The organism is Oscillospiraceae bacterium (assembly GCA_022483045.1).
In the GTDB taxonomy this organism is placed as follows: Bacteria; Bacillota; Clostridia; order Oscillospirales; family Acutalibacteraceae; genus Caproicibacterium.
Window position 1 is genome coordinate 417040 of the sequence record JAKVOA010000002.1, and the last position, 57671, is coordinate 474710.

The 57671-nt window shown below is 51.7% G+C and carries 48 protein-coding genes, 1 tRNA gene and 1 pseudogene (1 of these 50 running past the window's edge); 18 read left to right on the forward strand and 32 right to left on the reverse strand.

Features of this window, described 5'->3' with window-relative positions:
- The 20 genes and pseudogenes from LKE53_10900 to LKE53_10995 form a co-directional block, all read right to left on the reverse strand.
- Positions 1-2237: the 5' portion of a YodL domain-containing protein gene (locus LKE53_10900; protein MCH3973243.1), read on the reverse strand. It extends 10 nt beyond the left edge of the window; only the first 2237 of its 2247 coding nucleotides appear in the window; it begins with the start codon at positions 2235-2237; its stop codon lies beyond the left edge, outside the window.
- 100 nt (positions 2238-2337) lie between these two features.
- Positions 2338-2625, reverse strand: a complete 288-nt coding sequence (locus tag LKE53_10905) for an immunoglobulin (protein ID MCH3973244.1) — start codon at positions 2623-2625, stop codon at positions 2338-2340.
- Positions 2622-4673: a DNA topoisomerase 3 gene (locus tag LKE53_10910; protein MCH3973245.1), complete on the reverse strand. Its 2052-nt coding sequence runs from the start codon at positions 4671-4673 to the stop codon at positions 2622-2624. The genes LKE53_10905 and LKE53_10910 overlap by 4 nt, the downstream gene beginning before the upstream one ends.
- Positions 4674-4841: 168 nt before the next feature.
- Positions 4842-5657, reverse strand: coding sequence for a DUF4366 domain-containing protein (locus LKE53_10915; GenBank protein MCH3973246.1), 816 nt, complete (start codon positions 5655-5657; stop codon positions 4842-4844).
- Complete coding sequence (locus LKE53_10920; GenBank protein MCH3973247.1) at positions 5644-5901, reverse strand: DUF4315 family protein; 258 nt, start codon at positions 5899-5901, stop codon at positions 5644-5646. Before LKE53_10920 ends, LKE53_10915 begins: the two co-directional genes overlap by 14 nt.
- 11 nt (positions 5902-5912) lie before the next feature.
- On the reverse strand, positions 5913-7655 hold the full coding sequence (locus LKE53_10925) for an NlpC/P60 family protein (protein MCH3973248.1): 1743 nt from the start codon (positions 7653-7655) through the stop codon (positions 5913-5915).
- A 34-nt stretch (positions 7656-7689) separates the two neighbouring features.
- Positions 7690-8535, reverse strand: a complete 846-nt coding sequence (locus LKE53_10930; protein ID MCH3973249.1) for a Bro-N domain-containing protein — start codon at positions 8533-8535, stop codon at positions 7690-7692.
- A 2-nt stretch (positions 8536-8537) separates the two neighbouring features.
- A complete protein-coding gene (locus LKE53_10935; GenBank protein MCH3973250.1) occupies positions 8538-10937 on the reverse strand; it encodes an ATP-binding protein in 2400 nt (799 codons plus the stop codon).
- Entirely contained in the window at positions 10861-11289 is a 429-nt protein-coding gene (locus tag LKE53_10940) for a PrgI family protein (GenBank protein ID MCH3973251.1), read from the reverse strand. The genes LKE53_10935 and LKE53_10940 overlap by 77 nt, the downstream gene beginning before the upstream one ends.
- Before the next feature lie 13 nt (positions 11290-11302).
- Positions 11303-12172, reverse strand: a complete 870-nt coding sequence (locus LKE53_10945) for a CD0415/CD1112 family protein (GenBank protein MCH3973252.1) — start codon at positions 12170-12172, stop codon at positions 11303-11305.
- Positions 12173-12255: 83 nt separating this feature from the next.
- Positions 12256-12474, reverse strand: coding sequence for a Maff2 family protein (locus LKE53_10950; GenBank protein ID MCH3973253.1), 219 nt, complete (start codon positions 12472-12474; stop codon positions 12256-12258).
- Positions 12475-12707: 233 nt separating this feature from the next.
- Entirely contained in the window at positions 12708-13070 is a 363-nt protein-coding gene (locus tag LKE53_10955) for a hypothetical protein (protein MCH3973254.1), read from the reverse strand.
- Positions 13071-13079: 9 nt separating this feature from the next.
- Complete coding sequence (locus LKE53_10960; protein ID MCH3973255.1) at positions 13080-14834, reverse strand: type IV secretory system conjugative DNA transfer family protein; 1755 nt, start codon at positions 14832-14834, stop codon at positions 13080-13082.
- Positions 14831-15322, reverse strand: a complete 492-nt coding sequence (locus tag LKE53_10965; protein MCH3973256.1) for a PcfB family protein — start codon at positions 15320-15322, stop codon at positions 14831-14833. Before LKE53_10965 ends, LKE53_10960 begins: the two co-directional genes overlap by 4 nt.
- Positions 15323-15413: 91 nt before the next feature.
- A complete protein-coding gene (locus tag LKE53_10970; protein MCH3973257.1) occupies positions 15414-15833 on the reverse strand; it encodes a DUF3846 domain-containing protein in 420 nt (139 codons plus the stop codon).
- Between the two features lie 43 nt (positions 15834-15876).
- Positions 15877-16773, reverse strand: coding sequence for a helix-turn-helix domain-containing protein (locus tag LKE53_10975; protein ID MCH3973258.1), 897 nt, complete (start codon positions 16771-16773; stop codon positions 15877-15879).
- Positions 16774-16778: 5 nt separating this feature from the next.
- On the reverse strand, positions 16779-17063 hold the full coding sequence (locus LKE53_10980) for a DUF5720 family protein (protein MCH3973259.1): 285 nt from the start codon (positions 17061-17063) through the stop codon (positions 16779-16781).
- 71 nt (positions 17064-17134) lie between these two features.
- A pseudogene (locus tag LKE53_10985) lies at positions 17135-18061 on the reverse strand (ParB/RepB/Spo0J family partition protein).
- Positions 18018-18836, reverse strand: coding sequence for an AAA family ATPase (locus LKE53_10990; protein MCH3973260.1), 819 nt, complete (start codon positions 18834-18836; stop codon positions 18018-18020). Before LKE53_10990 ends, LKE53_10985 begins: the two are co-directional and overlap by 44 nt.
- Positions 18837-19244: 408 nt before the next feature.
- Positions 19245-19321: transfer RNA gene (locus LKE53_10995), tRNA-Arg, on the reverse strand.
- A 558-nt stretch (positions 19322-19879) separates the two neighbouring features.
- Between LKE53_10995 and LKE53_11000 the strand changes: the two genes are divergently transcribed.
- Positions 19880-20941 carry an IS30 family transposase gene (locus LKE53_11000; GenBank protein MCH3973261.1) on the forward strand — a complete coding sequence of 354 codons (1062 nt, stop codon included), beginning with the start codon at positions 19880-19882 and terminating at the stop codon, positions 20939-20941.
- Positions 20942-21018: 77 nt separating this feature from the next.
- Here LKE53_11000 and LKE53_11005 read toward each other — a convergent pair whose 3' ends face one another.
- Together LKE53_11005 and LKE53_11010 are read right to left on the reverse strand one after the other, a co-directional pair.
- On the reverse strand, positions 21019-21567 hold the full coding sequence (locus LKE53_11005; GenBank protein MCH3973262.1) for a hypothetical protein: 549 nt from the start codon (positions 21565-21567) through the stop codon (positions 21019-21021).
- An 81-nt stretch (positions 21568-21648) separates the two neighbouring features.
- Positions 21649-22905 (reverse strand): DUF1906 domain-containing protein, encoded by a 1257-nt coding sequence (locus LKE53_11010; protein ID MCH3973263.1) that lies wholly within the window; start codon positions 22903-22905, stop codon positions 21649-21651.
- On the opposite strand from LKE53_11010, the gene LKE53_11015 reads away from it, so the two are divergent.
- Positions 22878-23789, forward strand: a complete 912-nt coding sequence (locus tag LKE53_11015; GenBank protein MCH3973264.1) for a M20/M25/M40 family metallo-hydrolase — start codon at positions 22878-22880, stop codon at positions 23787-23789. The two genes, LKE53_11010 and LKE53_11015, sit on opposite strands and share 28 nt — an antisense overlap.
- A 39-nt stretch (positions 23790-23828) precedes the next feature.
- On the opposite strand, the gene LKE53_11020 is transcribed toward LKE53_11015, so the two are convergent.
- Positions 23829-24335, reverse strand: coding sequence for a phosphohydrolase (locus LKE53_11020; protein ID MCH3973265.1), 507 nt, complete (start codon positions 24333-24335; stop codon positions 23829-23831).
- A gap of 196 nt (positions 24336-24531) precedes the next feature.
- On the opposite strand from LKE53_11020, the gene LKE53_11025 reads away from it, so the two are divergent.
- On the forward strand, positions 24532-24960 hold the full coding sequence (locus LKE53_11025; GenBank protein MCH3973266.1) for a DUF6465 family protein: 429 nt from the start codon (positions 24532-24534) through the stop codon (positions 24958-24960).
- A 145-nt stretch (positions 24961-25105) separates the two neighbouring features.
- On the opposite strand, the gene cobA is transcribed toward LKE53_11025, so the two are convergent.
- From cobA to ppdK, 7 genes are all read right to left on the reverse strand, one after another.
- Positions 25106-26599: a uroporphyrinogen-III C-methyltransferase gene (cobA, locus tag LKE53_11030; GenBank protein MCH3973267.1), complete on the reverse strand. Its 1494-nt coding sequence runs from the start codon at positions 26597-26599 to the stop codon at positions 25106-25108.
- Positions 26589-27215: a bifunctional precorrin-2 dehydrogenase/sirohydrochlorin ferrochelatase gene (locus tag LKE53_11035; GenBank protein MCH3973268.1), complete on the reverse strand. Its 627-nt coding sequence runs from the start codon at positions 27213-27215 to the stop codon at positions 26589-26591. The genes cobA and LKE53_11035 overlap by 11 nt, the downstream gene beginning before the upstream one ends.
- Positions 27216-27217: 2 nt before the next feature.
- Positions 27218-27994 carry an ABC transporter ATP-binding protein gene (locus LKE53_11040; GenBank protein MCH3973269.1) on the reverse strand — a complete coding sequence of 259 codons (777 nt, stop codon included), beginning with the start codon at positions 27992-27994 and terminating at the stop codon, positions 27218-27220.
- The gene (locus tag LKE53_11045) at positions 27987-28988 is read right to left on the reverse strand and encodes an iron ABC transporter permease (GenBank protein MCH3973270.1); all 1002 of its coding nucleotides are present in this window, start codon (positions 28986-28988) and stop codon (positions 27987-27989) included. The genes LKE53_11040 and LKE53_11045 overlap by 8 nt, the downstream gene beginning before the upstream one ends.
- A complete protein-coding gene (locus LKE53_11050) occupies positions 28978-29967 on the reverse strand; it encodes an ABC transporter substrate-binding protein (protein MCH3973271.1) in 990 nt (329 codons plus the stop codon). The genes LKE53_11045 and LKE53_11050 overlap by 11 nt, the downstream gene beginning before the upstream one ends.
- Positions 29968-30131: 164 nt before the next feature.
- On the reverse strand, positions 30132-30596 hold the full coding sequence (locus LKE53_11055) for a hypothetical protein (GenBank protein ID MCH3973272.1): 465 nt from the start codon (positions 30594-30596) through the stop codon (positions 30132-30134).
- A gap of 189 nt (positions 30597-30785) precedes the next feature.
- A complete protein-coding gene (ppdK, locus tag LKE53_11060; protein ID MCH3973273.1) occupies positions 30786-33455 on the reverse strand; it encodes a pyruvate, phosphate dikinase in 2670 nt (889 codons plus the stop codon).
- Between the two features lie 431 nt (positions 33456-33886).
- Here ppdK and LKE53_11065 point away from each other — a divergent pair, with 431 nt between their 5' ends.
- The 3 genes from LKE53_11065 to pth all read left to right on the forward strand — a co-directional run bounded on the left by LKE53_11065 (position 33887) and on the right by pth (position 36789).
- Positions 33887-34924, forward strand: coding sequence for an NTP transferase domain-containing protein (locus LKE53_11065; protein ID MCH3973274.1), 1038 nt, complete (start codon positions 33887-33889; stop codon positions 34922-34924).
- A 202-nt stretch (positions 34925-35126) separates the two neighbouring features.
- Positions 35127-36083 carry a ribose-phosphate pyrophosphokinase gene (locus LKE53_11070; protein MCH3973275.1) on the forward strand — a complete coding sequence of 319 codons (957 nt, stop codon included), beginning with the start codon at positions 35127-35129 and terminating at the stop codon, positions 36081-36083.
- A 97-nt stretch (positions 36084-36180) separates the two neighbouring features.
- A complete protein-coding gene (pth, locus tag LKE53_11075; protein MCH3973276.1) occupies positions 36181-36789 on the forward strand; it encodes an aminoacyl-tRNA hydrolase in 609 nt (202 codons plus the stop codon).
- A 65-nt stretch (positions 36790-36854) separates the two neighbouring features.
- Here pth and LKE53_11080 read toward each other — a convergent pair whose 3' ends face one another.
- Complete coding sequence (locus LKE53_11080; protein MCH3973277.1) at positions 36855-38222, reverse strand: sodium-dependent transporter; 1368 nt, start codon at positions 38220-38222, stop codon at positions 36855-36857.
- Positions 38223-38393: 171 nt separating this feature from the next.
- On the opposite strand from LKE53_11080, the gene mfd reads away from it, so the two are divergent.
- Entirely contained in the window at positions 38394-41909 is a 3516-nt protein-coding gene (mfd, locus tag LKE53_11085) for a transcription-repair coupling factor (GenBank protein ID MCH3973278.1), read from the forward strand.
- Between the two features lie 78 nt (positions 41910-41987).
- Positions 41988-43421, forward strand: a complete 1434-nt coding sequence (locus tag LKE53_11090) for a hypothetical protein (GenBank protein ID MCH3973279.1) — start codon at positions 41988-41990, stop codon at positions 43419-43421.
- 136 nt (positions 43422-43557) lie between these two features.
- Here LKE53_11090 and LKE53_11095 read toward each other — a convergent pair whose 3' ends face one another.
- Complete coding sequence (locus LKE53_11095) at positions 43558-44790, reverse strand: hypothetical protein (protein MCH3973280.1); 1233 nt, start codon at positions 44788-44790, stop codon at positions 43558-43560.
- Positions 44791-44909: 119 nt separating this feature from the next.
- Here LKE53_11095 and LKE53_11100 point away from each other — a divergent pair, with 119 nt between their 5' ends.
- The 10 genes from LKE53_11100 (at position 44910) to LKE53_11145 (ending at position 57617) form a co-directional block, all read left to right on the forward strand.
- The gene (locus LKE53_11100; GenBank protein ID MCH3973281.1) at positions 44910-45164 is read left to right on the forward strand and encodes a Smr/MutS family protein; all 255 of its coding nucleotides are present in this window, start codon (positions 44910-44912) and stop codon (positions 45162-45164) included.
- A gap of 19 nt (positions 45165-45183) precedes the next feature.
- Positions 45184-45885, forward strand: a complete 702-nt coding sequence (locus LKE53_11105; GenBank protein MCH3973282.1) for an ABC transporter ATP-binding protein — start codon at positions 45184-45186, stop codon at positions 45883-45885.
- 1 nt (position 45886) lies between these two features.
- Positions 45887-49360, forward strand: a complete 3474-nt coding sequence (locus LKE53_11110; protein MCH3973283.1) for an ABC transporter permease — start codon at positions 45887-45889, stop codon at positions 49358-49360.
- 92 nt (positions 49361-49452) lie between these two features.
- Complete coding sequence (locus LKE53_11115; GenBank protein ID MCH3973284.1) at positions 49453-51873, forward strand: YfhO family protein; 2421 nt, start codon at positions 49453-49455, stop codon at positions 51871-51873.
- A 226-nt stretch (positions 51874-52099) separates the two neighbouring features.
- Entirely contained in the window at positions 52100-52681 is a 582-nt protein-coding gene (yfbR, locus tag LKE53_11120; GenBank protein ID MCH3973285.1) for a 5'-deoxynucleotidase, read from the forward strand.
- A gap of 122 nt (positions 52682-52803) precedes the next feature.
- Positions 52804-54036 carry an LCP family protein gene (locus LKE53_11125; GenBank protein MCH3973286.1) on the forward strand — a complete coding sequence of 411 codons (1233 nt, stop codon included), beginning with the start codon at positions 52804-52806 and terminating at the stop codon, positions 54034-54036.
- Between the two features lie 61 nt (positions 54037-54097).
- Positions 54098-55375 (forward strand): amino acid decarboxylase, encoded by a 1278-nt coding sequence (locus tag LKE53_11130; GenBank protein ID MCH3973287.1) that lies wholly within the window; start codon positions 54098-54100, stop codon positions 55373-55375.
- Positions 55376-55454: 79 nt separating this feature from the next.
- Positions 55455-55778, forward strand: a complete 324-nt coding sequence (locus tag LKE53_11135) for a cyclic-di-AMP receptor (GenBank protein MCH3973288.1) — start codon at positions 55455-55457, stop codon at positions 55776-55778.
- Positions 55779-55825: 47 nt separating this feature from the next.
- Positions 55826-56638: an ATP-binding protein gene (locus LKE53_11140; protein ID MCH3973289.1), complete on the forward strand. Its 813-nt coding sequence runs from the start codon at positions 55826-55828 to the stop codon at positions 56636-56638.
- 52 nt (positions 56639-56690) lie between these two features.
- Positions 56691-57617, forward strand: a complete 927-nt coding sequence (locus tag LKE53_11145; GenBank protein MCH3973290.1) for a stage 0 sporulation family protein — start codon at positions 56691-56693, stop codon at positions 57615-57617.
- Positions 57618-57671 lie beyond the last annotated feature (54 nt).

The window sequence follows — 57671 nt, forward strand, 5'->3', positions numbered from 1 at the left end:
CTTTCCGCGCTTTTTTTAAGCGCCGTTTTTGCAGGAGGTTCTTTGGTGTCGCTGCCTTTGAGCTGCTCCAGCACGGATTTCTTCTTTTCCTGCTGTTCCTCCCGGTGCGCGGCTGCTGCCAAATCCATGAGCGAGATCGGCTCGCCGGTCTTAGCCTGCTGCTCCAACTCCGCGACGGTAGACTGCCTGGGACCGTTGTTGATGATGCCGTCGATGGAATCGTAATCGTCCTCCATCGACATTTCCGCATTTTTGAGGTAGTTTTCGGGCTTGAGAAAAGACGGCAGCTCCGAAAAGCCAAAGGAATCAACGTAATGACAGGATACCTCACCGTTCTGCCTCAGCGCAACGATGTCGCTTACGGAGAGCGAGTGGCCGGTAAAATCTACGGGATGATTGAGGTTGAATTGCTCATAGAGCTTGTCGAGCGTTTCTTCCTGCGATTGTCCGGGCGTGAGCGGTGCGGTATAGACCAGCTCATAATTCTGACGGTCAACCGAAAGCCGGTCATGCTGAAGCTCTGCCAGGCTGGCAAATCGGTAATCTACCAGCCCCTGATCGCGCCGAAGCTGATAAATGGCGAAAGTACTGTCCGGCCCTTCTGTGAACTGCTGATCTCGTTCCGGCTCTGTTTCCGTCTTTGCGGGAGGCATCGTCTCTCGCACAGATTCCCAATCTTCACGGCTGACACCGAATATGCCAGTGTGCATCTGAATATCTTCTGGTTCAAAGGCCATGCCTGCTCCATTGCCCTCAAAAAGCATATACACGGGAATATCACGTTCAAAAAGCTCTATTGCCCGTTCTTTGGAAAGCGGCAGCATGTCGTCATCCGTGTAGCCAAATGCGTTCATAGCTTCCACCGTCATCGCGGGGTCAGGCATGTAACCATTGTATGGGGCGGTTTCGGCAAGCGGCTGCTCAACCCCGCGTTCCTGTGTTGGTTTATCAACTTTATATGAAGCTGAAGTGTTTACAGGTTCCGTGAAATCCTTCGGCGCAGCCACAACCGATTCGGATGAAGGTCCATCCGGGAGGTAGGCGCTGACATCATCACTCGGAATACTGGGTTGCTCAGGTGCGTTCTGCGGCGAGGCAGGCTCGCTCCATTCATCAATGCCTGGCTGCTTTTCAGCCTCTTTACTCTGGTCGATGCCTCGTTCCTTGCAGATCGCGGAATAGTTCCGGTCAATGTCCGAAATCAGGCCGGACGCGGTTTTGTTGATGGTTTCCAAGCTGGCACGCAGTTCAGGCAGCTTCTTGTCCTTTGACCAGGTGGCGATGTAGCCGAAGCTGTTCTCGCCGGTGGCAATACCGTAGTAGGCGCAGACGGCAAAGGAAACGCTCTCGGCCTCGACTTCTTCCGTGTTGCGGCTTTTCTTTACGAAATCGGCGGTATAGGTATCCTCCGCAACCTCCAGATTCCATGCAAAGCCGTTTTCATCGACATGCTGCCAGCCGTTCTTTTCAGCTTCGGCCTCTGCGTCCTCGCGGGTGTCAAAGCCGCCGTAAAAGTCATGCTTGGTGCCGCCGTCCGACACCATGACGAGCTTCCATTGCTCCTTGATCTCCGGCAGCTTCTCGTTGTGGAGCTTAGAGTGCGCGATCTCATGGACAGCGGCGGCAACCGTCTGCACCTCGCTCATGCCCTCACGGATGGCGATGCGCTGTTCGTCCGAGGAAAAATAGCCGTCCATGTTTGCCGCCATCTGCTCAAAAGCCAGCGGCACCGGCGCGGAGCGTTTCAGCGCCTCCATGAAAACCTCATAATTCTGGACGTTGCCCTGCAAATCCGAAGCAAGCACCGGCAGGGGCTTTCCGTCCGTCTGGCTCACATCAAAGACGGACACGACCTTATACATGGGGATTTTGACCTCTTTTTCCTCCATGATAGCGTTACCGTCCGCGTCCAGCAGCGGCGCTTTCGTGTCCGGGTCGAGCTTTGCTTCCTCGATTTTCTTTTTGAATGGCGTCGGTGCAATGATCTTGATGCCTTTTTCGCCCTTCATGACATTGCGGGAAAACTGATCGTGCCACTTGTTGAAGCCCGCGACCAGCGTTGCGTTGGGCTTTTGCATATAGATGAGCATGGTGTTGTTGACGCTGTACTTGTGGAATCGGCTCATGGTGCGCAGGTACTCAGCGTACTTGTCGGACTGGAATAGTTCCTGGATGCCGGTTTCGATGCTCTCGGTGATTTCCTTCAGCCGGTCTTTGGCCGTAGTCTTTTCAGGCATAATTTTATCTCCTTTCCAGGGTTAAATATCCCAAAAGGAAGCAGCTCCCGCGCAGGACGGCTAAACCTGTGCGGGAGCATTGTTTCAATCGGGGAACAGGTTATTTGTTCCTGATGGGCGGCTTATATCCGGCTGCTTTGGCCCGTTCGCTTGCTGCTTTTCGGCGTTCATCACTGAACGGTACGCGGATGGTGACGCAGTTCTTTGGAACAAGATAGCTGGCCGGACCGGTTCTGCTTTTTTGGACCTGCTTAAATTTATCCGGGAACCGTGCGGAAAGTTCCATCAATTTGTCTTTGAGCTTCTGGTCATAGGTGTAGACGCTCGCCGTGTCATCTTCTTGATTGTAATTGATGATCGTCTCCATCTCATACGGCGTGAGTTTCACGACTTGCCTCCTTTCCCGAATTCACAGCGGAAGCGGACATTCTCACCGTTATCCTCCATGACAACCGTCGCGTCATAGGTTTTGCCGGTTTTCTCAGAATACAGGCCGGACATTTTTACGGCACCATCTTTCAAAAGTGCAGCGGCAGTCTTTTTTGTCAGGGAAGCACGCTTTGCGGCGAAAAATTTGTTGTCGCGCCACAGACCGAATCGGCAATCCGATGTTTCGCAGAAAAATCCTTTCTTGCTTTCTGTCACGTTGCCGCCGCAGCGGGGACATTTTCCAACAACCTCACGACCGGACGGAAAAAGAACCTCCGCGCCCTTGACAGCCTTATAGGTCTTGACCAACTCCCGTATCATCGCAGTGATGCCATCCAGAAAATCATCTGCCGTCAATTCGCCGCGCTCAATTTCTTTGAGCTTGTTTTCCCACTCTGCCATCAAAAGCGGAGACTGCAGTTCTTCCGGCAGAACCGTTACCAGCGAAATGCCTGTGTGAGAAGGAATAAGATTGACCGCTTTTTTGCTTTTTCTGCGCTCAATGAAGCCACCGTTTACCAGCTTTTCAAGAATCGCGGCGCGCGTGGCAGGGGTTCCGAGGCCCTTGCGCTCTGCATTCTCCGGCATTTCTTTGGCACCCGCGACTTCCATCGCGGAAAGCAGCGTATCCTCCGTATAGTGCTTGGGCGGTGTTGTCTGGCCTTCTTTTACTTCGGCGTCAGACACGGGTATATTCTGGCTTTCCGCAACATCCGGCAGAGATTTGTTTTCTTTTTCCTGCTCCGCAAAAGCACGCCAGCCTAAAGCCAATACGTTTTTGCCTTTCGCGGTGAACGTATTCTCACCGCAGGCCAGTATAATGATGGTTTCCTCATATTTGTAGGGAGGACACACGGCACATACAAGCCGTCTGGCTACAAGCTGAAGGATGGCGCGTTCCCCGGCAGGTAGGACGGAAACGTCCGCTTTCGCTGCGCTCATGGTAGGGATGACGGCGTGATGGTCACTAACCTTTTTGCTATTGCAGACTTGTTCTGCCAGGACCAGATCAGGTTTCGACAGGCCGCTGACCGTTGCCGCGACGCCAACAAAAGAATTGACCGATGACAGCATATCATCGGTCAGGAAGCGGCTGTCTGTGCGCGGATAGGAGCAGAGCTTTTTCTCATATAGGCTCTGGAGATAGTCCAGCGACTGCTGCGCGGTATATCCGAGAATACGGTTGGCATCACGCTGGAGCGTGGTCAGGTCATAGAGTGCCGGAGCCTTTTCAGATTTTTCCTTGCGCTCCACGCTTTTGACTGTGACAGGATGTCCCTTGCAGGCAGCAGCGACGGAATCCGCTTTCGCTTTTTCCTTGTACTTTTCAGAAACGGCATCCAAACCGCCGCCGCTCAGATTGACCGTGAAAAACGGCTCAGGCTTGAAAGCATCAATTTCGCTCTCACGCTGAACCAAAAGAGCCAGCGTCGGAGACATAACGCGTCCAACATTCAGCGGGCGGTGGTATAAAACCGAAAACAGCCGCGTGGCGTTGATTCCAACGAGCCAGTCTGCCTTGGAACGGCAGAGCGCGGATTCATAAAGGCCATCATACGCACTGCCGGGTTTCAAATTGGCAAAGCCGTCGCGGATGGCGGAATCCTCCATTGAGGAAATCCAAAGCCTTTTCATTGTTTTTGTGCAGCCAGCCAGATAGTAGACCGTTCTGAAAATCAATTCGCCTTCGCGCCCGGCATCGCAGGCGTCGATCACTTCGGTAACATCAGAGCGAAGCATAAGCGCTGACAGCATGTGCATCTGCTTCTCTTTATCCGACGCAACGGCATACTGCCAATTTTCCGGGACTATCGGCAGATCGTCATAGCGCCACTTCGTAAATTTTGGGTCATAGTTTTCCGGGGCCGTCAGCTCTGCAAGATGCCCGAAGCACCAGGAAACAAGGTAGTCATTTCCTTCAAGATAGCCGTCGCAGCGTTTGGATGCGCCGAGTACCGCGGCAATAGATTGAGCCACAGAGGGCTTTTCAGCGATTACGAGCTTCATCTTCGATTTTCTCCTTTTTTGCGTGTTGGTTATGCTGACCGCAGTCTTTTCCGCATGACAGCGGGGTAAGAGAACAGCCGGAGCAATCCGGCTCCGGCTGTTCATATGCAGACCGCGAACGCGGAATCTGCATCATCATTCGTTCAAAGGGACTGTCGGTGAAATACCTCATTCCGAATCATCCTCTTTTTCGGCATCGGTATCAGGCGCAGACGCATCGTCGGATTCCTCCGCGTCATCCTGTTCCTCCGGCTCATCTTCCTCGTCGCCGTAATCATAATCATCGAGATCGGTGCTGCCCTTTGTTTTGGGCTTTTCTTTACGGAATTTCAGGAAATACACGATGCCGCCGCCCGCGAGAACAAGCAGACACGTTGCCACCATAAAAATTGAGCTGGTTTTATTGGATGAATTGGGCTTTTCCGTTGTGGAACTGGATGCAGCTTCTGCAGGCGTAGTGGTCGTTTCCACCGTTTTTTCCTTGCCGGTGCATTTGGTCATATCATCTTTGCACACCGGGCAGGTTGTATCCACATTTCCAGCAGTACACTTTGTGTCACAGGTACAGCTTTTTACGGTATCCTTGGACGCGTCCTTGTCGTCGATCAGCGCCATGAGGTCGGCTTCATCGACAAGGTTCAGAAAATACACGTTCTGCTTATCCCCGCTGCGGTCAATCACCAGATAAAAGTAATTCCCGTTCTTGGACTGGAGCGTGATAAACTGCTTGTTGCTGGAATCCGAAGTTTCCACGTCATCCACAAGGGAAAGATTGCCATTCGGCGTAAGGGCGGCCGTTGAGCTGCCGTCCTTGCCCGCCGTCGCATCCGTAGAGGCTGTGCTGGTTTCCGGCGTGGACGTTTCAGCCGGAGTTCCATCCGTCACCGGCTCCTGCGAATAGGCAAAAGCAGGCATAGAAAATGCCGTCACACTCAGCATGACGGCAAACAGGGTTGCTGCGAGACGCAGTTTAGTTTTCTTCATCAGATTTATCCTCCGTTTTTTCAGTAATGTGCTGGAAGGTTTCGGCAGGGCATTTTTTGAGGTTCTTGAGCAGTTGACCCAGAGATTCCGGGGTCAGGCCAAGCTCACGAACCATACCAACGATGTCCGTGTTTTCAAGCTCTGTGATTTCGCCGTCAAGCTCTTTGTTCCGCGCCTGAAGCTCGGAAATTTTGTCGCGGTTTTTCTCCCGTTCCGTTTTCAGTTTTACGATTTTTGCAATCATTTTTATCCTCCTTATGGTTTGGGCAGTCGGCCAAAGCCAAGAAAATGCTGCTGCCAGTAGCTTTCTGTGATGTTGGAATAGTGAATGGGATCGCCGCAGTGAATCATCATATTGTTTCCGACGTAGATTCCAACGTGCGATGCACCGCTGGTGTCATAGGTGTGCTGGAAGAAGATCAGATCACCGGGTTTGGCATTCGCCGGTGACACCGGCGTACAGATATTGTAAAGCCCCTGTGCTCCGAGCCGCCCCACGTTCCAGCCGCTGTGATTGATAACCCAGCTGACAAAGCCGGAACAATCAAAAGAGGTACTCGGCGAACTGCCTCCCCACACATAGGGGTATCCGAGATATTTTTCCGCTTCCGTGATCATGGCCGCAAAGGTCGCGTCCTGCATAGCTTCCGGCGGAATATCATAATCCTCATACTGCCCAGGTGCGTAGCGCGTTACATAGCCGGAGCCGGGGAACAAATCAGGCCGATTGCCAAGCGTCGCCATATAAACGGAATAGAGGGAAAGCTGATCTTCGGACATCATATACACCGGCAGATGAGACAGATCGAAGTTGTCCAGTTTTACGTTGCAGATATAGTAGTTGTAGGGAACCTGAACATCATAATCGTAATCCACCGTGGATTCTTCGCCAGTGTCAGGATCGGTGACCGTCCGTGTTCCTGTGCGGGTTTCTGTCCGGTATCGCACCTCCACCGTCACCGTCTGCGTCAACGAATACTGGCGGTCGAAAATCGTCTGAAGCAGGCTTTGCACGTCGCTCGCTTTCCATTCACCGCCCTTAACTGCCGTGAGCATGGATATGAGCACATACGGGTCATGCTCAATCATGTCGAGGTCAAATCGGTATTCGTCATAGCCTGGATGCCGCGCCTGATAATGGTCAAGTTCATCCTTCAGAGCTGCTTCCAAGGAGGCATAAGACGATTCAGCGGCAAGCATATCGCTGTCAGCGCTGGGATAGGTGGAAATGCTGACGCTGCTCAGACCGCCCTGCAGCAGTACAGAAAAGGATGACGCGCTGTTCAGGAGAATCACGAGAACCAAGGCAGCCACGCCAAGTATGAGAAAGCCCTTCTTGTGTTTTGCAATGAATTCCCCGGCTTTCTGGGTTTTGTCCGCAGCTTCTTTTGCCGCCTTACCGGTGATTTCCGAAGCACTTACGGTCGTATTTGCAGCACCGCTGCCAGCCTTCGCCGCCGCATATTCCTTTTTGATTGCCTGTTTCTGCTGCCAGCGGGAGTAGGGATTGCTGGAAAGCTGCGGATTCTGCTGCTCAGCATCCTTTTTCAACGCGTCCAGATTGGCGCGGTCAGAACGCCTTTCTGTTTTTGCCGCATCCCGATATGGCTTCATTTTTCGGTGTCGATGCGCTGAAACACCGGCGCGAGTACCGGCCTCAACCGTACATTCTGCTTTGTGGACGCTCTCAACGCCGACATTATCATCTTCGACAGAGTGAACTTCGCGGTGAGCTTCTATCGCCGCCGCATTCAAAGGCGCTGCTCTTACTGCATGCACCAGCTTGGACGGCGGTTTCTTTTCCTCAAAGGAAAGGCGCACCGTGACCCTGCCCGTATTGGGATCAACGGTACGCCGACGAACCTGCTTTTTGGGGATTCTATTTTCCACCTTATCCAGCCGATCAGAAGCGCTGGCAGCCTTACCTGCAGCCTTTTCAACCACCGGCGGCTTCAACTCATCCTCCGTAAACAGCAGACGCGGTGTCCTTTTGCTCATGAATAATCACCTCCAGTCTGCATGAGCAGGACATTCAATCCTCCATATCATCGCCGGAAGGGACCTTTTTCAGTTCCGCATCGATTATCTTGAGCAGACGGCTCAGACAATCGTCAAAACGATCCTCCTCATCTGATTCATCAGGCTCAGTGTCCTCCCGCATATCGTCTGCCAGCTCATAACCGGCCTCATCGGGTGTGAACAGCTCAGCATCCATCAGATCATAAAGCATACCGGTGTCAGAACTGGTCGCATAGCTTTCAGGAATGTCCCAGTTCTTGAAGGCGTTTTCGGCAACGGCGTCAACAATTTTGGAAAAATGCCGCGTGCCGTGATTGGCCGGGCAATCAGGTAGATCAGAAATCGACTTCGTCAGCTCCTTCACCAGAAGGTACATCCCGACCTTATCGTTGATATGACGGAGATAATCTTCCCCGTGAATCATAAACATGGTTTCGTCATCCATTGCAAAATGCTCCTTTTCCTCTTTTGCCAGCGGCCTATTACAAGCCGTGGCGCTTTTCTTTTCGGTACTGCAATCCTCGCTCTCGTCCTCTGCCATATAGGCAAAGAATTCAAGAGCAGGCAGAAGTTCCTTCTTTGCCCAGCTCTCAAACGCCCTTGCCTCCGGGGTGTGGCATCGAGTGATCAGCCGAAGAAAATCAGGAGTATTCAGTACCGTCATATACTGAATCCCACCGTCAGTGGGCAAGGGACGCTTCTGACGGGTGGCGTTGATTCGTGCCAGAGCTTTCCGCGAGTTCTGATAACCAAGAATCGCGGTTACATCCGAACCGCAAAGCAGAGGTGTTCCGTTTTCCACCAATACGCGGATGTTGCCAAAACGTTCGCTTTCGCAAATAATCAAATTTTCCATCATTTTTAGCCTTCTTTCTTTTCAGTTATTTCCGAAACTTCATTCGGTTTGGTTGTCATGATGTGATAGAGCTGCGTCTCCTTGGGGAACCGGTCAACAAAGGGAAGAATGACACTGCCATAAAAAAGCAGCCCTTCACCCTCCGCCGATTTCGTCACATACGAAAGCTGGTGCGTAGAGATGTTGAGCTGCTTGGCGAGAATCTGCCGGTCACCGGACGCCTGATTGAGCATATAGACGTAATCGGAGTTTTCAAAGATATTTTCCACCTCGCGGGAAGAAAGCAGGTCCTTGACGTTTTGGGTGATCCCGGTGGGAATCCCGCCCCACTTTCTAAAACGCTTCCAGATTTCCACAGTGTAGGCCGCCGTCTGCTCCTCCTTCAGCAGAAGGTGCATTTCGTCGATATAGTAACGTGTGGATTTGCAGGCTTCCCTATTGATAGTGACACGGTTCCAAACCTGATCCTGAACAATCAGCATACCGATCTTTTTGAGCTGCTTTCCGAGTTCCTTGATTTCATAGCTGATAACACGGTTGTTTACATTGACGTTGGTCCTGTGGTTGAACACATTGAGCGAACCGGTGACGTAGATTTCCAGCGCCGTGGCGATGTACTGGGCTTCCTTTTCGTCCTGCTGACGAAGCTCGTTATACAGGTCCTCCAGTACCGGCATGTTTTCCGGTCGCGGGTCATTGAGATAATTGCGATACACCATGCGGACGCAGCGGTCGATGATCGTTTTCTCCACCGGCTGCAAGCCGTCCTTGCCGCCGACGATCAGCTCGCAAAGGCTGAGGATAAAATCAGATTTCAGGCTCAGCGGGTTTTCATCGTCGGAATAGTTCAGGTTCAGGTCCATGGGGTTGATATGGTCATTGGACACCGGCGAAATATTGATTACCTGACCGTGGAGCCGCTTTACAAGGGGCCCATATTCAGCTTCAGGATCACAGATAATGATGTCATCATCTGTGACAAGGAACACATTGGCAATCTCACGCTTGGCGGAGAAGGACTTGCCGCTGCCCGGCGTACCGAGAATCAGGCCATTCGGATTTTTCAGGAGCTTGCGGTCCACCATAATGAGGTTATTGGAGAGAGCGTTCAGACCGCAATAGAGGGCTTCTTTGCCCAACTGGAAAAGCTCCTGCGTTGTAAACGGCACAAAGATCGCTGTGCTTGAGGTGGTAAGCCCGCGCTCAATTTCCACCTGATTGCAGGCCAGCGGCAGGCTGCTCATCAGCCCTTCTTCCTGTCGAAAATCGAGGCGGGTCAGCAGGCAGTTGTGCTGCTGCGCGATGGAGCTGGCCTGCAGGAGAATGTTGTCGAGCTGCTGTTTGGTATCGGCGGTGTTGAGGAGCAGGAAGGTGATGAGAAACATTCGCTCGTTATGGCTCTGCAGGTCCTGAAGCAGTTTTTTGGCCTCAGTGCCGTAGGTGGCAAGGTCCGACGGGATAATGTCCATATCGTAACCACTGCGGACGGCCTTCTTCTGTTCCTCTATCTTCATTTTGTCGAGGTCGGTGATTTTGCGCTTGATGGTCTTGATGGCCTTCATCTGATCGACAGTGCGGAAGTGCATCGTAAGAATCAGGCTGGATTCCATATCAAGGAATTCCTTGATCACGCGGTCGTTCATCTCCGGTGCGAGAATCTGAAGGAAAGAGACAGCACCGACCTTCTTGCCCATCCCAAACATGTTGCCTTTTGCAAACTCAAAGGAAGATGGGGCAATGAAGTCCTTGACGGACAGGCCGGAAGGCACCAGCCAATCCCACGAAAACCGGAATGGTGCCTGTTCGCCTGTGTGGAACATATCATAGAGCAGGTGCAGACGCTCATATCCATTCAGCGTTTCAGCAGCAACGCCGAGCTGCTTGAAGTTATTCAGGATGTCAGTTTCAATGCGCTCCAGACGTGGCTTTGCCAGCTTTGCGGTGTCCGCTTCAATACCAAAGGTGAGATATTTGGTTTTTACCAAACCATTGTTCCCCTTGGCCTGCTGATTCTGAAGCATCTCGGTGTACTCACGCCGAATGTCGTCAAAATCATCGCCCTTTGGCGCGATGGCAACATTCTGGCTGAAGCTCTCCTTAGAGGCCGTCGCGTCAAAGCAGGTAATCTGACACCGGACGGACGGGTCAAAATAATTCAGGAAATCGCACCAGCCGTCAAACACGGCGGTCTGGTCCTCCGGCTGACTGAGCTGATAGTTGATGTCCTGAAACTGAATGGTTTTTGAATAGAAATGATCCGTAACGCGGCAGATGCCGTCCGCGTACATCCGCTGGAAGGGAATACTGTCTTGCGCTGACAGCTTTTTCTTATCGCCCTGCCGCTTCGCCTTTGCGATTGCTGCCTCGATTGCTTTTCTGTCCGCGCGTGTTAGCTTTTTGGACAATCTGTTTTACCTCCTCGTCAAGTTTTTCCTGCCGTTCCAACACGGCATAGAAATTGTTTGTTTCATACGGCCTTCGTTTGGGGCGCAGGAAGTAGACCCGGAAAATGTTGCGGAGGATCTTCTCCAGCGGCAGCCCGTTTTTTTCGTACATGGCAAGTAAAAAGAACGGCACCATCACAAGAATCATGCTGATGGACGCCGCACTCACGCTTACCTTGCTTCGGATTAAAAAGAAAAGCGGCACTCCCACAAGGATGCCGCTCCCAAAGCAGATCAGTTGTCTTTTGGTAAGGTTGAGCATGACCTTTGTTTTCACGGCGGTCAGGTCTTTTGGTACGGGAACGTATGCCATTTCATCACCTCCATCAGTGCGCGTTAAAGATACTCTTGGAAACGGAGCCGGTCTTGAACAACGTAAAGGCCAGCAGTACGGTATAGCCCATGCATGTCCAGATCGCCTTGCTCACATCCGTGTCAACCGCAATGTTCTGAATCAGGACGGCATAAATTGCCACGCAGACAATAATCAGGAATGCCTGAAATGCCAGCGCGAATAGGGATCGCAGATAGTTTTGGCCCATCTGTCCCCACTCTCGGTTCAACATGGTGGCCATCGGGATCGGCGCGATTGACGTGACAAGATAAATCTCGATCATTCGGCCATAGACAATGACAAATATGCAGATCGTGAGCACCCACATGGTAATGCCGACAAAGAGGCTCTGGAACCACAGCCCAAACAGCGGGCCAATGTCCATAGCGTTCAGCCGAGCTTCAAGGTCCGTTACAACGGAAGTAATGTCGATAGATGTGTTGGCTACGATGACGCCGCCTGCACGGTTGACTACACGCTGGCCGAGGTCAAACACGCCCATCACGATATTCCATGTATTCGACACAATCGTTACGGCGCAAAAAGTTTTGAAAATCCACTTGAAGAACATCCATGTATCGACATCGTGCATATTGTTCTTTTCCGTAATGAGCTGGATGAGTTCTATGGTCATGACAAACGCGAGAATCACGCCAGCGATTGGCATAATCACCGTGTCCGACAGGTTCCGAATCATCGAATAGATACTGCCGTTCCACGCCTGTGGCGTCGTGCCGACCTGACCGCTGATTTCCCCGACCCTCTGATTCACAGTATCGAAAAGGCCAGTAAGATTACTGATAATACCGCCGACGAGAATCTGCCGCAGCCAGTCTGTAATGGCCTGTTTGATAATATCCAAGTTTTGTTTCCCTCCTTTCTCCCGGCCCCTCTGTGTCGAGAGGCCGGGATGGGATCAGATTTGTGTGTCAGGCGTGAGTGAAATCAGGTGTGGAGCAGGTTGGACAGCATGGGAACAAGGACGAGGCCGATCAGAGCGACGCCGCCGCCAGCCATCAGCTGCTTGATGCCCTGGGACTTTGCGCCGGGGTTGTCGTTGCCGTAGCCTTCCAGCAGGTTGATGCCGCCCCAGATGCAGAGGCCGCCGCCAAGTGCGATAACGAGGGTCTGAAGAACGCCGATAGCCGAAGTAAAAAATTCCATAATTTATTTTGCCGGAATATATGGGATGAAGATTTGTGTTTACGGACAGCAAAGCCGGAATGAAACCGCAGACGCGGCTCCCGATTCCGGCAATCTCCTTTCAAATTTTGAGATAAAATGATTCATACCGGCTTTGCCATTCGCAGTGTTGATGTGTTTCATTGTCGGTTGTCTCTCCTTTACGGATGTGTCATATATTTGATATGGCCGTCCTTTCGCGCGGCCATGATCGGTTAATTGCTGCTTTCAGGCCAGATCAGCCCATGAAAGCCAGGGATGTAATCCATAAAATCAAAAGGAGAGCTGCGCGTATCAAGCGGCCTCAGCTCTCCATTCGCGGTAACGGCAAGCAGGTTCACAGGAATTTTGCTCACGGCGCTGTTGCCGCTGCAAATTTCTGCAAAACACTCTCTCACGGGAATGACACGGACAATATCCAGATCGCCAAAAATATCGAGCTGGTATTCAGCCGGTCTTGTGATCGTCCGGCCATTGTCCAGCTCGATATACATGGTGTTATCCGATTCCTGAATGGTGATGCTCAGAATATGATCTGTATTCAGATATTCATCGCCGATAAAAGCGAATCTTCCCATAGTACCTCCTTAATTTTCCGAGGCGTCTACTTCAAACGTCTCATATACGTCATCCGGTTTTGTTTTCAGCCGCGCTCGCAGATATTTTTCAATATCGAAAGCGTTGCGCGGGTCCGCGTCGGACAGATATTTGTAGTTGGGATGCCGTGTAATGTCGTACTTGTCCGAGAGAAATGGGCGGACGCCCCGGAGCTGAAGAATACACTTGCCGCCGTCCATAACGGCAAGCTCATCCTGGCTCATCAGCTCCTTGCCGAGCTTCTGGTAATTGAGGCTGTGCGAGGTTTCCCGTCCCCGGCTTTCGCCGGTGTTGAAGGTGTCGATGGTTTCCTTGCCCAGCGCCGCGGACAGCTCTTTGAGAGTCGTCGGTTCTTTGCCGCCGAGAAAAATCGAGCTGTCGCAGTTGCCGATGATCGTGTCGGCGTTGTCTTTATACAGAGCCTTGAGTTGGGATTGCGCCTGCAAAACGAGGCAGGCGGAAATCTCGCGGCTTCGGATCGTGGCCATGAGCTTTTCCAGCTTTGGTATCTGGCCGATGTTGGCGCACTCGTCGATCAGGCACCGCACGTGAACCGGCAGATGTCCGCCGTATACGTCGTCCGCCTTTTCGCAGAGTAGGTTGAAAAGCTGCGTGTAGCACATGGAGATGAGAAAGTTGAACGTGTCGTCGGTATCGGACATGATAAGAAACAGCGCCGTTTTTCGGTCGCCCAGCGTGTCCAGCTCCAATTCGTCGTAGGCCGTGACCTCCCGCAGCTCCGCAATGTCAAACGGCGCAAGACGCGCGCCGCAGGAAATTAAAATGGATTTTGCGGTCTTGCCCGCCGCCAGCTTATATTTCTTGTACTGCCTGACGGCAAAGTGGTTTGGGGTTTTCTTTTCCAGCTCTTTGAACATAATGTCAACGGGATTTTCAAATTCCTCGTCGTCCTCCCGGACCTCAGAAGCGTTGATAAATTCGATCAGCGTGGCAAAATTCTGTTCCTCCACCGGGGCTTCATAGTGGATGTAGCCAATTAGTGCGCAGTAAAGTAACGTCTCGGCTTTGACCCAAAAATCATCGCCGGATTTTCCTTCTCCTTTGGTGTTGGCAATCAGCGTGGTTACGAGCTTCAAAATGTCCTTTTCACTGTGAATGTAAGCAAAAGGGTTATAGTGCATGGATTTTTTGAAGTTGATGGTGTTCAGAATTTTGATCTGATACCCCTCGCGGAGCAGCAGCGTTCCACACTCCACAACCACGCTGCCCTTCGGGTCAGTGACAACATAGGAACAATAACACTGAATCAAATTTGGCTTGAGCCAAAACCTTGTCTTTCCGGAACCGGAACCGCCCACGACCAGGACATTTTTATTCCGGGCCGTTTTGGGGTCCTTCGGACGGTTGTTCATGGTAAGACGCTCCGTGGCTGTCAGAATCACATTGTTTTTGAATACCGGGTCTTCATAGGGCTTGATGTCCTCCTGCGTGCCCCAGCGCGCCGTGCCGTACTCCATATTCTTCCGGAATTTTTTGGCGTTTTTGCTCTTTACATAGACGGCAAGGCGCATAGCTGCGGCAATACAAATGCCAACCAGCAGGTCAACCGGGTGGAAACTCGGAAGTGTAGACTGAAAAGCCGCCGAAAAGCCCTCCATGATGTTCAAAGCTTTGGCAGAAAAGTCATTGCCCGGAGCGAGACGAACCGCCTGCCCGATTTTGGTGCCGTACAATGCAATGAAGGCATAGGGCAGGTTTGGAAGAATGATCTTCTTCGCGTTCACAGTTCCCGCCCCATTTCCTTGTTCTTGACCTTGTCCTGCGATTTCGCGCGGACAATATCAGCCAGCTTGCGAATTTGTGCGACGATGGATGGCTTGCTTTTCTGCTGTACCTGCTTCGCGGTAAACTCGGTAAAGGCCGATGTCAGGGCATCTGTGTCGCGGGCCTTGAAAAAAACAAGGTATTTCGGCGGTGAAACGCTGTGATCTTTCTTCACGGCATAATCGACGCCATATTTTCTGGCCACGCGCTCAAATGCTTTGATGTTACTGTCGGTGATCTCAATATTGCTTACGCCCTGGTTCTGCCCGACAAGCTGTTTGACCGTTTGCTTGCCCATTGGCTTCACAGGGCCTGATACGCGCTTCTCCCGCTTTTTTTCTTTGCGGTAGGCGAGGTATTTTGACATGGCTTCTTTCAATACGCGAGCCGTCAGCTTTGTGGTGCTGATTGCCAGCGTAATAGATTTTGATTCAACTTCTTCCTGCATTGAGCCTCCTCCTTTCCAGAAAATTTGATGGATTCAGATTGATAACTAAGGTGGAACGCCAAGCCTGTAAAGCAAATGTCTGTTATTCAAATCACCGTTCCTCCTTGGCCGCCGCTTTGGGATGATCGGGCTTTATGGTTTCTGTGGGAACCGCGAACACCCGATGACCTATTTTTAAAAACGCCTCCGGCTTACGGAATTTCTCAAGATATTTGTCTTGAAGCTCCTTTGGGATAGAGGCAAAATCATCCTCGCCCAAGCCGCAAATGAAGAACTTTCCGACGATGATGTCCATAATTTCGCTGTTTTCGTCCTTAACTGCCCGGTTCATGGGAAGGCCGATATTTTTGCCGTCCTCATTGCAGACAATGGCAATCGGATCGTCATAGAAATAGGCGGCCTCAATGCTGCCGCCGACAGCCCGTTGGAGCGAATCCAGGTCACTGCCGATCTCTGCCATGACAGCCGGTTTTCCGGGCTCCACAAGCACCACATCAATTTTTCCATTCATGCTGATTTCTCCTCTCTCTGGAAATGCAAAAAGCCGGTGCGGTTCATTTCCCACACCGGCCTTCGCCGTACATATCGTGATTTACGAGGGATGCATAGTAATTGTCGATAGTGATCGGCGCGTTGTAAATTGTTGTGAGCAGATACTGCTTGATGTTCCGCACCTCAGTCGTGTTTTTATCAAGGCAGTCGAAAACGAACTGGATATGCTCTGAGTTGACCTTCAGAAGCCGAGATTTGACCGATTCAGCCGGAAAGTCATTGCCAGCGATACGGATATATCTGCGTTTTGAACAGACCGTTTCTGTCATAAGCTCAACGATTTCATCCAACCGGTCTTTTTCATATGGCTTATTGTGCAGCAGAATGTCATACTCGATGTTATCCCGGATCAGTTCCCGATATGAATCCATATATTGCGCATCCGATTCCCTTCGATTCGCCTCCGGCAGCCTGGCTGCCGCCTCCTGCGTTCCATCGGAACGGAAAGGAATGGAATCGGTATTTAATACTTCCGTATTTTGTTTTTTAGTATTTGTTATATCTATATTTAATTGCGTTGGATTTCCCGACGACGGTTTTCCCGTTGACGGATTATCCGTTGTCGGATTTCCCGACGACGGCTTTTCCAACAACGGCTCGGACGAAACCGGACTTTCATGGATGACATACTCATTGCCGCTGAACTTCCCGCTGGCATCGGTTTTCTGGTGTCGGCGGATATAGCCAGCAGCTTCCAATTCATTGACAGCGGAGCGTATCGCGTCCTTGCTTTCCCGGTTGATATGAGAAAGCCCTGCCAGCGTGTAATCCCAATCGTCCGGAAGCGACAGCATCTGCGAGAGCAGGCCCTTTGCTTTCAGCGAAAGTTCCTTGTCGCGCAGGTGGTAATTCGACATGACCGTGTAGTTCTGACTTTTTTCGACGCGAAATACCGCCATGCCAATCACCTCGACATCTGGTGCTTTTTCGTGTCGTAGAGGATATGACCCTCGATCACCCGCGCGTGCTTGAAAATCCTGATGTCGCCGTGCTTTTGGGCTGATAAGGCTTTCTGGTAGCCTTCTTCACTCAGAAACACCCGGTACTTATAACCTTTATCTCCGACGGGGGAGTTATGGGTCAGCACATCAAACTCGATCATGTGCCGGGTAGTATCAAAAAAACGTTCCAGCGCAAGGAGATCATGCCCCTGAATGACAGTTGGAGATGGAGAGTTGATATAGTTCATACGGCCTCCTTCTTTCGTTTCGTATTTGAAGTAAATATCCCATCAGAAATGGCAAAACGGCAGCGGATCGCTCAACGTTCAAGCGACTGCTGCCGTTTTCGCTGCCATTGTTCCAGCAGCTTGATGATCGTATCCTGTTTCTGTTTTGGGGTAAACGACTTTGGAAAAAACTTGTTGATGGTCTCGCCAGGAAGCGTCACCTTGTCGATGTCTTTCTTTTCCTCGCTCATAACAGCCATAATCACATCTTCGCTGAGTTTACCTTCCTGTGAAAACTTTTTGAGCCGCTGAGCCTGAGAAAGAGAAGGGGTTGCCTGACAGTTTTCTACTTCTTCAAAAAGCTACTGCTGCTCGTCTTTGGTGAGGTAGGAAAGCTCAACAGCAGGATTGAACGCCATGCGGCGGTCATCGACCATTGCAAGCATTTCTGGGATAAGCTCTGTCAGGCGGATATAACGCTGAACCTGATTACGACTTTCACCGGCTTGTTCAGCTAATAGCTGATCGGCTCTTTTGCTTTCCAACTTCGTCCCAAGTTGGGACGAAGTTAAATCTGCCCGATTTCCCTGATGTTTCATTGCCTCCAACTTCAATTTGAAAGCGAAAGCACGTTCACTGGGCAGGATGTTCTCTCGCTGCAAATTGCTGTCAACCATGAGAATCGTCGCCGCGTCATCATCAAGATTGCGTACCAGAACCGGCATGGATTCGATGCCTGCAAGCTGGCAGGCGTGCTGGCGGCGGTGTCCCGACACAAGCTCGTAGCCGCCTTCCGGCCGGGGCCTTGCGATTGCAGGAACCAATACGCCATGTTCCTTGATGCTCTGCACGGTATCAAGCATGGCCTGATCGTCCAGCACCTTGAAAGGGTGATTTTTGAACGGAAAAAGCTGGTCAACGGCAATCTCCCGAACCTGCTCGCCGGTAGCCGTGGCGGCATCAGGGGTAAAAATATCATCGTACCCCTTCAGTTCTATCTTTTTGTCGCTGCCTTTCAATTTTCATCACCTCCTTTGTCAGTGAAGAATAGGCACTTGCTACTTTGCCGCCGGGGTCATAGGCGAAAATACTCTTACCTGCGGCACTCATTTCGGCTGCTCGGACCGAACGCGGAATATCCTGCGCAAAAACATTGATCTTGCTTCCATAGGTGCTTCTGACCAGTTCGCTGATTTCTTTGGCGTATTTGGTGCGCCCGTCCACCATTGTCAGCAGAATTCCTTCAATTTTGAGTTTGGGGTTGATCTGCCGCCTGACCTTGTTGATCGTCTGCAATAGCTGTTCAAGCCCTTTGGCGGATAAGTATTGCGGCTGAGCCGGGATCAGGACGCTGTCAGCCGCCGTCAGGGCGTTGACGGTAAGCATCCCCAGAGAAGGCATACAATCGATCAGAACGTAATTGTAATTGCGCTTGACCTCATTGACATATTGGCTGAGAACCCGTTCCCGGTTCATCGCGTTGACCATCGACACTTCCAAGCCGGACAGCTCAATGTTCGCTGGCATCAGGTCAATGCCCTCACCATGATGCAGAATGCCCTCCAAAGGGTCATGGGGCTGCTCTGTGAGGATTTTACTGAGCAGGGTGGAAAGAGTGGTGTCGAGCTGATCGGGCTGTGCATAGCCAAGCGCAGCCGTCAGGCTGCCTTGTGGGTCAGCGTCAATCAGGAGAACTTTCTTTCCCTCGTTTGCGAGGCCGACGCCGAGATTTTCGCAGGTGGTTGTCTTGCCCACACCGCCTTTCTGATTTGCTATTGCCATTACCGTATTCATAAGTTTCACCTCCGTCCTTTTATGGTAAGGAAATTTCAAGCACTACAAAATTCTCACCTCCTCTGGGGCATAAAAAAAGAGCGTCACTTCACAATAACGAGGATGAAGATGACGCTCTATATGGACGCTAATATACTTCTCATTACACATTGAACTTCCAGCCGAACACTTTTTTTGTTAGCAATATTTTTAGCCGTTTTTTTGCCCATGTTTGCAAAAAAGGCGATTTTGTTAGCAGAATCGGTTTTTTCTGCTAACATTTGTTAGCTGGGAATTTTGACTGTGTAAGTGCATTAAAGCCGGATACTGATAAGTCTGTATCAGAAGATTTAACTGCCTGGTCACTCAGACCTCCGGAAACAAGAAAAGCCGAAAACCCTGATAAATCAAGGCTTTCGGCATTGCTTTTGGCGTCCCTGCCCGGATTCGAACCGGGGGCCTCGGGCTTAGGAGGCTCGCGCTCTATCCAACTGAGCTACAGAGACGTATTTAATTTTTTGCATCCACAGCCTATCGCATTTTGGCCCTAAATGCAAGGACTTTCATAGACTTAGGAGGCGGTCGCTCTATCCAACTGAGCTACAGAGACGCATACAGACAAAACTGTATGTTATTATAGCGCACAAAAGTGCCTGTTGTCAAACTGCCAAACTGTGTTGGATAATCATGCATGGACTGTAATCTCGTCTGCATAATTGATCGCAAAGATTCGGGTTATTTCATCAAATTTTTCGTTTTTCCTAGGGCCCACATCAGTTTTGCGGCAGCTGCTTCTGTAGTCATATCGTGCTCGAAAATGACGTGGCAATCCAGTATACGTTTTCCAACTTCGGATAAAGACAGATCGCTTCGTTCATACAGTCACTGACTGCATATGACGATGGCAATTCCTTTCCTAGTTAAAGCCTTTATCTTGTTGAGAATGTTATTGTGAATGGTAAATTGTAAAATCGAATTGAACACATAAAAAGGTCCATGGTGAATGGACTCATCTGTTAGAATAAAGTTACCACACAAAACTCTGACAGAAGGGACCAAACGCCATGGAATATAGTCATTCTATCATAATCTCGGCAGAACGCAAGCGTGGACAGCACCTGGGAGCAGAAGAACGGGGAGCAATCCAACAACTAAAAAAGCTAGGATATTCAAGATATTCAAACAGAGCCGTCGCCCGGATGATCAATTGCAGCCCATCAACCGTCGGTTATGAGCTGCAGCGCGGAACGCCTCCTTATTGCGGTCACGGTCGCAGGCCCGGATACACTGCAAAGAGAGGAGCCGCCGTATACTGTGCGAACCGCAGCCACTGCCGCCGCACCAGAAGCATACCAAGAGACTCGGCCTTCCTTCGCTGGACAGCGGAGCAGGTGCGTGTGCATAAATGGTCGTTCGATGCCTGCGTAGGCCATGCAAGGAGCAAAGGCTTGTTTCCCGCAGATGAAATCTCCTGTACCAAAACACTCTATAACCTTCTTTGGAAAGGCGAGATAGTGCTTACGCCCTTTGATCTTCCTGAGGCTCTGACAAGGAGAAAGCGTGGGAACCCCCGCATTTCCAAACGTTTGAACGGCAAAAGTCTGGATGAACGGCCGGCCGAAGTGAATCAGCGAAACACCTTTGGCCACTGGGAATCGGACACGGTGCTTGGACGAAAAAAGAAAGGTGAGCCAGTAGTGTTTACCATTGTGGAGCGATTGACCGGCTACTGTCTCGCCTTTCGGGTAGATGGGAAAACAACGAACGGAATCGCCGATGCTATGAGGCAGTTGCACGACCAGTTTGGGGAACGATTCGGCGAGATATTCCGCAGTATTACAACGGATAATGGCAGTGAATTCGCAGCTTTTTCTGCATTTGAGGCATTGGGAACTACCGTCTATTTCGCACATCCTTATTCCGCTTGGGAGCGGCCAGTAAATGAGCGTACAAATCGTGTCTTGAGGCGTTTCATACCTAAAGGGGTGTCCATTCAAAACTACTTTAATGAAGCTGTCCAAATGTTTGCAGATGAGATAAACGCACTGCCGAGAAAGCGGCTTGGTTACCTCGCACCAGAAGAACTGTTCGATGCCCAACTTGACTTGATTTGTGCTCGGCCATGACCCCACACTTTTATTCTTTCTGAGTGTTCAATTTGTTATTGCAATTTTCGATTAAATGTTTTTTCTTTTTTTAATTACTATTTTTTGCAATATTCATAAATATTAAATGGTTCTTCTCTTTTTTCAAATAAGATATCAGCTTCTTTAATAATCTTAATAAGTTCTTCTGTCTCTACACCTACTGTTTTTAGTACAAGTAACTTCTTTTCATTCGTTATGAGAAAGAAAAAACCTTTGTGCAAAAAGACTCTATCTATTTCTTTAAGTTCACAGATCTTTTTATCTTCTAATTTTATTCCCTGAACATCAATTTCCACTTTGTTATATCTTGATTTATTCCATACAAATTCATGGACATTATTTTCAAATTTTTTTCCCTTAGATTGAAACCAAATAATCCAAATCAATGCAATAATAGAAATCCCCATTCCCACATAAAACATCGGATAACTCTTTACAAAATAGCAGCCGATTGATAACAAAAATAATACTGGTGTCATTATATAAATAATTTTCCTTCTATTATTTTTTGTCTTAAGTAATTGATATGGCATAGCATATTCTAACGAAAGCATATACTCTAATGCTTTTCTATCTTCATCGGTCATAATAGACTTTATAATCATTTTTACTCCATCCTTCCCTTAAATACGTTGAGAGATTCCTATTCAAAAAGGAATCCCCCAATCGTTAATTATACTTATATATTATGCTCCTACAAAACCTGCCAAAGCGGATGAACTAACAGTCAATGCTTCAATAATCGCTACAATCGCACCTTCTGGTAACAATGCTGCAACAATCACTACCCCTGCAACTGCAGCTACCACTGGCAACGCTGCTTCTGCAAATTTAGCAACCTCAAATTCCTTTCCGCTATCTGAATTAAATGACATTTTAAATATTAATGCAACTGATATTGCCCATTCATCTTCCTCTTCCGGTAACAGGTCCGGTGTGCTACACGTAATGGAAAATTCCGCACTATTCGCTGAAACATTTTCTACTTCAAAAGTAATATTTCCTGATTTAACTGATAGTGCAATATTTTCCAATATATCACCAAATTTATCAGCACCATCTACTCCAGTATTAACCAAATTAGTCGATATTGCTGTAATTTGACTCTTGCATGATTGTGTCAAGCCACCATCATTTCCTATTGCTACATTCACATTATAAATTTTTCCGGTTGAACTTTCAATAGATGTAGAAATTTTCGTAGATATTTCTATTATACCTTCTGAACTTACAATCTCTCCAAGTGTAATTTCTTTATCATACTCCACACCCATGTCCATAATTTTTTTCAGATAACCAAGCGGCTCCATTACATTATAAACATATTGATTTCGTGCAATTTTTACCTTCGCTCGAAGATTCTCTTTTGCTATTTCCTCGTCTGTTTTTGTTGATACAGCATCGAACTTTTTAAATCCGGAATCCCTTCCCGAATACGCATCTTTATCCAGCGGAAACGAAGGTGATGAAGAAAATGAGCTCAACTCACAAAATTGATCAAACGCCCAGTTCTTCGGCATCGAATATCCTAAATTACAGCTAAACCCAGTCGACATATCTGCCACAAAAGATTTACTTGCCAATCCTGCTTTATAAACTTTAGTGCATACATATCTTGGTGCATAAATGCCGACTTTATAGTTTTTATCATTTGTCGAACTAAAAAAGATCATGTGAATCTGTTCAAAATAAGGTATAATAAATGTATCAATCTGATACGAATAACAATCAAAATCCACTGCAAAGTATATAGTCGTTCCACTTGGTATGCCGATTCTCTCGGCTGCTAAAATTGCTGTCTGTGCATCAACACTTCCCTGAGACGGATCCTTAAAATAGTTTAATTCATATCCTCCATCCTGATATATCGGGAATACCGATAATCCTGCATTTTCAATATTTTTCACTTCTGCTGATGTCAGATATTTCGGTGTATGTTCTATTCCAACAGAACCTGTCAGATAACGACCTACATGAGTATACCCTGCATGCGCCTGGAATCGGTGACGATACCTCTAATCTTGTAAACCTCATGATGGCCGCTAAATATCTTCTTAAGAACCAAATGAAGATGAAATGTGGAGCTTTGCTGGTTGCTAATAGCTGTGAGGAAGGACTAGGAAATCTTGATGGAACAAAAGCATTGTTTGCAAAATATGGTTCACGGATTCGTGCATTTTACTCCTTTGATGGCTATATTCCTCAATGTACCAGCAATGCAGTCGGATCCTATCGTTACATGATTACTTGCAAAACAGTTGGCGGACATTCTTATCTGGACTTTGGCAAACCTAACGCCATTGAAATTCTTTGCAGACTTGTGGAGAAACTTTACCGCATACAGCCACCCAGCGAGGAAAAAACAACATATAATGTAGGAAGAATCGAAGGTGGAACAACCGTCAACTCTCTGCCGCAAGAGGCCTCTCTGCTCTATGAATTTCGTTCTACATCTCAGCGCTGTCTTGAAATCATGGAACAGAAATTCTCTCAGACATTAGAGGGCTTTCAAAGTTGCGGGGGAACACTCTCCGTAGATGTCCTTGGAATTCGGCATGGAAACGGACCTGTTAATCAAACTGCTCTTAAGAAGTTCACAGCCCACAGTGCCGATGTTATTTCCAGTTATTACGCTGGAGAACTCGACTTCAGTCCATATTCTACTGATAGTAATATCCCGTTGTCACTCGGAATTTTGGCAAATACGATTGGCACCGTTCGCGGCAGTGGTGCACATACCCGTGAGGAGTGGATTGACAAGCACAGTTTGAAAGAAGGTCTTGAAATTGCGCTTTCGATTATGTTGAGTCAGGCAGAGAATATGTGAATACTAAGTCTCCGGTTCTTATTTGTTTTCCGTCACGCCCTATTTCCTTGGCTCTAAAAACATTTGTCGGCAGAGCAGCCGCCCAGTCGTTGTGCGAAAAATGCGCTGATAGGCGGAAAATGCCGCTTCCCGGGAAGTAGTATCTTCGTACAGATTCACTAAGAAATCGGCCTCCACCAAAATCCGATAGTCCAGGGCATCAATCGCGGAATACGTGTGGTGGTGCCCCACCAAATAACAGACGCGATCGGTCACTTCCGGCGGAAAAGCGAGCTTTTGCAGCATTGCTCGCGCGAGCGGCGGCCCTTCTTTTTCCTGCAGTGCACCGCCGCACTGGCCGCCGTTTTTCCGCTCGGCCTCATGAATGCCGATGTCGTGCACAACAGCGGCAGCTTCTAAACAAAACTGAGTATTCTGAGGCAAATGCTCGGTTTCTCCAATCAGCTTTGCAAAGCTGTGTACTTTAATAAAATGCTGAATCCGTTTGGCGTCGCCACTGTCGTAGTCAACCATCTCCAGCAGCAGCCGGTCAATTTGCTTTGCCATAGAGCACCTCCTGCAGGTTTTTCAGAATGGACGGGATAGTTTTTGGTACCTGTGCAAGAATAAGGGGTAAAAGCAGGCTTTGCGTAAAACCTGTTAGAAAACGAAAACTTTTTTAGGTTGATTTAGTACGTAAAATCGCCTACAATAAAAATAGAGAAAATCAGCCCGCAGTGAAAAATGGAAAGGAGATTGTATGATGGCAGAAAAAAAGAAGCTGACAAAAGAGGAACTTAAAGAAAAATTAAGCCCAGTCGGTGACGCTGTTTACAAAGCTTCGCAGACAGTCAGCGGCATGGCGAAAGAGACCGCTGAAAAGACCGTTTCCGCCGTAAAGACAGCTGCCGGAAAAGCAGAGCCAATGATGAAAGCCGCCAGCGAAACCATTTTAGAGACCGGCAAAAAAGCGACCGCTGCTGGGAAAAAGGCCGCTTCCGGGCTGATGCCCGAGGTGTACGTGCAGTGGGGAAGCCGCGAGGTGCTGTGCACCGACCTGGTTGAGCGTGCAAAGGCCGATTACCACATGACCAGCAAGGGCGCGATCCACTCCTGCCGGCTGTATGTAAAGCCTGAGGATGGCATTGCCTATTATGTGATTAACGGAAAAGAAGGAAAAATCTATCTTTAAGGCACAACGGCTCGTGTAAGAAAATACTGAAAAATTGCAATGGCCCCGTTTGCCAGGCAGAATGATATGCCGCAGACAAACGGGGTGTTTTTATGCCTATTTGAAAGACGTTTTATTTTTTATGAAAAAATGTAGGTACAGAAATCTACCGGGGCTGCTTTTGCGCCCGGTCTTTGCAGATAGCCTGCACCATGCTTTCGGCGGTTGCTTTTTCTGCGGTTAGAAAAGCGGAGACGCCAAACTGCCGCAGCGCGGCCCCGGTGCTGTCCCCAATGCAGACACAGGTGGTGTGCAGCGGAATCTTTTGGTGTGTATTCAAGAAAAATTGGACGCCGCTTGCGCTGGCAAAGGTTAGGTACTGCAGCGGTACAGAAAAAGACGGCTCTCCACTTTGCGAGACCAGGCGGTAAAGCGGAAATTCCCGACAGACAAGGCTGTGGTCCCGCAGCATCTGCGGCAGAATAGCTGCCCCATCTGCGGAGCGGAAAAGAAAAATGTCTTCCTCTGGCTTTACTGTATCACAAAGGGCTTGGGCGAGCGCGCGGCTGCTGTATTCCGCTGGGCATAAATCAGCAGAAATGCCGTACTGCCGCAGAGCAGTGCCGGTTGCTGCGCCGATGACGGCAAATTTGCAGAAAGAAAGCTGCCGAATATCTAAATTCTGTAGTTTCATCTGTTCCCAAAAAAAATGTACGCCGTTTGCACTTGTCAGGACAATCCAGTGGCAGCTGCCGTCCGCCAGGGACGAGAGCAAAAACGAAAGCGGCAGCGCTTCGCAGACGGCGCTTCCCATGCTGACTGCGGCGGCACCCTGTTCCCGCAGCAGCGCCGACAGCTTTTGACTGAATGCAGGTGTGCCGGTCACGCCGACGCGCACGCCTCGCAGCGGGCGGAAAATCGTTGGGGAAAGATCCATTGCGGCCACGGCGCCGACGACAATAATGGCGGGTGCCTGTACACCGGCTTTTTGCGTTTTTTGTACGATGTTGTCCAGAGTGCCGCGCACAGCGGCCGGAAATGGCGCATTGCCGCCCGAAACGACAGCGGCCGGGGTGGTTGGTGTCTTTCCGGCCGCTGTCAGGCGAGAGACAATTTTTGGAAGATTGTGCAGGCCCATTAAAAAGACAAGCGTGCCCGGCAGCCGCGCCAATGTGTCCATAGAGTCGGGCAGGCCGTCGGCAGAGTCGGCAGTATGGCCGGTAATTACATGAAAACTTTGGCTTTGGCCGCGGTGTGTCACCGGGATGCCCGCTGCCGCGGGAATGGCAATGGCCGAGCAGATGCCGGGTACTTCTTCATACGGAATGCCTGCTTCTTGCAGCGCTAGGATTTCTTCCCCGCCGCGTCCGAAAACAAAGGGGTCGCCGCCCTTTAGACGGACCACCCGGCGGCCCTGCCGCGCTTTTTCCACCAACAGGGCACTGATTCGCTTCTGCAAAGCGGAATGCCTGCCGCAGCGCTTGCCCACATAAATGCGTTCTGCTTTCGGCGGAGCAGCGGCAGGCAGGTCCGCGGCGATCAGGTCGTCGTATACCACGGTGTCGCAGGTTTGCAGCAGCTGCCAGCCGCGCCGCGTGATGAGGTCAGATGACCCGCAGCCGGCGCCTACCAAGAAAACACAGCCTGTTCTAGGAGCCATGGCTTTCCTCCGCTCTGTGCAGCAGGTCTTGAAACTCCGCCTCTGTCAGCGGCTTCCCCTTTTTTATGCTTGCACGGTAAAGTACTTCAAATAGTGCCGCACGCTGCGGTTCCTCTGGGATGACAGCCTTTACAGCTTCACGCTTTTGGGAAAGGCTCTCTAAAATAGGCCCTAATTGCTGCGAAAGCTGGGAATCAAGTAATTCTTTTACGGAAACCGCTGCTGCGGGGCTTGCGCCGCCGGTCGAGATGCCGACCGACAGCGGTCCACGCTTTACCAGTGCCGGAAACAGAAATGTGCAGGCTTCTTTGTCGTCTACCACATTTACGGGAATGCTTTTTTGCCGGCACAGGCCGCTGATGGTGTGATTAAGCGCTTTGTCGGCGGTGGCGGCAATAACCAGGGTACAGCCCGCAAGGTCAGTTTCGCGAAAAGCCCGCTCGTAAAAGACTGGGCCTTTTAGTGCGCGCAGAGGGGCGCTGATTTTTGGTGCCGTCACGACAATTTGCGGCCCGTAGGGCAGAAGCTTCTGTACCTTTCTGTACGCGACTTTTCCGCCGCCCACGACCAGACAGGTCTTTTGCGAAAGTTCAATAAAAAGTGGAAAATAAGACATGCTTACTCCTTTCCCTGTTTTGCCGGTAGACAGTAGTACTGCCAGCCGCTCTCGGTTTTGGTTCTGCAAAAGCGGATGCCGAAGGCCAGATCTAAAATACCGCTGGAAAACACCTCGTCCGGGGTGCCGGTCTGCTGCAGTTTCTGCCCGAAAAGCACCGCGACCCGGTCAGCTGTGCGCATGGCAAGGCACAGCTCGTGCGAAACCAGCACGACTGCCCGCCCCTCTTTTGCGAGGCGGCGGGCCACCTGCATAACTTCCAGCTGATGGCGTACGTCTAGGTAGGTGGTCGGCTCGTCCATAAAAATCGTCTGGGTCTGCTGCGCCAGTGCCATGGCAAGGTAAATTTTCTGCCGCTGCCCGCCGCTGAGTTCTGGCATGGGGCGGTCGGCAATGTCCAGCGCATCTGCCCATTTCAGCGCGTCCTCTACGGCGGCAAAATCCTCTTTGCGGTAGCGGCGCGGAAAAGACAGATAGGCAAAGCGCCCGTGCAGCACCATGCGCCGGGCCAGGATAGCGGGGACGCTGCGGCTTTGGGGCAGATAAGTCGCTTTGCGCGCGATTTGTGCAGAACTCATCGTGGAGATGGGAATTTTGTCGTACAGAATGCTGCCGGAAATTGATGGCAAAAGACCTATAGCGGTTTTAATCAGTGTACTTTTTCCGCAGCCGTTCGGCCCAAGCAGCACGGTGACTTTTCCCGGCAGAAAAGCAAGGTTCACGTTGTGCAGCACTGGTCTTTGCCGGTACCCGGCGGAAAGTCCACAGACTTCAATCATGGATACGCCCTCCTCTCTGCCGCAGCAGCAGCCAGATGAAGAAGGGCCCGCCAATCAGGGACAAAACAATGCCGACCGGCAGCTCATAGGGAGAAAACAGCGTGCGCGCGGCGACATCACAGACGGTCAGCAACACTGCTCCGCCCAGAGCAGAGGCGGCAATTAAGGGACGGCTTTCTTCGCCGATCAGCCGCCGCATGATGTGCGGCACAATCAACCCCACAAACCCCAGCAGACCACAGAAACTGACCGCGGCGCCCGCCAGTGCCGCCGCCAGCGCCAGCATACCAATGCGTACAGCCCGCACCCGCAACCCCAGGCTTTGGGCCGTTTCTGCACCAAGCATTAAAATATCCAGTTCGTTGGCAAGCAGCAGCGCGGCCAACAGGCAGGCGGCAATCACCCAGAAAGAGGGAGCGATGCGCGCCATGGTCAGACTGGACATTCCCCCGATGCGAAAATCCGTGTAGCCGTTCAGTGCGTCCGGGAAAATGGTAACCAAGGCGTCAATGCCTGCCGAAAGGATACTTGAAATAGCCACACCTGCCAGTACCAGTGTAATACGGGAAGTGCCCGCTTTTTCCGCAATCAGCAGCACCAGAAGAACGGCTGAAAATGCACCGAAAAATGCGGCAAACGGCACTGCCGCTGTCGAAAGCGGCGCAATCGCGCAGATGAGCACGACCGCCAGGCCCGCTCCTGCGTTGACGCCGATAATGTTGGGCGCGGCCAGCGGATTTGCCAGTACGCCCTGAATAATGGTGCCAGAAACCGCCAGTGCGGCCCCTGCCAGCAGACAGCCGCAGGTACGTGGCAGGCGCACATACAGAAGGATGGTTGCGGCCGAACCCTTTTCTTTTCCGGAGAGTACCTGTAAAATCTCCCGCGGGGAAAGGAATGAAGAGCCTAGGCACATGCTCAAAAACACAGCGAAGACAGCCGCGGCTGCCAGCAAAATCAGCAGACGGATTTTGCGGGAACGGTCATTTGCCATAAAGAATCTTCGCCAGCCCTTCGTATGCTTCGCCCCAGCGCTCGTTTGGTTTTAGATTGTAAAGATGTTGGTCCATGTAGTAGTATTTGTGGTTTTTAACAGCGGTCAGCTTTTGCCAGGCTGGGTTGGAAAGTATTTCGCTCTGCAGCCGTTTTTGGATTGCGGCAGAGTTTGTCCCCTGCAGGACCAAGAAAATGTACTGCGGATCCGCGGCTAAAATCGACTCCATACTCAGATTCTGCAGCAGGCTTTTATCGCTGTCGGCAATGTTGACACAGCCGAGTTCTTTCAGCATTTCGCCCAGTACGTTGTCTTTGCTGCTTTTTACTTTGCAGCTAGAGCCAGTCACGCGCACATATAGTACCGTTGGCTTTTTGCCGGTGGCGCGCGCCTTGGCGGCTTTTACCCGGGTCTGTACGGCAGTGCCGTATTGGGTATAGCGCTCGGTGCAGCCGGTAATCTGTGTGCAGATTTTCAGCATTTTTAAGTAGTCGTCAAAAGAACTAACGTTAAAGTAAGCGGTGTTAATGCCGGCCTTTTCCAGAGTGTCTTTTAAAGCGACATCTTCTGTCGTGTTGGCACTGGCAATGACAAAGTCCGGCTTTGCGGAGATAATCTTTTCGGCGCTTGGTCTTTTGACACCGCCAATATTTATGACCTGCTTGCTCAGACCCAGGTTAAATTCGGTCCAGGTGTCGTCGGCAGAGGCTACAATGGTATCTTTTCCGCCAGCAAGGCACCAGATTTCACTGAAGCTGCCAATCAGAACCGCCACCCGCTTTGGGCGGCTTGCCGTCACGCTGCGGCCAAGGGCATCCTGAAACGTGACAGCTGTTTTTGCTGTGCTATCGGCGGCCGATGACGTGGCTGCCGATGAAGCAGAGGAACTGCCTGTGCCGCCGGCGGTGCACGCGGCCATAGAGAACGCCGCTGCTGCGGCTAAAAGCAGGCATTGTATGCGTATAAATAGTTTTTTCATGTTTTTCTTCCTCTCAATTCTTATAAAAATGATAAAGTAATGCTTTTAGACAGTATACCATTTCTTTACCAGAAGGAAAAGGAAAATTTTCCAAAGGAAAGGCGGCACAGCTGAAAAAATGCAGCCGATCCGCCCCGTTTGCGGTATATAAATTTCTAAGTAAGCTATTTTCTTTTGGGGGGCTGCCATGCGGTCAAAAAGGCGCGGGTAAACAGCGCGAGGTCGATGATTTCCACAAAAACCACCACATAGCATAGAAAATTGGCTACTAAAACAGCGCTCATTCGGTGTGCAGCTGTGGTGTAGAAGATGGAAGAAGAAATGGTTTCCCAGGCGCAAAGGGCCATGCAGATACCGTAGTTTGCGCGCGGCTTGCGCAGCAGTGTAACCAGCCATACCGCTACCGGAATAACAAACAGCGGCGCACAGTACAGCAGCCCGCCGATAAAGTGCATTAGGTCGCCGTAGCGCAGATACAAAAGGCCCATTTGAATTGAGTTGACAGGGGCGCTGCCGTCCAGTGTTGTGCCGGCTGGAAGCAGAAAAAGCACTGCAAGTGCGGCCTGAACAATCAGCGCGGCCCACTGGGTTACTTTTAGGTTTTGTATATCATACCGGCTGTTGGACATGTGGTGTACTTCCTTTCGGCTGCATGCAAAAATGTATGTAAAATATTATAACAAAAAATGTGCACGCCCGCAAGCCGCCCAGGGTTCGTTTGGGGCTCTGCAAAACGAAGCAAACGCAAAGCCCCCCGATTCCATACAGAATCGGGGGGCTTTTTTAGGATTTTGCGATGCTAAAAAGCAGGGAAAACCTTATTTTGCAGCTTTTGCCTTTGCGCGCTTTTCTTTAACAGCAGCCTGTGCAGCAGCCAGACGTGCAATCGGCACACGGAACGGAGAGCAGGAAACATAGTCCATACCCACGTTGTGGCAGAATTCGACAGAACTCGGGTCGCCGCCGTGCTCGCCGCAGATACCGACATGCAGCTTCGGGTTGGCAGCTCTGCCTTCTTCAACACTCATCTTGATCAGACGGCCAACGCCTTCTGTATCCAGATGCACAAACGGGTCGGATTCGTAGATCTTGTTGTCGTAATAGGCATCCAGGAATTTGCCAGCATCGTCGCGACTGAAGCCAAAGGTCATCTGGGTCAGATCGTTGGTGCCGTAGCAGAAGAAGTCAGCTTCTTTAGCAATCTTGCCTGCAGTCAGAGCTGCACGCGGGATTTCGATCATGGTGCCGACTTCATACTTCAGATCAATACCGGAATCTTTAATCAGCTTGTCTGCAGTTGCAACAACTGTGTTCTTAACAAACTTCAATTCCTTGACTTCGCCTACCAGCGGAATCATGATCTGCGGAACAATCTTTTTGCCGGTCTTCTTTGTCACATTGATTGCGGCATTGATGACAGCTGTGGTCTGCATTTCTGCAATTTCCGGATAAGTGACAGTCAGGCGGCAGCCACGGTGGCCCATCATCGGGTTGAACTCATGCAGAGAGGCGATAACGTCTTTCAGCTTTGCAACGGTGATGTGTAGGTCTGCTGCCAGATCTTTAATGTCAGCTTCCTTGGTTGGCAGGAATTCATGCAGCGGCGGGTCGAGAAAACGAATGGTAACCGGACGGTCGCCCATGATTTCGTACAGAGCCTCAAAGTCGCCCTGCTGATACGGCAGAATCTTTGCCAGAGCCTTCTTGCGCTCTTCAACAGTTTCTGCAACGATCATTTCACGCATTGCCTTAATGCGGTCGCCGGCAAAGAACATGTGCTCGGTGCGGCAGAGGCCAATGCCCTGTGCACCAAAGTCACTTGCCTGCTTTGCATCACGCGGGGTATCTGCGTTGGTGCGTACTTGCAGGGTGCGGGCCTTGTCTGCCCATGCCATATAGCGGCCGAAGTTGCCGGTAATGGAAGCCGGGACAGTCGGAACAGCTTCACCGTAGATGTTGCCGGTGGAACCATCAATGGAGATGTAGTCTCCTTCTTTATAGGTCTTGCCGCCGAGTGTAAACTGTTTCTTGTCATAATCGACAACAATTTCGCCGCAGCCGGAAACACAGCAGGTGCCCATGCCACGTGCAACAACAGCAGCGTGGCTGGTCATGCCGCCGCGGACGGTCAGAATGCCTTCTGCAGACTGCATGCCCTCGATGTCTTCCGGAGAAGTCTCTAGACGAACCAGAACAACCTTTTCGCCGTTCTTCTTCCAAGCTTTTGCGTCCTCAGCAGAGAACACAACCTTGCCGCAGGCAGCGCCCGGAGAAGCAGCCAGGCCCTTGCCAATGACTTCGGCTTTCTTCAGAGCCTCAGGGTCAAACTGCGGATGCAGCAGAGCGTCCAGCTGCTGCGGCTCTACACGCAGGATTGCTTCTTCTTCATCGATCATGCCCTCATCGACCAAGTCGCAGGCAATCTTCAATGCAGCGGTTGCGGTGCGCTTGCCGTTACGGGTCTGCAGCATATAGAGGTGGCCGTCTTCAATTGTGAATTCCATATCCTGCATATCTTTAAAGTGGTTTTCAAGATTTGTTGCAATAGAAGAGAACTCGTCGTAAACGGCGGGCATCTGGTCTTTCAGGTGGCTGATCGGGGAAGGTGTGCGCACGCCGGCGACAACATCTTCGCCCTGTGCATTGATCAGGTACTCACCAAACAGAGCCTTTTCGCCGGTTGCCGGGTTGCGGGTAAATGCAACGCCTGTGCCGGAGTTGTCGCCGCTGTTGCCGAATGCCATCTGCTGTACGTTGACAGCAGTGCCCCATTCATAGGGGATTTCGTTCATCTTGCGGTAAACGTTGGCGCGGGGGTTGTCCCAGCTGCGGAAAACAGCCTTTACAGCCTCAATCAGCTGTGTCTTCGGGTCCTGCGGGAAAGGCTTGTGCTCGTTGTCTTCATAGATTTTCTTAAAGATGGAGACCAGCTTTTTCAGGTCATCGGCGGTCAGGTCGATGTCACTCTTATAGCCTTTTTCAGCCTTCATCTTGTCAATTTCGTCTTCAAACAGGCTCTTGGAAACGCCCATGACAACATCCGCAAACATCTGAACAAAGCGGCGGTAGCTGTCGTATGCAAAACGCGGGTTGTTGGTCTTTTTGGCCAGGCCCTCGACAGCGTCATCGTTTAAGCCCAGGTTCAGGATGGTATCCATCATGCCGGGCATAGACTGGCGTGCGCCGGAACGGACAGAAACCAGCAGAGGGTTGCTGTTGTCGCCAAAGGTCTTGCCTGTGATTTTTTCCAGGCCCTTCATGTGCTCGAAAATATCCTTCTGGATATCCTCGTTGATCTGGCGGCCATCGGTGTAGTACTGTGTGCAGGCATCGGTGGTAATGGTGAAGCCCTGCGGAACCGGCATGCCGGCTGCGGTCATTTCGGCCAGGCCAGCGCCTTTGCCGCCCAGAATGTTCTTCATCGTAGTCATGTTGCCTTCAAAAGACTTGCTGCCTTCGGTGAAGTAATAAAGATACTTACGGCTCATAGACTTGATCCTCCTATAGATTTTTTCTATTCCCACAGATTTTAAGGTTTGCCATAAAATTTTGGGATGGGAAACAAAATGAAAGGATATAACAATCCATCCGGGACTCAAGCTAGAAAAGTCCCGCGAACATTATAACAAATATCCATGTGAAATTCCAGATGAATTTGCGCTAATTTCCAGTATTTTTTATTACTTTTTACGTATGCTGCATAAAATCGCTTCTTTCAGGCCCCATTTTCTAGGCGGCTGCTGGAAATCAGCGACAAAAGCCTTGCATTCCGCCAAAAAAATACTTATACTTGTAGTATCTCATTCTCACTTTTGTGAATGAGAGGGCTGTTTCTGCCCATAAAATACTGTAATAGAATGAAAAAGGCGGCTGCCGATGTGGCAGGCTGTGTCTATTCTTATAGGAGGTCACTTTCCGTATGGCTGAAAAGTATTGTGCCGTGGTCCTTGCTGCAGGGGAAGGAAAACGCATGAAATCCAACCGCCCCAAAGTGCTCAGCGAGGTGCTGTTTAAGCCCATGCTGCGCTGGGTGCTGGATGCCGTACAGGCTGCTGCTATAAAAGATATCTGCTGTGTAGCGGGCCACCGCCACGAGCAGGTAGAGGCATACCTTGCCAAAGCAAATGAAACTGCCTTTGCGGCGCACCCGGTGCGCTGTGTGCTGCAGCGCGAGCGCCGCGGCACAGGCCATGCTGTCATGATGGCCCGCAGCTTTTTAGAGGAACACCGCGGCGGCCAGGTCCTTGTTTTAAATGGAGACGCGCCGTTCCTTACGCCCGAAACCATCGCAGCTGCCCTGCAGGCACACTGTGAAAACGGCAATGCCGCTACGGTCATTTCTGCACAGGTACAAGACCCTGTTGGATACGGCCGTATTGTGCGCAGCCCCAAAGACGGCCTGCTTGCAGGCATTGTCGAGCAGAAAGATGCAGACGAGGCTGTGCAGAAAATCTGCGAAATCAATTCCGGTTCCTATTGGTTTGCTGTCGATGATTTGTTGGAAGTCCTTTCCGATATTACCAGCAACAACGCGCAGGGAGAGTACTACTTGACAGATGCCATTGCGCTGCTGATTGGCCGTGGAAAACGCGCCAGTGCCTTTACAGCAGAAGATTCTGCTGCAGTTTTGGGTGCGAATGACTGCATGCAGCTGTTTTCGCTCAACCAAATTGCACGGGACAGGGTGCTGCAGCGACATATGGCGGCGGGTATTTCCATTCCCTGCAAAGACGGCGTAATTATTGGTCCAGATGTGAGAATCGGCGCTTATTCGTGCATTTTGCCGGGTAGTATCCTGCAGGGTAGCACCGTAGTAGGCGAGGATTGTACCATTGGACCCAACACAATTTTGCAGAATGCTATGGTAGAAGACCATGTTTTACTCAATTCCGTGCAAGTTTACAACAAAAAAGTTGCAGAAGGGGATTTAATGAAACCCTATTCTGTGCTGCGATAACTGCCATCAACAGGGTGCCTCTTTTTGGGGCACCCTGCTTGTGCGTACGGCCTTTTTCCGTGCGCAAAATATAAAAATAGCGGGGGCCTTTTCAGGCGGGCGGCAGCTCCTTTTTGCGGAGGGGATACTGTTGCTGCTGCCGGCGGAACAGGACACCAAAAGGCAAAAGACAAATGATTGTTACAAAACAGGGGGAAAAGAAATGAATTTTCACGGCAAGGACATCAAAATTTTTGCTGGAAACGCCAACCCGGACGTCGCCAGACAAATCAGTGAATGTCTGGGCCTGCCCATGGGAAAAATCGCTGTTACCACTTTCAGCAACGGCGAAATTTCCGTTTCACTGCAGGAATCTGTGCGCGGCTCTGACTGCTTCATTGTACAGTCTACCTGCTCACCGGTAAACGACAACCTGATGGAACTGCTCATTATGATGGATGCTATGAAGCGCGCCTCAGCGGCCCGCATCACTGCGGTTATTCCGCACTTTGGTTATGCCCGCCAGGACCGTAAGGCGAAGGCCCGCGACCCGATCAGCGCGAAGCTGTGCGCCGATATTATTGAAACAGCCGGCGCCGACCGCGTGCTGACCATGGATTTGCATGCGGCACAGATTCAGGGCTTTTTCAATATTCCGGTTGACCATCTGCGCGGGGCACCGCTTTTGGCTTCCTTTATGAAAGAGCGCCTCGGTGACAATGTCGGCGACTATATTGTCGTTTCTCCTGACCTGGGTTCAGTTACCCGTGCGCGCGACTTTGCAGAGCGCATTGGCACCCGCATGGCAATCGTTGACAAGCGCCGCCAGCGCGCCAACGAATGCGAAGTTATGAATATCATCGGCTCTGTCGAGGGCAAAAAGGTCATTATTGTGGACGACATGATCGATACTGCTGGCACTCTGTGCAACGCCGCCCAGGCGATTATGGAGCACGGCGCGGTTTCTGTTACCGCATGCGCAACCCATGGCGTCCTTTCCGGCCCGGCGATTCAGCGTCTGCAGGATTCTGTACTGAAAGAAGTCGTTTTGCTCGACACCATTCCCCTGCCGCCAGAGAAGCACATTGATAAAATCACTGTGCTGCCCACAGCGCCTACTTTTGCAGAGGCCATCGAGCGCATTTACGAGGATAAGCCGATTTCCCCTATGTTTATCTAAATCTGCGTAAAAAAATAAGAACAGAGGGTTGCCGCAGTGTGCCGAAAAAAGCCGGTGCATGGGTGCGGCAGCCCCTTTTGTGTTGAGGTACTAAAATATGTTATTTTCTGGAAAACAAGTTCCCGCAGGACCAGTGGAGTGGATTTTAGCCGGCTTGGGCAACCCGGGTACAAAGTATGAGGGAACCCGCCACAACACCGGCTTTATGGCATTGGACTGCATTGCCGAGAAAGCCGGCGTGACTGTTGACCGGCTGCAGTTTGAGGGGCAGTGCGCGCAGGCGCAGGTCGGCGGCAAAAAAGTGCTGCTCTTAAAGCCTATGACTTTTATGAATCTTTCTGGGCGCAGTGTCACCGCGGCCATGCGCTTTTATAAGCTGCCGCCCGAGCGCGTCATTGTCTTTTTCGACGACATTTCCCTTGCCTGCGGGCGGCTGCGCATTCGCCGCAAGGGCAGTGACGGCGGACACAACGGCATGAAAAACATCATCTATCTTTCTGGCAGTGATGCTTTTCCGCGGGTAAAAATCGGCACTGGCGCAAAGCCTAGCCCCGAATGGGATTTGGCAGATTGGGTGCTCAGCCGCTTTTCCGCGCAGGACGCAAAGTTGATGCAGCAGAGCATTGAGCATGCTGCCGAAGCGGCCGAGCTTTTGGTGAACGGCAAAACGGATGAGGCAATGAACCGCTACAACGTGCGCGGCTGAGGCCTTCTTTACAAAAAGGCATAAAAAAGCCGCATGGCCCAAAAGCACATGCGGCAGAAAAAAGATTACAGTTTAATGATGCCCAGTGCATTCAGAACACTGGAAACAAGAATCAGAATAATGAAAATAGGCGAAATCCATTTGGTCATTACGTTGCAGAGCTTTTCCCGGTGGAATTTTGAGCTGATGGTCACTTCGTCGTCAATGCTCTTCATGCCGACAAACCAGCCTACACAGATGCAGGTAAACAGCGCAACCAGCGGCATTAAGATGCTGTTGCTGATAAAGTCGAAGAAGTCGAGAAAATCAAATCCAAGCGGCGTTACACCCGAAAGGACGCCAAAGCCAAGCGACGATAGTATGCCTAGGGCTATGGCACAGGCCAGGGACAGCAGGGTCGCCGGTTTGCGGCCGATGTGCAGTTTGTCCATGATAATGGAAACAACAGTTTCCATTAAGGCAATCGAAGAAGTCAGCGCTGCAAACAACACCAGCAGGAAGAACACCGCACCGGCAATGACACCGCCGATACCCATGCTGGAAAAGACCTTTGGCAGCATGACAAACATTAGCCCGGGGCCCTGCTTTAGCTGAGACGGGCTGCCGCCGGAGAACGAAAAGACCGCCGGAATAATGGTCAGGCCCGCCAGAAGCGCTACACCGGTGTCGAAAACATCGACTTGTGTTGCGGATTTTTCCAGGTCTTCATCTTTCTTTACATAAGAGCCGTAGGTAATCGTAATGCCCATGGCAAGACTTAAAGAATAGAAAAGCTGACCCAAAGCCGCCAAAATGGTGTTTGCCGAAAAATGTGAAAAATCCGGAATCAGGTAATACTTTACGCCGGCCATGGCATTGGGCAGGGTCAGCGAATAAATAGCAGTGCCGATATTCAGAATCAGCAGAATCGGCATGAGCAGGCGGCTGACTTTCTCTACGCCTTTTTCCACGCCGAACATGACAATGACAGCCGTTGCGCAGATAAACAGCAGAAACCAGACGATCGGCTCGCCGGTTTGCCCAATATAGGAAGAAAAGAACCCGTCTTTGGCAGAAGCTGCGCTCTGCCCGGTGACAAATACGCCGAAATACTTAAAGACCCAGCCGCCTATGACGCAGTAATAAGGCAGGATAATCATGGGTACAATCGAAGAGAGATACCCCAGCCATTTGAAGCGGTGATCCAGTTTGCCAAAAGCCTCAATGGCAGAAACGCCGGTCTTGCGCCCAATTGCAAACTCGACCATCATCAGGCTGAAACCAAAAGTCACAGCCAGAATAATGTAAACCAGCAAAAAGGTGCCGCCGCCGTACTTTGCGGCAAGATACGGAAATCGCCAAATGTTTCCTAGACCTACAGCCGAGCCGGCCGCGGCCATGACAAATCCGAGCCGGCTGCTGAACGCGCCACGCTCTGTTTTTCCTTCTTTCATCATAATCCCCCTCTGTGTTGTACGAAAGAAACAAGCTTTTCCCTCAAATTAAGAAATATTTAGCCTTTATTATAGCACATCTGTGCATAAAATCCCATATAAACTTTCAAAGTCCATTCATTTCATTGTTTCAGCCGGGCTGGATGATTAATCCTGTAGTAGGAGACCTTTATGAAATTTATTGTAAATGCACTATCCCGTATGCGGGAATACCGCTTGCTGCTAGATGCAGTGCGGCAGAAAAATGTCCCTGCGGCCGTCACAGGACTTTCGGGCATTCATAAAGCAAACTTAATTTACGCGCTGTGGGTACACACCGGGCAGCGCGCTTTTGTCGTGGCCGGCGATGAAGCCGAGGCGGCCCGCCTTGTGGGTGACCTTGCCGCGCAGGGAATGCGCGCACTGTATTATCCGTTGCGGGATTTAACGCTGCGAAACGGCGAAACCGGCTCCCATGAATACGAACACCAGCGCTTGCAGGTGCTTGCGCAGCTGCTAAACGGCGAATGCGATGCTGTGGTCTGCTGTATTGACGGTGCCCTGCAGGAAACCATGCCGCCAGAGGCTCTGCGCACCCGCATGCGTACGTTTTCCCCCGGCGACACCCTGCCCCCGCAGCAGGCGGAGGCTCTGCTGCTGCGCTGTGGCTATGAGCGGGCGGTGCAGGTAGAGGGCCCCGGTCAGTTTGCCCGCCGCGGCGGCATTCTTGACGTTTTTCCGCCGGAAAGTACCGCGCCGGTGCGCCTGGAATTTTGGGGCGATGAAGTGGATACGCTCTCTTTCTTTGACCCGCAGACCCAGCGCCGCACCGACCCTGCCCCGCAGGTCTGCATTTCCGCAGCAGCAGAGGCACTGGCAGACGACCCGGCCGCGCTTGCAGCACGTATTCGCAAAATTGCATCTTCGCTGCGCGGAAAAAATGCACCCCTCGCCCGCCCTATTCTGCAGGAACAGGCAGATATGCTGCAGCAGGGCGTTAAACTTTCGTGTATGGACAAATTCCTACCAATTTTATACGATACGCCAGCCTGCCTTTTCAGCTACTGCGGGGAAGATGATCTTGTGTTTGTCAGTGAAACGGTCAATGTTAAAGAAAAAATGCGCACTGCGCAGTTTCACTGGAATGAGGACCTTAAGGCAGACCTTGTAGACGGCACGCTCTGCCGCCACCTTGACAGCTACAGCAAAACGTGGGCAGATGCCCTTTCCTTTTTTGAAAAAGCCAATACCGTTTTTCTGGATACCTTTGCCCGCGGCAGCTACGAGGTACCGGTTAAGACACTGCTGAACTTCACGGCCCGGCAGCTTTCCGTCTGGGGCGGCTCAGCAGAAACATTGACCGATGACCTTTCTGAGATGCTGCGTAAAAAGTGGTCCTGTGCTGTGCTTGCCGGCAATGAGCGCAGTGCCCATACGACGGTGACGGACCTGCTTTCTGCCGGCATCAATGCGTATTACACAGCGGACACGGAAGAAATCGCGCGCGGTGCCGTGGCCGTGCTGCCCGTTTCCCTTTCCGCCGGGGCCGAGTGGCCGGGTGCATTTCTGGGGATTATCACCCATGGCCGGCTGCTGCAGCAGGCCAAGCACCGCAAAGCAAAACACAATAAAAACAGCCGCCCGCTCAGTTCCCTTTCCGAGCTGCAGGCGGGCGACTATGTGGTGCACGAAAGCCACGGTATCGGCGTTTATCAAGGAATTCATAAAATTGATACGCACGGCATTATTAAGGATTATATTAAAATTCAGTACGCGAAGGGTGACACCCTGTACGTTCCGGTGACACAGCTGGACTTGGTCAGCCGGTATATCGGCCCGCGGGAAGACGCCGCTGTGCACCTGCACCGTCTGGGCGGCACCGAGTGGCAGAAAACCAAAAGCCATGTGCGCCGCGCTGTGCAGGATATGGCAAAAGAGCTGATTAAACTGTACGCGGCACGCATGCAGGCAAAAGGCTTTGCCTTTTCCCCGGACTGCGAGATGCAGCGCGACTTTGAGAGCCGCTTTGAGTTTGAAGAAACCGACGACCAGCTGCGCTGCGTAGAGGAAATCAAGGGCGACATGGAGCGGCAGGCCCCCATGGACCGCCTGCTGTGCGGCGACGTGGGCTTTGGCAAGACCGAGGTCGCTCTGCGCGCCGCATTTAAGTGTATCTGTGACGGCAAGCAGTGCGCTCTTTTGGTGCCCACCACCATTTTGGCGTGGCAGCATTACCAGACTGCGCTGCGCCGCATGGAGGGCTTTCCACTGACAGTCGAGCTGCTTTCGCGTTTTCGCACACCCAAACAGCAGCAGCAGATTATCGAAAAGCTGCGCCGCGGTGAAGTGAATCTGATTATCGGTACGCACCGCCTCATCAGTAAAGATGTCAAGTTCCGCGACCTGGGGCTGGTCATTATTGATGAGGAGCAGCGCTTTGGCGTTGCGCAGAAAGAAAAGCTGAAGCATTTGTGCAACAATGTCGATGTGCTGACTCTGTCGGCTACCCCAATTCCGCGTACCCTGAATATGGCTATGTCCGGCATACGCGATATGAGTGTACTGGAAGAGGCCCCGCATGACCGTCACCCGGTGCAGACCTATGTCATGGAGCACGACGAGGGCATTTTGGCAGACGCTGTCCGGCGGGAACTGCGCCGCGGCGGGCAGGTTTACTGGCTGCACAACGATGTTGCTTCCATTACGCGGGTGGCTGCCCGACTCAAGGCCCGCGTACCCGAGGCACGCATCGGTATCGGCCACGGAAAAATGAGCGAGCAGGAGCTTTCGGAGGTATGGCGGCAGCTGATCGACCACGAAATTGATGTACTGGTCTGTACTACCATCATAGAGACCGGCGTGGATGTGCCCAACGCCAATACCCTGATTATCGACAATGCTGACCGTATGGGCCTTTCGCAGCTGCATCAGATCCGCGGGCGCGTGGGGCGCAGTTCGCGGCGTGCCTATGCGTACTTTACGTTCCGCAGGAACAAAGCGCTGTCCGAGATTGCCCAGAAGCGCCTGTCGGCAATACGCGAATTTACAGAATTCGGTTCCGGCTTTAAAATTGCCATGCGCGACCTTGAGATTCGCGGCGCGGGCAATATTTTGGGCGGCGAACAGCATGGCCATATGGAGGCAGTCGGCTATGAAATGTACCTGAAGCTTTTAGGCGACGCGATCGCCGCCGAAAAAGGAGAAGCCCCGCCGCAGGGTGAAGAGTGCCTGATGGATCTGCAGCTGCAGGCGCATATTCCCGAAAGCTATATTCCCGACAGCAGCGGCCGGCTGGAGATGTACCGCCGCATTGCCGATATTCGCAGCAATGAAGATGCAATGGATGTGACCGATGAGCTGATCGACCGCTATGGCGACCCGCCCGAGAGCGTAGAGGGCCTCGTGCAGATTGCCCTGCTGCGCAACATGGCGGGAATGTGCGGCGTGACGGAAATCAAAGAACAGCAGAGGCAGCTGCAGCTGTACCAAAAGCAGCTGAACATGCAGTGGATTGCGGCTCTTTCGGCGCAGTATCCGGGGCGTGTGCTGGTCAATGCGGGTGCGCGGCCGTATATCGCGGTGCACCTGCAGCCGGGCGAAGATACGCTGACTTTGCTCAAAAACATTCTGCAAAGCCGTCCTTCCGGGAAAAGGCACAGGGCGCCCGCTGCCCCCGCAAAAGAAATGGACAAATCAGCTGGCAAGTAGTATAATACGGCTGTATACATTTTTGTATTTATTGAAAAAAATAACGTTGAAAAATGGAAAGCGGAGAGTGTAATAGCCATGAAATTAAAGAGATTTACCGCCGGCGTTTTGGCCTGTGCGCTGGTTACGGGCGCTGCCGCCGGTTGTACGGTCGGGAAAGATCAGTCTTGGTGTGCAAAAACAGACAGCCTGTCTCTGCCCGCCGGTGTGTATATTTATGAGCTTTACAATGCTTACAGCGAAGCCCAGAGCAAAACCACCGAGTCCGATATGAAAAAGGCAAAAATCGACAATAAAGATGCCATGACATGGATCGGCGACCGCGCAAAGCAGCTGACCAATGAGCTGTTTGTGCTGAATGATAAAATGAAGCAGATGAAGCTGAGCTTTACTGCCTCTGAAAGTTCCGAAATCAAGCAGGTTGCCGACAACGCCTGGACACAGCAGTATTCCAGTATGTTCAGCGACAAGCATGTTTCAGATACTTCTTTTAAGACCGCCTATGCAGAGTACACGTATCAGCTGCGCAAAGTCTTTCTTGGCACCTACGACACCGGTGGAAGCAAGGCGGTTTCGGAAAAGACACAGAAAGAGTATTTTGAAAAGCATTATTCCGATATTGAGTATATGTACGTTCCACTGGAGAAAACATCCACTTCCAGCAGCTCCTCTGCAGCGAGCAGTGCAGCTTCCTCCGCAGCAAGCAGCAAAGCTTCCTCTGCAGCGAGCAGTGCAGCTTCCTCCGCGGCAAGCAGCAAAGCTTCCTCTGCAGCGAGCAGTGCAGCTTCCTCCGCGGCAAGCAGCAAAGCTTCCTCTGCAGCGAGCAGTGCAGCTTCCTCCGCAGCAAGCAGCAAAGCTTCCTCTGCAGCGAGCAGTGCAGCTTCCTCCGCGGCAAGCAGCTCGACTTCTTCCGCGGCAAGCACGACCATGACAGCAGCGGAAAAAGCAGCGCTAAAAAAAGAATTGGATGGTTACCTTACACAGATTCGCGGCGGTAAAACAACCTTAAAGGCTGCCAGTGCCGCTTATGCAAAGGCGCACGGCTCCACTGATTCCTACCAGACCATGACCGAAGATATGGATTCCTCCACAGCAACTTCTTCTCTGCCTACCGATATGATTTCTGCGGCCAAAGAGATGAAAGCCGGCGAGACCCGCCTGCTTGAAGTTTCTTCTACCTACTATGTGATGATGAGCAAAAACGATGTCACTAAAAAGACGGCCTCTTTCTTAAAGGACAGCAGCAACCGTCTGCAGATTCTCTATGCGATGAAAGGTACAGAATTCCTGAAAGAAATTGAAAATGAAGCGAAAAACTATAAGGGTGTTACCTGGAATGACGCCGTGACCAAAAAGTTCACAGCGGACTTGTACTACACAGCGCCTTCCAGCAGTGCAGCATCTACTGCAGCGAGCAGCGCCGCATCTACCGCGGCAAGCAGTGCGGCATCTACCGCGGCAAGCAGTGCGGCATCTACCGTGGCGAGCAGCTCGGCGTCCTCTAAAAAGTAAATTTCCTGCAGGAAATTTATAGGAACAGACAGACAAAAGAATAAAAAGCTCCGCCGAAACGAGAAACTTTCGGCGGGGCTTTTTGTATATCCGGTATTTTTCTTCTGAAAAAGTGAAACTGCCGGCTGTAAAATTTTCATAAAAGGATCAGGGTATCTCCCTGCACGGTGCAGCTGCCATCCAGCTCTTTCACTTTTCGCGTTTTTGCGTCAAAAAGATGATAAAACAGCAGGCTGTCTTTGCCGTCACTCAAAACGTCCTGCAGAAGCAGAAAACGGTCCTCCAGACAGGTGACAAAGCGGCCGAGCGCTTTGTCATAGGCGGTGTCTACAGTACTGTTTAAAATGCCCTGCACCCGCACTGTGCTGCCGCAGTCAGTCAGCTTAAAAAAGCGGCCGTCCTGCCCGACAAAGCGTGCACTGGACTCTTGCGGGCCAAGGTTCAGCTGTGCGGCGTCCCGCTTTGCGCCGGTGTGTTTGCTGACCGCTAAGATATGCTGGCTTTCGGTTGGGAAATGCAGCGCACGAAAATAGAGGTCATCCGCGTCCTGCCCGGCAAAACGCAGCAGGCCATCGGTGCCTGCCTGCAGAACCGGCGACATCGGGACTGCAGGGCAGTCTGCTTCCACGGCGAAAAGGAAGTCTTCCAGCGTACAGGACCAGGCGCAGTCTTTGGCTGGTTCTTTTAAAAAGCGGCGGCTTTGGTAGGCTTTGCGCTTTTCTGCTTCTGTTCCGTAAGAGCAGGCGGCCAAAAGCTTCTGCTCACCGCCGCCGGTAAACGGGAACAGTTCCGCGCCGGCACAAATGCGCGGGTCCTGTACCGACCAGCAGCAGTCTTTTTTCAGGTCATACAGACTGGCGGCCTGCGAAAAACCGGTATGCCGGCGGTATTCCTGAAACAAAGAGGCGTCCCGCCGGCTGGGTGCAGTGCGCAGCAGCACATGGTCGGGGTCCAGTGCACAGCAGCTGGCAAAATTTCCGGCAAAGCGTGTGTGCGACCGCTGCAGTTCGCGGCCGGTCTGCTTATCCAGCTTTAGGAACCAGGCTTCGCTGCCCCCATTTTCCAGTACGGCTAAAATCATACCGGGAAATGCAGAATAATGGATCAAATAATCCGGCTTTGTCACATGGTAAACCGCCAGCACGCGCTCGGCGGGCTCGTTGCGGCTGCGGTCCAGCAAAGAAAGGTCCAGCCGGCCCTCAGTGTGGGTTTCCTGTGCATAGTAAATGTGTTCGCTGCTGCATGATATCAGCTGATTTTTACAGGCGGCAGCGGCGCTGCCAAGGTCTGCAAGTTTCAAAATTTCACCTTCTGTTGTGCGGATATCCGGCCTGTTTTCGGCGGAATTGATGCGGTCTGTTTTTGTCATTATAACACAGATTTTGTCCTTTTGCAGAAAAACGGAGCAGAGTCGTGTTTCTTTTCTGTTCCTTATCAGGTATAATAAATCTATTAGAATAGAAATATATGGGAAGAAGATATACAGCCATGACAGAGTACAGACATGGGACGATTGTAGATTTGGATATTCACGGCGAAACCGAGGAAAGCGCCATGCGCCGGCTGACGCACTGGCTTTCCCGTGCGCCGGCAGATGTGACAGAGGTGCGGGTCATTCACGGCTGCCACGGCGGCACAGTGCTGCGCGACATGGTGCGCGGGCGGCTGAAGCACCCGCGCATTGCCTCAAAGATGATTGCGCTGAATCCCGGCGAGACCAGGCTGATTTTAAAAAAGCCCTGACAGGGAAAACGGAGGATATATGGCATACGTTTCTTTTTGTGATGTGCGAAAAGAATATCATATGGGTGATACTGTTATTTCCGCGGCTGACGGTGTCAGCTTCGAGGTGGAAAAAGGCGAGTTTGTGGTAATGGTTGGCCCCAGCGGCGCCGGCAAGACCACCGTGCTCAATATGCTTGGTGGCATGGATAGCTGCACTTCCGGCACCATTGAGGTAGACGGGCGCAAAGTCAGCGCCTGCAGCGAGCGCGAGCTGACCGAGTACCGCCGGTATGATGTGGGCTTTGTATTCCAATTCTATAATTTAATACAAAATCTGACTGCTTTGGAAAACGTGGAGCTGGCGTCACAGATCTGCCGCGATCCGCTGGACCCGCGCAAGGTGCTGCGGCAGGTGGGACTTGCTGACCGAATGGACAACTTCCCGGCGCAGCTTTCCGGCGGGGAGCAGCAGCGCGTGGCAATCGCCCGTGCACTGGCAAAAAACCCAAAGCTGCTTTTGTGCGACGAACCGACCGGCGCCTTAGACTACGCGACAGGGCGGCAGGTACTGCAGCTTTTGCAGAGCACCTGCCGGGATTATGGTCGCACCGTGGTGGTCATTACCCACAACCAGGCCTTTGCCGCCATGGCCGACCGCGTGATTCGTATCCATTCCGGAAAAGTGCAGGAGGTCAGGACGAATCCCTCACCGCTTCCGGCAGAAAGGATCGAGTGGTAACATGAAAGCATACGGAAAAGCAATTTTTCGTTCGGTTTTCCATTCGGGTACACGATTCTTGGCCATTTTTGCCATTGTCGCGCTGGGGGCGGGCTTTTACACGGGCATTTCTTCTGCGGCCCCGCAGATGCGCTCTACGGTCGACAGCTATCTTGACCGCCAAAACATGATGGATATCGAGGTGCTTTCGACCCTTGGCTTTTCCGCGCAGGATGTACAGGCTGTGCAGAAAGCGGCGGGCGTAGAGGCCGTGATGCCTTCTTATATGGAAGACGTCATGAGCCATATCGGCGAAGCCGATGTTACAGTGCGCGTGCATGCCCTGCCGCAGGCCGGCGCCACGGACACCGGCAACGCCTCTATGAACCGCCCGGTGTTGGTCTCCGGCCGTTGGCCGCAGAGCGCAGATGAGTGCGTGCTGAACAGCCAGCGTGAACTAGAGCTTTCCCTTGGCAGCCAGATTACCGTACAGGAACAAAACGGCCAGAAAAATTTGAAGTATACAAAATACAAAGTGGTGGGCTTTGTGCAATCCCCTATGTATTTAAGCTTTTCACTGGGAACCACCAATATTGGCAACGGCCAGCTGGGGCATTATTTGTATGTGATGCCGCAGGCCTTTTCCAGTTCCATATACACCGCTTTATACGTGACAGCAAAGGATGCGCGGCAGCTGAGCACCTTTACGGAACAGTACCAGGACAAGGTTACCGCAGTGAGCAATGCACTGACCGCGGTAGGCAGAACCCGCGCGCCGCTGCGCCGCAATGAGGTCACAGCGGATGCGCAGAAAAAACTTGATGCCAGTAAAAAGACCTACGAAAGCCAGAAAGCTTCCGCCGAGCAGCAGTTTGCAGATGCGCAGAAGAAACTGACTGCGGCACAGACACAGATTACGCAGAGCCAGCAGACCCTTTCTACAGTACAGGCGCAGATTACAGCCGGCGAAAAGGCGCTGCGCCAGGCACAAAGCCAATATGACAGCGGCCTTGCAGAGTATAAGAGCCAAGAACAAAAAGCACAGAAAGAGTTTGCCGCGGCAGCACAGAAGCTGCAGACCGGCAGACAGGAACTTGCTGCTGCACGGAAAAAATTAGCTGACAGCAGAACACAGCTGGAAGCACAGAAGAAAAAATTGTCGGACGCCAAAGCAGAGCTGCAAAAAGAAGAGAACAAGCTTGCTGCGGCCAAAACGCAGCTGGAACAGTCCCGCGCGCAGCTGGAGGCGGCCGCTCCTGCGGTCGAGCAGGCGCGCACTGCTCTACAGGCGCTGGAAGATGCCGGGCAGGGCGCCGGCGATGAGGCAGCTGCCCTGCGCACAAAGATAACGGAGTATGACGAAAATACAAAGAAACTGGACGCTTCCCAAAAGGAATTTGATGCCGGTAAGGAAAAGCTGCAGCAGGCACAGAAAACCTATCAGCAGCAGTTCGCTGCGGCTGAGCCAAAACTGCAGCAGGCAGAAAAAGAGCTTGCAAGCGGCGAAACCCAGTTGGCAGCAAAGCAAAAAGAGCTTTCTTCCGGGGAGAGCACCTACCAGATACAGAAAGCGCAGGCGGACAAAGAACTTGCCGCGGCAAAGCAGAAGCTGGAGTCTGCCCAAAAACAGATTGCCGAAAAGACGCAGGAGCTTTCTGCCGCAAAAAAAGAGACTGCCGCCGGGCAGCAGAAACTAGCCGCTGCGGAAAAGACCCTGCAGCAAAACCGCAGTGCGCTTGAAAAGACAAAAACCGAAACGCAGCAAAAACTTGCCACGGCAAAAAAGCAGCTGGAGCAGGGGCAGAAACAGCTTGATGCTGTAAAAGCCCCCACGTGGTATGTGCTGGACCGCGACAAAAATGTCGGATTTAACAGCTTTACCTCGGACGCTGACCGCATGCAGTCTATTTCCCGCATGTTTCCCCTCTTTTTCTTCCTAGTAGCGGCGCTGGTGGTGCTGACTACCATGACCCGCATGGTCGAAGAAGATCGTATGGAGATCGGCTCTTATAAGGCAATGGGCTTTTCCGAGCGGGCCATTGCGCGAAAATATTTGCTGTATGCGCTGCTGGTAAGCTTTTTCGGCAGCCTAGCGGGGGTCATCATCGGCGGACTGGTGCTGCCCTCTATCTGCTGGAATGCGTACCGTATTATGTACAACGCGCCGGCTATGACGCCGCAGGTCACGGTTTCCTATGCGGCGGCGGGCTCTGCCGCTGCCATAGCCGTTACGCTACTTTCCACCTGGGGCGCCTGCAGGGCGGTCCTGCGGGAAAAGCCGGCGGCTCTTTTGCAGCCGAAAGCGCCAAAGCCCGGCCGGCGGATTTTGCTGGAGCACATTACGCCGCTGTGGCGGCACCTGAATTTTACCGCAAAAGTGACCGCGCGCAATCTGTTTCGCTATAAAAAGAGGCTGGTGATGACCGTGGCCGGCATTGCCGGCTGCACCGCGCTGATTTTGACAGGCTTCGGTATTAAAGACAGTGTGCGGCATGTGGTCTATGACCAGTACCACGGTGTTGACCGCTACAATACGGTTATCAGCCTGCAGACCGGCGGCCTTTCGGACGACACCAAAAAGATTTTGCAGAATCAGAAAAATTTTCAGCAGTGGATGCTTTACACGAACCGTTCGGTCGACATTTCCAATACAGCCGGCACCTCTATGGCGGGCAACCTGCTTGTGCCGCAAAATGCGGCACAGCTGAAAGATTTTGTACGTTTGCAGAACCGCACAAGCAAAACCCCGGTCGCTTTTCAAGAAAACAGCGTGCTGGTCACCGAAAAACTGGCCAACCGCCTGGGGCTGAAAGTGGGCAGCAGTGTGCGGGCACCCGACAGCACCGGCAAAGTGCATTCCTTTACAGTGACGGGAATTACAGAAAATTATATATTCCATTATGTCTATATTGCACCGCAGGAGTACCACAGAGTGACGGGCGAAACACCCAAAGGCAACGGTATTTGGGCTTCTTATACTGGCAGTGAAGAAGCAAGCAAGTCCCTCAGCAGCACCCTGATGAAGCAGAGCGGCGTCGAAACCGTTGCTTTTTTGGAGGATATCACCTCTTCTTTTGACAACATGATCAATGCCCTCAATGTCATTGTTGTGGTGCTCATTCTCTGTGCGGGCATGCTTTCCTTTGTGGTGCTGTACAACCTGACAAACATCAATATTACCGAGCGCAGCCGCGAAATGGCGACCCTGCGGGTGTTAGGCTTTTACCAGCGGGAAAGCGCGGGCTATATCTACCGCGAGACCACGCTGCTCACTGTTTTGGGCAGTGCCCTGGGGCTTTTACTGGGTGTCTTTATGCACCACGCGGTGATTACAACTGTAGAGGTGGATGTCTGCATGTTTCCGCGCACCATAGACCCGCTCTCTTTCCTGTGGAGCCTGCTTTTGACCGCCGGCTTCACAGTGGCAGTGGATCTGCTCATGTATCCGCGCTTTCGGAAAATCAATATGGTGGAGAGCCTGAAATCTGTGGATTGAGCGCTGCGGCTTTTCAAAAAATTCCTTTTTTAAATCAATAAATGTGCTATAATAAATGCACAAATTTACGTGGAACTGCAGGAGGCGATGACTTGGAGCGCTTACAAAAACCAGATCGGCACAGCTACGCACTGCGGGCTTTTTTGTATGGCATTCTCACAGCGGCAGTTATTTTTATTCCGTTTATGATATACGATAAGGGGTATTTCCTGTTTTACGGGGACTTTAACGTACAGCAGGTGCCCTTTTACCAAATGTGCCACGATGCCATCCGCAGCGGAAACTGGCGCTGGAGTTGGACCACCGACCTCGGTGCCAACTTTATCGGCTCCTATTCGTTTTACCTTTTGGGCAGCCCCTTTTTCTGGCTGACCATGCTCTTCCCCAGCGCGGCGGTGCCCTACCTGATGGGTCCGCTGTACATTTTAAAATTCGGCTGTGCCTGCCTGACCGGCAGCATTTACCTGCGCCGCTACTGCAAAAATGGCGACCTGGCTGTTTTGGGCGGCATGCTGTACGCATTCTCTGGCTTTTCGGTGTACAATGTATTCTTTAACCATTTTCATGAAGCCATTGTCTTTTTCCCGCTGTTTTTGTGGGCGATGGATGAATACATGTACCACCGGCGGCGCGGCGTGTTTGCTTTGTGCACTTTTCTGTGCTGCTTTGTCAATTACTATTTCTTTGTCGGCATGGTCGTGTTTGTCATTATTTATTGGCTGGTGCGCTGGTTTGCAAAGGATGAGCACTACCGCAACATCAGCGGCCGTGACTTTGGCTTTTTGTGGGTCGAGGCAGTGCTGGGTGTCTTGTGCTCTTGTGTGCTGTTGCTGCCGACGCTGTTTGCCATTTCGCAGAACAACCGCGTCAATGACCCGAGCAACGGCTGGAATGCTCTGCTTTACGACAGCAATCAGCGCTACCTGCATATTTTAAGCTGCTTTTTCTTCCCGCCGGATCTGCCGGCGCGTGCGAACTTTACCCCGGACAGCAACAGCCAGTGGGCCTCTTTGGGGGCGTGGCTGCCGCTGTTCAGTATGAGCGGCGTTATTGCCGCCCTGCAGGCGCACAAAAAGACCTGGTACAAAACCCTGCTGTGCATTTTGTTCTTTATGGCGTTTGTACCGATTCTTAACAATGCCTTCCAGCTTTTCAATGCCTCTTACTATGCCCGCTGGTACTACATGCTTACCCTGATGATGAGCCTTGCCACGATTGCCTGCCTGCAGCGGGAAGATGTCGACTGGGGCCGTGCAATTCGCTGGACTTTGGGTATTACGCTGGCAATCGGCCTTTCAATCGGCCTTATGCCGAGCATCAGCTCGACCGAGACTAACAGCGGCCAAACCATCAAGACAGTTTCGTACGGACTGGAGAAATACCCAAGCCGCTTTTGGGCCTATGTGGCAATTGCGCTGGTCAGCCTTTTGCTTTTAATCATCATTTTCCGCTATTACCGCCGGCATAAAGAGATTTTCCTGCGCATGGCGACTGCAGGGGTCGCGTTTATCGCGGTGATTTACAGCCTGTTTTACATTACGACCGGAAAAACGCAGAGTGATGATACACATAATGAAATTATTCCCTATGCGCTCAACAGGGGCGCAGATATACACCTGCCCAGCGACGGCAAGCAGTTCTGTCGGCTGGATGTCTATGACGGCATGGACAACTTGCCCATGTATTGGCAGCGCCCGACGATACAGGCGTTTCACAGTATTGTACCGGGCTCTATTATGGAATTCTACCCGACGATAGGCGTCACGCGGGACGTGGGCAGCCGCCCAAGCACAGAGCCCTATGCCCTGCGCAGCCTTTTAAGCTGCCGGTGGCTTTTTGACCCCATTAACCACGGGCAGGATTTTATCGACCCCTCTACCTCACAGACACGTATGCCGGGCTGGAAATATTATGCCACGCAGAACGGCAGCAAAATCTATGAAAACCAGTACTTTATCCCCATGGGCTTTAGCTACGACAAATATATTACCCGCACCGAGTACAACGCCCTACCTGAGGGCAACCGAAACCTGGCGCTGCTGAAAGCGCTGGTTGTCGAGGATAAAGATGTGCAGACCGCGAAAGCAACCATGACCCATTACGACAATATCGCTACAGCAAATTATACACAGGAAACCTATTTTACCGACTGCAAAGCACGCGCACAGAATCCCTGCAGCAGCTTTACAACCGACAACAAGGGCTTCACTGCGACGGCCTCCTCCACAAAATCGCGGCTGATTTTCTTCAGCGTGCCATGGGAGGGCGGCTGGAGCGCTACGGTAAACGGCACGGCGGCCACGATTGTAAAAGTCAACGTCGGTTTTATGGCGGTACAGGTGCCGGCAGGGACAGCGACTGTCCGCTTTACGTACCAGACCCCCGGGCTGAAAGCCGGCGGTGCAGTGACCGCGGTCGGCTTTGTGTTGCTGGGCGGCTATGTCTATGCGACGGATACAACCGGCCGCTGGCGCAGGAAAAAACTGCACGATATACCGAAAACTTCGAATTAAAATAGACAGCAAAGAAATGAGAAAATCCGGACCGAAGTGGGAAAAACCTGCTTTTAGGTCCGGATTTTGCTGTAAAAACAGTATAAATACAGCGCTTTTGCCGACAAAATGTGACAATACTTGCTTTTCTTATCCACTTTGCTGTAAAATAAATTGTCAATATCTGCATATACTACAGGGGCGTGCCGCCGGGGCAGACAAGCCTGCTGCGAAAGGAGGAAACGAAATGTATCACTTCTTTGCAAAGCTTTCGCGCATGAGATATATTCTGCGCTGGGGGCTGATGCGCAATGTGCGCAGCGAAAATCTGTGTGAGCACAGTTGGGAAACTGCCGTGCTAGCCCATGCCCTGGCTACGCTGCGCAACCGCCGCTTTGGCGGGCACGTAGATGCGCAGCGCGCAGCTCTGCTGGCGCTGTTTCACGACGCACCAGAGATTTTAACAGGCGACCTGCCCACGCCGGTCAAGTACGCGGGCAGTGCCATCCGCACCGCCTATGGCAAAGTGGAAACAGAGGCCCAAAAGGAACTGCTCACTTTGCTGCCACAGGACCTGCAGGCAGACTATGCGCCGCTTTTAAAGCAGGACGACCCGGCCGATGCCGAGCTGCTGCCGCTGGTAAAAGCTGCCGACAAACTCAGCGCGCTGATTAAATGTGTCAACGAGCGCAGCATGGGAAATACGGAATTTGCCCGCGCCGAAGAAAGCACCCGCAGGACGCTTACAGAAATGAAGCTGCCTGAGGTAGACCTTTTTTTGCGGGAGTTTCTGCCAAGTTACAGCCTGACACTGGATGAGCAAATCTGACAAGTTTTAGAGAATTCTTTTTTAATTCTTTAAAAGAATATTATAATACGGAATTTTTAGTATACTAAGGCAGTGTATCGTGACTAATTCTGTCAATACGGGAATGAAAAAGGGTTGATGTTGTGAAAAAGAAAAAAAGACCGCCCTTAGCAAAAAGATATATTGTTCGCAATGTGCTGATTTTAGTGCTTAGTCTGGTACTGCTGGTAGGCGGTGTCGGCTGTATTTATGTGGATAATATTATGGCTAAGGGGAATTACGTAAATGACCGCAGCTCCCTGCTGAATACCCCGCTTACGGCCAGCGCGGTGGATTCGGGCACAAAGTACAGTACCAACGGCGCAAACCAGATAAACGGCATGCTCAAAGACGAGGCCATTACGAATATTTTGGTTATCGGCGTTGATGATTACCAGAAAGATGACCCCATCGGTCGCTCTGACAGCATGATGATCATCAGCCTGGACAACCGCCATAAAAAGCTGAAGCTTACCTCTTTTTTGCGTGACACGTATGTCGCAATTCCCAACAATGGCTCTAATAAGCTCAATGCCGCCTATCATTTCGGTGCGTACAATACCGTGGAAAAGGACGGCGCAAAGGCCGGCGATGCCACCAGCGTAAACGCCGGTGCCCAGCTGTGCATTAAAACACTTGAGCTTAATTTCGGTATGTATATTGACCGCTATGTCGTGGTTAAGGATTCTGTTTTTGACAGTGTAATCGATGCCCTTGGCGGTGTGGATGTCAACATCACCGCAAAAGAAGCGGGACAGATTAACTGCTTCTCTGGCTCAACAGCCGCAAAACTAAAGGGCGTTAACGGTGTTCAGCATTTGGATGGTGCCCAGGCGCATTACTTTGGGCGCATTCGGCTGGAGGGTTACGACAAGAGCGGAAACAACATTACGATTCCCAATGTTTACGGGCACTATGGCGATGTCGGCCGTGCTGAGCGCCAGCGCATGGTCGTGACCGCGATTGTAAATAAGTTTAAAAAGAGCGACCTGCAGACCATTTCCAGCTTAGCGACACAGGTGCTTTCAAAAGTGATAACGAATTTTAGCCGCAATGAGGTCTACAGCATTTTGGGGCAGGCGGCTACGGTTATGAATTACCCCATGAAACAGAACCAGGTGCCGGCAGAGGGCAACTATGACACCCCGCTGCTTGATGTGGGCGATGTTGTACAGATTAAAGACAACAAAAAGCTGGTCAACGATGCCCTTACATTCCTGTATGAAAATGACAAGCCGGATGTTTCTAAAATTGCCTTGGCGGCAATGAGTAGCTCCAGTTCGTCGAGCTCTGCAGATACTACGCAGAGCGACAGCAGCACAGACAACGGAAACTGAATACAGAAACTGCTGCAGGAATTTTCCTGCAGCAGTTTTTTATCGGGAGGAAATAAAAAAGTTGAAGACACCCCTTTACACAGCCCTGCAGCAGCACCGAGCGCTGCACCGTGCGCCGTTTCATACTCCTGGGCACAAGTGCGCCCCCGGTGCACTGCCGCCGGACCTTTTGGCACTGGATTATACCGAACTGCCAGACACAGACAGCCTCTTTGAGGCGAGCGGGCCGATTTTGCAGGCAGAGCAGGCTGCTGCTGCCCTTTTTGGTGCAAAAAGGACTTTGTTTTCGGCGGGCGGGTGTTCTCTGTGCATTCAGACGATGCTGCGGCTTGCCTGTCCGCAGGGCGGCACCGTGTTGTGCGCACGCAATGCACACCGCACAGCGGCCAATGCTATGGCACTGCTGGGGCTTACGCCGATGTGGGCAATGCCGCAGGAAATGCTTTCCATACTTCGATATAATACAAACAGTATAAATGCCTGCTATGTTACCAGCCCGGATTATTATGGCCGCATTTTAGATATCCCGGCGCTGTCAGAAGCCTGCCACAGACGTGGAATCCCGCTTTTAGTAGATAACGCCCACGGCACCCACCTTGCCTTTACGAAACCAGATCTGCATCCGCTGCACCAGGGTGCCAGCATGACTGCCGACAGCGCCCACAAAACACTGAATGTCCTAACCGGCGGCGCATGGCTGCAAATTGGCGAGGAACGCTATGTAGATGCTGCGAAAGCTGCAATGAGCCTGTTTGCCTCTACCAGCCCCTCTTACCCGATTATGGCAAGCCTAGACCTTGCCCGCGCTTTTTTGCAGGAGAATCCCCATGCTTTTGCACCGGTGCAGCGCAGCGTGCAGGCGCTGTCACAGGCGGCGATGAGCCGTGGTATCCCCAATGTCAGCGATGACCCCGCGCGCCTGGCACTCTGCACCGCAGAAATCGGGATTTCCGGCACTGCTGCCGCACAGATTTTTCGTGCAAACGGAGTCGAGCCAGAGATGGCGGACGCCGCCTATGTTGTCTTGATTGCAACACCGTGGAATACCGCCGAAGATTTTGTGCGTGCAGAAAAGGCTGTCAATGCCCTGCCGCTTGCAGAACCGCTGCCCCGCCTGCCGGACCTGCCGGACCTGCCGCCAGTGCGTCTGCCCCTGCGGGAAGCTGTTTTTGCCCCCTCTCATACGGTGCTGCTGCAGGACGCGGTGGGCCATGTAGCAGCCGAAGCGGCCTGCCCCTGCCCGCCGGGCATTCCGGTAGTTATGCCCGGCGAAGAAGTGACTGCGCAGGCAGTGCAGTTCCTGAGAAGATATGGATTTCTTTCTTTGCGTGTGCTATAATAACTTTTGGTATACGAAATTTTCTGCCCAGCAGCCGGCTCTGTCTTTAAAAGCAGCAGGCAGACAGGAGGAACCCTGTATGAAACTGGTACTTGCCATTGTCAACACCGACGACGCTGCCTTGGTAAACAGCAGCCTGACGCGGGCGGGTTTCCGCGTCACAAAGCTGGCCACAACCGGCGGCTTTTTGAAGTCCGGCAATACGACATTCATTATCGGCACAGAGGACGACAAAGTGGAAAAGGTCTTAAAACTGCTGCGCGGCCAGTGCAGCCGCCGCACCCAGGTAATGCCAAGCACCGCGATTACGGAGGGAACAATGTATTCTTCTTACCCAATCGAGGTTACGGTGGGCGGCGCGACAGTGTTTGTGCTGGATGTTGACCGCTTTGAAAAGCTGTGAAGCTTTCTCTGCCGGCGGGCATGTGCCCCCCAGAGGTACAGCAGGCCTTGACCGCAGCCTATGCTGCGGGCCGTATTCCGCACGCGCTGATTTTTGAGGGTGCAGCTGAAAGAACGCTGGCTTTGGCAAAACATCTGGCACAGGCGGCAGTTTGCACGGCCCCGCAGGAGCGCCCCTGCGGGCACTGCCCCGGATGTGTGAAAGCGCAGGCGGGCAGCCACCCTGACATTACGATGGCGGGCGGCGGTGAGGCCGGGCGCTCTTTCCACAAAGATGAGATTGCGCTGTTGCGCCGCAATGCGTATATCCGCCCGAATGAAGCAGCGGGCCGGGTCTTTATTTTACAGAATGCGCAAAACCTTTCCCCGCAGGCACAGAATGCGCTGTTGAAAATTTTGGAAGAACCGCCGGCGGGGGTGCAGTTCTTTTTGACCTGCGACCGCGCGTCTTCTCTGCTCGATACGGTGCGCAGCCGCTCGCAGATTTATATGCTGTCTGCTGCCGGTCAGCCGCAGGACGACGGCCTAGCTGCACAGATTGCGCTGGCGCTTTGCCGCCCAAAAGAGAGCGACTTGCTTTATTTGACAGCACCGCTGCTCAAGGACCGGCTGCGGCTGCGCAGCGTACTGGAAAAACTTGTGCTGATTTTTCGCGATGCGCTGGTACTGCGCAGCGGCGGCGCTACTATTTCGGGCGAAGAAGAGACAGCACGCAGCCTAGCAGGAATGCTGACGCGCGCGCAGCTGTATACACTGACACAGACCACACGGGAAATGTGCGGATATGTTGAGCGCAACGCCAACACGGCGCTTTTGGTGACGGACCTGTGTGCCCGCCTGCGCCGTGCCGCAGCACATTGAGGATGAATAAAAGATACGTGAATTTATCGTTTCATTATTTGCAGGAGGTACCATGGCAAAAGTTATCGGCGTGCGGTTCAAAAATCTGGGCAAAGTCTATTATTTTGACCCAGAGGACCAGCAGCTGCAGATTGGCAACCACGTTATTGTGGAAACGGCCCGCGGCGTGGAGTGCGGCGAAGTCGCTATGCCAAACCGCGAAATTGCAGAAGACCATATTGTGCAGCCGCTGCGCAAGATTATCCGGGTCGCAACACAGAAAGATTTGGACAAAGTAAAAGAAAACTGCGAAAAAGAAATTAGTGCATTTGAAATCTGCCAGAAAAAGATTGCCGCGCATCAGCTGGAAATGAAACTGGTGGATGTAGAGTATACGTTTGACAATAATAAAATTCTGTTTTACTTTACAGCAGATGGTCGGGTCGATTTCCGTGAATTGGTGAAAGACTTGGCAAGTGTTTTCCGCACACGCATTGAGCTGCGCCAGATCGGCGTACGCGATGAGGCCAAAATGCTGGGCGGTTTGGGGCTGTGCGGCAGGCCTTTTTGCTGCAGCCAGTTTTTGGCAGGTTTTCAGCCGGTTTCCATTAAAATGGCTAAGGAGCAGGGTCTCTCCCTCAACCCGGTGAAGATTTCCGGCACCTGCGGGCGGCTGATGTGCTGCTTAAAATATGAGCAGGAAGCTTACCAGGACCTGCAGCGCACCACCCCGCCGGTGGGTTCGTATGTGCTGACCCCCGAGGGCCGGGGCACCGTGACTGCAACAAGTCTGTTGACCGGCGTGCTGCAGGTGCACTTAGACAGCGCCTCTGCAGAGGCCGCACCAATTCGCTGCAAGGTAAAAGATACAAAGTTTCTGCGGGCACCAGTGGCCAGACCGCGCCAGCATACGAAAGAAAAAAGGCCTGAAAAGGCTGCTGCCGGCGGAAAATCGGACGAAACAGGCAGCGATGCCGTGCATAATAGACGGAACAAATGACATGCGCTATAATTCTTTCTTGCATTTTGGCAAAAATATGATAAAATGATAACG

What these genes read in the sequence shown, in the direction of transcription:
- LKE53_10910 (MCH3973245.1), bottom strand. Translation starts at nt 4,673, where the DNA reads ATGAAGCTCGTAATCGCTGAAAAGCCCTCTGTGGCTCAATCTATTGCC.
- LKE53_10915 (MCH3973246.1), bottom strand. Translation starts at nt 5,657, where the DNA reads ATGAAGAAAACTAAACTGCGTCTCGCAGCAACCCTGTTTGCCGTCATG.
- LKE53_10920 (MCH3973247.1), bottom strand. Translation starts at nt 5,901, where the DNA reads ATGATTGCAAAAATCGTAAAACTGAAAACGGAACGGGAGAAAAACCGC.
- LKE53_10925 (MCH3973248.1), bottom strand. Translation starts at nt 7,655, where the DNA reads ATGAGCAAAAGGACACCGCGTCTGCTGTTTACGGAGGATGAGTTGAAG.
- LKE53_10930 (MCH3973249.1), bottom strand. Translation starts at nt 8,535, where the DNA reads ATGATGGAAAATTTGATTATTTGCGAAAGCGAACGTTTTGGCAACATC.
- LKE53_10940 (MCH3973251.1), bottom strand. Translation starts at nt 11,289, where the DNA reads ATGGCATACGTTCCCGTACCAAAAGACCTGACCGCCGTGAAAACAAAG.
- LKE53_10950 (MCH3973253.1), bottom strand. Translation starts at nt 12,474, where the DNA reads ATGGAATTTTTTACTTCGGCTATCGGCGTTCTTCAGACCCTCGTTATC.
- LKE53_10955 (MCH3973254.1), bottom strand. Translation starts at nt 13,070, where the DNA reads ATGGGAAGATTCGCTTTTATCGGCGATGAATATCTGAATACAGATCAT.
- LKE53_10965 (MCH3973256.1), bottom strand. Translation starts at nt 15,322, where the DNA reads ATGCAGGAAGAAGTTGAATCAAAATCTATTACGCTGGCAATCAGCACC.
- LKE53_10970 (MCH3973257.1), bottom strand. Translation starts at nt 15,833, where the DNA reads ATGAATGGAAAAATTGATGTGGTGCTTGTGGAGCCCGGAAAACCGGCT.
- LKE53_10975 (MCH3973258.1), bottom strand. Translation starts at nt 16,773, where the DNA reads ATGGCGGTATTTCGCGTCGAAAAAAGTCAGAACTACACGGTCATGTCG.
- LKE53_10980 (MCH3973259.1), bottom strand. Translation starts at nt 17,063, where the DNA reads ATGAACTATATCAACTCTCCATCTCCAACTGTCATTCAGGGGCATGAT.
- LKE53_10990 (MCH3973260.1), bottom strand. Translation starts at nt 18,836, where the DNA reads ATGAATACGGTAATGGCAATAGCAAATCAGAAAGGCGGTGTGGGCAAG.
- LKE53_11000 (MCH3973261.1), top strand. Translation starts at nt 19,880, where the DNA reads ATGGAATATAGTCATTCTATCATAATCTCGGCAGAACGCAAGCGTGGA.
- LKE53_11005 (MCH3973262.1), bottom strand. Translation starts at nt 21,567, where the DNA reads ATGATTATAAAGTCTATTATGACCGATGAAGATAGAAAAGCATTAGAG.
- LKE53_11015 (MCH3973264.1), top strand. Translation starts at nt 22,878, where the DNA reads ATGTCAGATATTTCGGTGTATGTTCTATTCCAACAGAACCTGTCAGAT.
- LKE53_11020 (MCH3973265.1), bottom strand. Translation starts at nt 24,335, where the DNA reads ATGGCAAAGCAAATTGACCGGCTGCTGCTGGAGATGGTTGACTACGAC.
- LKE53_11025 (MCH3973266.1), top strand. Translation starts at nt 24,532, where the DNA reads ATGGCAGAAAAAAAGAAGCTGACAAAAGAGGAACTTAAAGAAAAATTA.
- cobA (MCH3973267.1), bottom strand. Translation starts at nt 26,599, where the DNA reads ATGGCTCCTAGAACAGGCTGTGTTTTCTTGGTAGGCGCCGGCTGCGGG.
- LKE53_11035 (MCH3973268.1), bottom strand. Translation starts at nt 27,215, where the DNA reads ATGTCTTATTTTCCACTTTTTATTGAACTTTCGCAAAAGACCTGTCTG.
- LKE53_11040 (MCH3973269.1), bottom strand. Translation starts at nt 27,994, where the DNA reads ATGATTGAAGTCTGTGGACTTTCCGCCGGGTACCGGCAAAGACCAGTG.
- LKE53_11045 (MCH3973270.1), bottom strand. Translation starts at nt 28,988, where the DNA reads ATGGCAAATGACCGTTCCCGCAAAATCCGTCTGCTGATTTTGCTGGCA.
- LKE53_11050 (MCH3973271.1), bottom strand. Translation starts at nt 29,967, where the DNA reads ATGAAAAAACTATTTATACGCATACAATGCCTGCTTTTAGCCGCAGCA.
- LKE53_11055 (MCH3973272.1), bottom strand. Translation starts at nt 30,596, where the DNA reads ATGTCCAACAGCCGGTATGATATACAAAACCTAAAAGTAACCCAGTGG.
- ppdK (MCH3973273.1), bottom strand. Translation starts at nt 33,455, where the DNA reads ATGAGCCGTAAGTATCTTTATTACTTCACCGAAGGCAGCAAGTCTTTT.
- LKE53_11065 (MCH3973274.1), top strand. Translation starts at nt 33,887, where the DNA reads ATGGCTGAAAAGTATTGTGCCGTGGTCCTTGCTGCAGGGGAAGGAAAA.
- LKE53_11070 (MCH3973275.1), top strand. Translation starts at nt 35,127, where the DNA reads ATGAATTTTCACGGCAAGGACATCAAAATTTTTGCTGGAAACGCCAAC.
- pth (MCH3973276.1), top strand. Translation starts at nt 36,181, where the DNA reads ATGTTATTTTCTGGAAAACAAGTTCCCGCAGGACCAGTGGAGTGGATT.
- LKE53_11080 (MCH3973277.1), bottom strand. Translation starts at nt 38,222, where the DNA reads ATGAAAGAAGGAAAAACAGAGCGTGGCGCGTTCAGCAGCCGGCTCGGA.
- mfd (MCH3973278.1), top strand. Translation starts at nt 38,394, where the DNA reads ATGAAATTTATTGTAAATGCACTATCCCGTATGCGGGAATACCGCTTG.
- LKE53_11090 (MCH3973279.1), top strand. Translation starts at nt 41,988, where the DNA reads ATGAAATTAAAGAGATTTACCGCCGGCGTTTTGGCCTGTGCGCTGGTT.
- LKE53_11095 (MCH3973280.1), bottom strand. Translation starts at nt 44,790, where the DNA reads ATGACAAAAACAGACCGCATCAATTCCGCCGAAAACAGGCCGGATATC.
- LKE53_11100 (MCH3973281.1), top strand. Translation starts at nt 44,910, where the DNA reads ATGACAGAGTACAGACATGGGACGATTGTAGATTTGGATATTCACGGC.
- LKE53_11105 (MCH3973282.1), top strand. Translation starts at nt 45,184, where the DNA reads ATGGCATACGTTTCTTTTTGTGATGTGCGAAAAGAATATCATATGGGT.
- LKE53_11110 (MCH3973283.1), top strand. Translation starts at nt 45,887, where the DNA reads ATGAAAGCATACGGAAAAGCAATTTTTCGTTCGGTTTTCCATTCGGGT.
- yfbR (MCH3973285.1), top strand. Translation starts at nt 52,100, where the DNA reads ATGTATCACTTCTTTGCAAAGCTTTCGCGCATGAGATATATTCTGCGC.
- LKE53_11135 (MCH3973288.1), top strand. Translation starts at nt 55,455, where the DNA reads ATGAAACTGGTACTTGCCATTGTCAACACCGACGACGCTGCCTTGGTA.
- LKE53_11145 (MCH3973290.1), top strand. Translation starts at nt 56,691, where the DNA reads ATGGCAAAAGTTATCGGCGTGCGGTTCAAAAATCTGGGCAAAGTCTAT.